The 57,671-nt window shown below is 39.7% G+C and carries 52 protein-coding genes, 3 tRNA genes and 1 pseudogene (2 of these 56 only partly in view); 20 read left to right on the forward strand and 36 right to left on the reverse strand.

Going from position 1 to position 57,671, the window contains the following annotated elements:
* From FUT79_RS15670 to FUT79_RS00760, 5 genes are all read left to right on the forward strand, one after another.
* On the forward strand, positions 1–85 hold the 3' portion of the coding sequence (locus tag FUT79_RS15670; RefSeq protein WP_262373047.1) for a hypothetical protein. 50 nt of this gene lie to the left of the window's left edge; the window shows 85 of its 135 coding nt (coding positions 51–135); its start codon lies beyond the left edge, outside the window; the stop codon is at positions 83–85.
* A 322-nt stretch (positions 86–407) separates the two neighbouring features.
* On the forward strand, positions 408–1,529 hold the full coding sequence (locus FUT79_RS00745) for a hypothetical protein (protein ID WP_024752883.1): 1,122 nt from the start codon (positions 408–410) through the stop codon (positions 1,527–1,529).
* The gene (locus FUT79_RS00750; RefSeq protein ID WP_024752884.1) at positions 1,516–2,289 is read left to right on the forward strand and encodes a Nif3-like dinuclear metal center hexameric protein; all 774 of its coding nucleotides are present in this window, start codon (positions 1,516–1,518) and stop codon (positions 2,287–2,289) included. The genes FUT79_RS00745 and FUT79_RS00750 overlap by 14 nt, the downstream gene beginning before the upstream one ends.
* Positions 2,290–2,309: 20 nt before the next feature.
* Complete coding sequence (gene lspA / locus FUT79_RS00755; protein WP_044634710.1) at positions 2,310–2,852, forward strand: signal peptidase II; 543 nt, start codon at positions 2,310–2,312, stop codon at positions 2,850–2,852.
* Entirely contained in the window at positions 2,842–3,114 is a 273-nt protein-coding gene (locus FUT79_RS00760; RefSeq protein ID WP_024752886.1) for a hypothetical protein, read from the forward strand. The genes lspA and FUT79_RS00760 overlap by 11 nt, the downstream gene beginning before the upstream one ends.
* 454 nt (positions 3,115–3,568) lie before the next feature.
* On the opposite strand, the gene FUT79_RS00765 is transcribed toward FUT79_RS00760, so the two are convergent.
* On the reverse strand, positions 3,569–5,194 hold the full coding sequence (locus FUT79_RS00765) for a hypothetical protein (RefSeq protein ID WP_024752887.1): 1,626 nt from the start codon (positions 5,192–5,194) through the stop codon (positions 3,569–3,571).
* A 29-nt stretch (positions 5,195–5,223) separates the two neighbouring features.
* Positions 5,224–5,297, reverse strand: a tRNA-Ala gene (locus FUT79_RS00770).
* A 307-nt stretch (positions 5,298–5,604) separates the two neighbouring features.
* Here FUT79_RS00770 and mazG point away from each other — a divergent pair.
* Both mazG and FUT79_RS00780 read left to right on the forward strand, forming a co-directional pair.
* Positions 5,605–6,438, forward strand: a complete 834-nt coding sequence (gene mazG, locus FUT79_RS00775) for a nucleoside triphosphate pyrophosphohydrolase (RefSeq protein WP_024752888.1) — start codon at positions 5,605–5,607, stop codon at positions 6,436–6,438.
* 113 nt (positions 6,439–6,551) lie between these two features.
* Positions 6,552–6,776, forward strand: coding sequence for a hypothetical protein (locus FUT79_RS00780; RefSeq protein ID WP_002700602.1), 225 nt, complete (start codon positions 6,552–6,554; stop codon positions 6,774–6,776).
* Between the two features lie 60 nt (positions 6,777–6,836).
* Here the strand turns inward: FUT79_RS00780 and FUT79_RS00785 are convergent, their stop codons facing one another.
* Positions 6,837–7,397 (reverse strand): hypothetical protein, encoded by a 561-nt coding sequence (locus tag FUT79_RS00785; protein ID WP_024752889.1) that lies wholly within the window; start codon positions 7,395–7,397, stop codon positions 6,837–6,839.
* A gap of 233 nt (positions 7,398–7,630) precedes the next feature.
* Here FUT79_RS00785 and FUT79_RS00790 point away from each other — a divergent pair, with 233 nt between their 5' ends.
* Positions 7,631–8,884, forward strand: a complete 1,254-nt coding sequence (locus FUT79_RS00790) for an ISNCY family transposase (protein WP_148889195.1) — start codon at positions 7,631–7,633, stop codon at positions 8,882–8,884.
* Between the two features lie 47 nt (positions 8,885–8,931).
* Here the strand turns inward: FUT79_RS00790 and FUT79_RS00795 are convergent, their stop codons facing one another.
* The 7 genes from FUT79_RS00795 to murC all read right to left on the reverse strand — a co-directional run bounded on the left by FUT79_RS00795 (position 8,932) and on the right by murC (position 16,840).
* Positions 8,932–9,801 (reverse strand): IS3 family transposase, encoded by an 870-nt coding sequence (locus FUT79_RS00795; protein WP_280525095.1) that lies wholly within the window; start codon positions 9,799–9,801, stop codon positions 8,932–8,934.
* Complete coding sequence (locus tag FUT79_RS00800) at positions 9,792–10,109, reverse strand: transposase (RefSeq protein ID WP_024752891.1); 318 nt, start codon at positions 10,107–10,109, stop codon at positions 9,792–9,794. The genes FUT79_RS00795 and FUT79_RS00800 overlap by 10 nt, the downstream gene beginning before the upstream one ends.
* A 115-nt stretch (positions 10,110–10,224) precedes the next feature.
* The gene (locus FUT79_RS00805) at positions 10,225–12,333 is read right to left on the reverse strand and encodes a methyl-accepting chemotaxis protein (protein ID WP_044634919.1); all 2,109 of its coding nucleotides are present in this window, start codon (positions 12,331–12,333) and stop codon (positions 10,225–10,227) included.
* Between the two features lie 728 nt (positions 12,334–13,061).
* Positions 13,062–13,886: an HhH-GPD family protein gene (locus tag FUT79_RS00815; protein WP_024752894.1), complete on the reverse strand. Its 825-nt coding sequence runs from the start codon at positions 13,884–13,886 to the stop codon at positions 13,062–13,064.
* A 1-nt stretch (position 13,887) separates the two neighbouring features.
* Positions 13,888–14,457: a (d)CMP kinase gene (gene cmk, locus FUT79_RS00820; RefSeq protein WP_002696371.1), complete on the reverse strand. Its 570-nt coding sequence runs from the start codon at positions 14,455–14,457 to the stop codon at positions 13,888–13,890.
* 59 nt (positions 14,458–14,516) lie between these two features.
* The gene (locus FUT79_RS00825; RefSeq protein WP_002696373.1) at positions 14,517–15,383 is read right to left on the reverse strand and encodes a YicC/YloC family endoribonuclease; all 867 of its coding nucleotides are present in this window, start codon (positions 15,381–15,383) and stop codon (positions 14,517–14,519) included.
* Between the two features lie 17 nt (positions 15,384–15,400).
* Positions 15,401–16,840, reverse strand: a complete 1,440-nt coding sequence (murC, locus tag FUT79_RS00830) for a UDP-N-acetylmuramate--L-alanine ligase (protein ID WP_002696375.1) — start codon at positions 16,838–16,840, stop codon at positions 15,401–15,403.
* Positions 16,841–17,646: 806 nt separating this feature from the next.
* On the opposite strand from murC, the gene uvrB reads away from it, so the two are divergent.
* The 3 genes and pseudogenes from uvrB to FUT79_RS00850 form a co-directional block, all read left to right on the forward strand.
* Positions 17,647–19,635, forward strand: coding sequence for an excinuclease ABC subunit UvrB (uvrB, locus tag FUT79_RS00840; RefSeq protein ID WP_024752895.1), 1,989 nt, complete (start codon positions 17,647–17,649; stop codon positions 19,633–19,635).
* 240 nt (positions 19,636–19,875) lie between these two features.
* Positions 19,876–20,157 (forward strand): transposase, encoded by a 282-nt coding sequence (locus tag FUT79_RS00845; protein WP_024752184.1) that lies wholly within the window; start codon positions 19,876–19,878, stop codon positions 20,155–20,157.
* A pseudogene (locus FUT79_RS00850) lies at positions 20,139–21,071 on the forward strand (IS3 family transposase); the annotation flags it as partial. The gene FUT79_RS00845 and the pseudogene FUT79_RS00850, both read left to right, overlap by 19 nt.
* A 149-nt stretch (positions 21,072–21,220) precedes the next feature.
* Here the strand turns inward: FUT79_RS00850 and FUT79_RS00855 are convergent.
* The 3 genes from FUT79_RS00855 to FUT79_RS00870 all read right to left on the reverse strand — a co-directional run bounded on the left by FUT79_RS00855 (position 21,221) and on the right by FUT79_RS00870 (position 23,460).
* On the reverse strand, positions 21,221–22,090 hold the full coding sequence (locus tag FUT79_RS00855; protein ID WP_280525096.1) for an IS3 family transposase: 870 nt from the start codon (positions 22,088–22,090) through the stop codon (positions 21,221–21,223).
* Positions 22,081–22,398, reverse strand: a complete 318-nt coding sequence (locus FUT79_RS00860; protein ID WP_024752891.1) for a transposase — start codon at positions 22,396–22,398, stop codon at positions 22,081–22,083. Before FUT79_RS00860 ends, FUT79_RS00855 begins: the two co-directional genes overlap by 10 nt.
* Positions 22,399–22,809: 411 nt before the next feature.
* Positions 22,810–23,460 carry a helix-turn-helix domain-containing protein gene (locus FUT79_RS00870; RefSeq protein ID WP_052335730.1) on the reverse strand — a complete coding sequence of 217 codons (651 nt, stop codon included), beginning with the start codon at positions 23,458–23,460 and terminating at the stop codon, positions 22,810–22,812.
* Between the two features lie 161 nt (positions 23,461–23,621).
* Between FUT79_RS00870 and FUT79_RS00875 the strand changes: the two genes are divergently transcribed.
* The 5 genes from FUT79_RS00875 (at position 23,622) to FUT79_RS00900 (ending at position 28,100) form a co-directional block, all read left to right on the forward strand.
* A tRNA-Gly gene (locus FUT79_RS00875) sits at positions 23,622–23,693 on the forward strand.
* Positions 23,694–24,062: 369 nt separating this feature from the next.
* Positions 24,063–24,380: a transposase gene (locus tag FUT79_RS00880; RefSeq protein WP_024752891.1), complete on the forward strand. Its 318-nt coding sequence runs from the start codon at positions 24,063–24,065 to the stop codon at positions 24,378–24,380.
* On the forward strand, positions 24,371–25,240 hold the full coding sequence (locus FUT79_RS00885; RefSeq protein WP_280525096.1) for an IS3 family transposase: 870 nt from the start codon (positions 24,371–24,373) through the stop codon (positions 25,238–25,240). Before FUT79_RS00880 ends, FUT79_RS00885 begins: the two co-directional genes overlap by 10 nt.
* Before the next feature lie 823 nt (positions 25,241–26,063).
* The gene (loaP, locus tag FUT79_RS00895; RefSeq protein ID WP_148878731.1) at positions 26,064–26,612 is read left to right on the forward strand and encodes an antiterminator LoaP; all 549 of its coding nucleotides are present in this window, start codon (positions 26,064–26,066) and stop codon (positions 26,610–26,612) included.
* 18 nt (positions 26,613–26,630) lie between these two features.
* Complete coding sequence (locus FUT79_RS00900; RefSeq protein WP_002696386.1) at positions 26,631–28,100, forward strand: polysaccharide biosynthesis protein; 1,470 nt, start codon at positions 26,631–26,633, stop codon at positions 28,098–28,100.
* A gap of 322 nt (positions 28,101–28,422) precedes the next feature.
* Here the strand turns inward: FUT79_RS00900 and FUT79_RS00905 are convergent.
* From FUT79_RS00905 to FUT79_RS00940, 8 genes are all read right to left on the reverse strand, one after another.
* Positions 28,423–28,495: transfer RNA gene (locus tag FUT79_RS00905), tRNA-Met, on the reverse strand.
* Between the two features lie 111 nt (positions 28,496–28,606).
* Positions 28,607–29,431, reverse strand: a complete 825-nt coding sequence (locus FUT79_RS00910; RefSeq protein WP_024751756.1) for a carbohydrate ABC transporter permease — start codon at positions 29,429–29,431, stop codon at positions 28,607–28,609.
* A 22-nt stretch (positions 29,432–29,453) separates the two neighbouring features.
* Positions 29,454–30,317, reverse strand: coding sequence for a carbohydrate ABC transporter permease (locus tag FUT79_RS00915; protein WP_024751757.1), 864 nt, complete (start codon positions 30,315–30,317; stop codon positions 29,454–29,456).
* A gap of 27 nt (positions 30,318–30,344) precedes the next feature.
* The gene (locus FUT79_RS00920; RefSeq protein WP_002696392.1) at positions 30,345–31,634 is read right to left on the reverse strand and encodes an ABC transporter substrate-binding protein; all 1,290 of its coding nucleotides are present in this window, start codon (positions 31,632–31,634) and stop codon (positions 30,345–30,347) included.
* A 257-nt stretch (positions 31,635–31,891) separates the two neighbouring features.
* Positions 31,892–33,460, reverse strand: a complete 1,569-nt coding sequence (locus FUT79_RS00925) for an SPOR domain-containing protein (protein ID WP_148889197.1) — start codon at positions 33,458–33,460, stop codon at positions 31,892–31,894.
* Positions 33,461–33,471: 11 nt separating this feature from the next.
* Positions 33,472–33,978, reverse strand: a complete 507-nt coding sequence (locus tag FUT79_RS00930) for a hypothetical protein (protein WP_002696396.1) — start codon at positions 33,976–33,978, stop codon at positions 33,472–33,474.
* A 154-nt stretch (positions 33,979–34,132) separates the two neighbouring features.
* On the reverse strand, positions 34,133–35,107 hold the full coding sequence (locus FUT79_RS00935) for a GGDEF domain-containing protein (RefSeq protein WP_024751760.1): 975 nt from the start codon (positions 35,105–35,107) through the stop codon (positions 34,133–34,135).
* Positions 35,104–36,078 (reverse strand): GGDEF domain-containing protein, encoded by a 975-nt coding sequence (locus FUT79_RS00940; protein WP_024751761.1) that lies wholly within the window; start codon positions 36,076–36,078, stop codon positions 35,104–35,106. The genes FUT79_RS00935 and FUT79_RS00940 overlap by 4 nt, the downstream gene beginning before the upstream one ends.
* A 266-nt stretch (positions 36,079–36,344) precedes the next feature.
* Between FUT79_RS00940 and FUT79_RS00945 the strand changes: the two genes are divergently transcribed.
* Positions 36,345–36,719, forward strand: coding sequence for a hypothetical protein (locus FUT79_RS00945; protein WP_148889198.1), 375 nt, complete (start codon positions 36,345–36,347; stop codon positions 36,717–36,719).
* Positions 36,720–37,405: 686 nt separating this feature from the next.
* On the opposite strand, the gene FUT79_RS00950 is transcribed toward FUT79_RS00945, so the two are convergent.
* The 8 genes from FUT79_RS00950 to rd form a co-directional block, all read right to left on the reverse strand.
* On the reverse strand, positions 37,406–39,979 hold the full coding sequence (locus FUT79_RS00950; protein WP_206172837.1) for a beta-galactosidase: 2,574 nt from the start codon (positions 39,977–39,979) through the stop codon (positions 37,406–37,408).
* Between the two features lie 125 nt (positions 39,980–40,104).
* Positions 40,105–41,130: a sugar kinase gene (locus FUT79_RS00955; RefSeq protein ID WP_002696848.1), complete on the reverse strand. Its 1,026-nt coding sequence runs from the start codon at positions 41,128–41,130 to the stop codon at positions 40,105–40,107.
* Positions 41,123–41,755, reverse strand: coding sequence for a bifunctional 2-keto-4-hydroxyglutarate aldolase/2-keto-3-deoxy-6-phosphogluconate aldolase (locus FUT79_RS00960; protein ID WP_002696846.1), 633 nt, complete (start codon positions 41,753–41,755; stop codon positions 41,123–41,125). The genes FUT79_RS00955 and FUT79_RS00960 overlap by 8 nt, the downstream gene beginning before the upstream one ends.
* 781 nt (positions 41,756–42,536) lie before the next feature.
* Complete coding sequence (locus FUT79_RS00965) at positions 42,537–43,793, reverse strand: hemolysin family protein (RefSeq protein WP_024751766.1); 1,257 nt, start codon at positions 43,791–43,793, stop codon at positions 42,537–42,539.
* Positions 43,790–45,091 (reverse strand): hemolysin family protein, encoded by a 1,302-nt coding sequence (locus tag FUT79_RS00970; RefSeq protein ID WP_024751767.1) that lies wholly within the window; start codon positions 45,089–45,091, stop codon positions 43,790–43,792. The genes FUT79_RS00965 and FUT79_RS00970 overlap by 4 nt, the downstream gene beginning before the upstream one ends.
* Positions 45,092–45,518: 427 nt before the next feature.
* On the reverse strand, positions 45,519–47,393 hold the full coding sequence (locus tag FUT79_RS00980; RefSeq protein ID WP_148889199.1) for a methyl-accepting chemotaxis protein: 1,875 nt from the start codon (positions 47,391–47,393) through the stop codon (positions 45,519–45,521).
* Between the two features lie 197 nt (positions 47,394–47,590).
* Entirely contained in the window at positions 47,591–47,875 is a 285-nt protein-coding gene (locus FUT79_RS00985) for a hypothetical protein (protein WP_002700700.1), read from the reverse strand.
* 40 nt (positions 47,876–47,915) lie between these two features.
* Entirely contained in the window at positions 47,916–48,077 is a 162-nt protein-coding gene (gene rd, locus FUT79_RS00990; protein WP_002700699.1) for a rubredoxin, read from the reverse strand.
* A gap of 151 nt (positions 48,078–48,228) precedes the next feature.
* Between rd and FUT79_RS00995 the strand changes: the two genes are divergently transcribed.
* Positions 48,229–49,005 carry a carbon-nitrogen family hydrolase gene (locus FUT79_RS00995; protein ID WP_148884390.1) on the forward strand — a complete coding sequence of 259 codons (777 nt, stop codon included), beginning with the start codon at positions 48,229–48,231 and terminating at the stop codon, positions 49,003–49,005.
* 39 nt (positions 49,006–49,044) lie between these two features.
* Here FUT79_RS00995 and FUT79_RS01000 read toward each other — a convergent pair whose 3' ends face one another.
* The 5 genes from FUT79_RS01000 to rsmI all read right to left on the reverse strand — a co-directional run bounded on the left by FUT79_RS01000 (position 49,045) and on the right by rsmI (position 53,262).
* Positions 49,045–49,800 carry a formate/nitrite transporter family protein gene (locus FUT79_RS01000; protein WP_044634431.1) on the reverse strand — a complete coding sequence of 252 codons (756 nt, stop codon included), beginning with the start codon at positions 49,798–49,800 and terminating at the stop codon, positions 49,045–49,047.
* A 397-nt stretch (positions 49,801–50,197) separates the two neighbouring features.
* Positions 50,198–51,004 carry a TrmH family RNA methyltransferase gene (locus FUT79_RS01005; RefSeq protein WP_024751828.1) on the reverse strand — a complete coding sequence of 269 codons (807 nt, stop codon included), beginning with the start codon at positions 51,002–51,004 and terminating at the stop codon, positions 50,198–50,200.
* A gap of 22 nt (positions 51,005–51,026) precedes the next feature.
* Entirely contained in the window at positions 51,027–52,175 is a 1,149-nt protein-coding gene (locus FUT79_RS01010; protein WP_002700693.1) for an iron-containing alcohol dehydrogenase, read from the reverse strand.
* An 83-nt stretch (positions 52,176–52,258) separates the two neighbouring features.
* Entirely contained in the window at positions 52,259–52,540 is a 282-nt protein-coding gene (locus FUT79_RS01015; RefSeq protein ID WP_024751829.1) for a flagellar biosynthesis anti-sigma factor FlgM, read from the reverse strand.
* A gap of 47 nt (positions 52,541–52,587) precedes the next feature.
* Positions 52,588–53,262 carry a 16S rRNA (cytidine(1402)-2'-O)-methyltransferase gene (rsmI, locus tag FUT79_RS01020; protein WP_002700690.1) on the reverse strand — a complete coding sequence of 225 codons (675 nt, stop codon included), beginning with the start codon at positions 53,260–53,262 and terminating at the stop codon, positions 52,588–52,590.
* Positions 53,263–53,735: 473 nt separating this feature from the next.
* Here rsmI and FUT79_RS01025 point away from each other — a divergent pair, with 473 nt between their 5' ends.
* Both FUT79_RS01025 and nth read left to right on the forward strand, forming a co-directional pair.
* The gene (locus FUT79_RS01025) at positions 53,736–54,290 is read left to right on the forward strand and encodes a DJ-1 family glyoxalase III (RefSeq protein ID WP_024751830.1); all 555 of its coding nucleotides are present in this window, start codon (positions 53,736–53,738) and stop codon (positions 54,288–54,290) included.
* A gap of 366 nt (positions 54,291–54,656) precedes the next feature.
* The gene (gene nth, locus FUT79_RS01030) at positions 54,657–55,301 is read left to right on the forward strand and encodes an endonuclease III (RefSeq protein WP_024751831.1); all 645 of its coding nucleotides are present in this window, start codon (positions 54,657–54,659) and stop codon (positions 55,299–55,301) included.
* Positions 55,302–55,413: 112 nt separating this feature from the next.
* Here nth and FUT79_RS01035 read toward each other — a convergent pair whose 3' ends face one another.
* Together FUT79_RS01035 and FUT79_RS01040 are read right to left on the reverse strand one after the other, a co-directional pair.
* Entirely contained in the window at positions 55,414–56,736 is a 1,323-nt protein-coding gene (locus FUT79_RS01035) for a sodium-dependent transporter (protein ID WP_024751832.1), read from the reverse strand.
* Positions 56,737–56,843: 107 nt separating this feature from the next.
* Positions 56,844–57,671: the 3' portion of a tryptophanase gene (locus FUT79_RS01040; protein ID WP_044634428.1), read on the reverse strand. It continues 552 nt past the right edge of the window; 828 of the gene's 1,380 nt are visible here — the last part of the coding sequence; its start codon lies beyond the right edge, outside the window; the stop codon is at positions 56,844–56,846.

The raw sequence follows: 57,671 nt of genomic DNA on the forward strand, positions 1-57,671 counted from the left end.
TACGAACAAAGATAGGCAGGGCAATCGAAAACTGAAAAACCTCAAAACAAGCAGGTTTTCAAAAGCACTAACCATAACCACATAATGATGAACATCCTACCCTTATAAGATAGACCCCTTATTCTTATAAGGGTAGTTGCCTTGCTCTGCGGGCAGACTGTCAGGGAGCGGGTTTTTGGCGTGCGGGCTTTGTGATTTGCTTGGCATCAGCGAGGTGTCAGCTTTGCTATGGTAAGTTTACTCACCGTTGTGTCGGTCTCTTTTAAAAAAGGATGGTTTTTGATCATTATTTGGAATCGACACTCCAAAAAGTGGTGTTCGCTCTTTAAGATATCAAAATTCTGCTTGCAGTTTTTCGGAGTTTTGTCTATAATGGGTAACTCTCATTAAGCCGATAAGGGAGCTTTATGCCGGATCTTTTAATCAGCGAAATTTTAATTTTACTTCTTCTCTTGCCGCCGCTTATTCGGCCTTTTTCAAAATATTGTAGGCAGATTGATGGAGTTCCTTTACTGCCTTTGCTTGCTTTTGTTCTTTGTGTTTTGATTTTTTTTGGACAGGGGGTGTCTCTTTCTTTTTTGCCGGTTGCAGGATTTGTTATTATTGTTCAGGCAAGTGAGGTTGTCCGTTTTTTTAAGTTGCTCCAAGATGTTCCAAACGGGTTTTATACTGTTCCCGAAATGCTGTTGAGAGTTTTCCTCTTGCTGCTGTTTGCTACGGTTGTTTATTTTGTTTTTTTGTTTGCGCCGGAATCTACGTATAAACCGTCTGTCTCTATCAATGAAACGGTGTTTTCTTTGCATGTAAATAATCAAAAAATACACGGAGGGGTTGTTTTAAGTTCTTCCCGTTCGGTAAAAGAAAAACCGAATGTGATTTTTTTGAGCGGCCTTGAAAACATGAAAAATCCTGCCGATACAGTTGCGCGTGTTCTTGCAGAAAAAGGTTATACGGTTTTTATTCCGGAAGTATTGGCGGACAGAAGTTTTTCTTTTTATATCAGACCGCCGCGTTTTTTTATCTATGCTTCTTTGTACCGATATTTCTTTTTAAAAAAGCCGATTGAACGAACGCAGGTTGCGGACAGTAAAAAAATAGCGGAGTGTGAAGATTTTTTGCGCTCACTTTCCGAGCTTACCCGGCAGAGCGGTAAAACATTTGTTTTTGCAGAAGGCGCGTATACACATGCGTTTCTTCAGTTTATGGAAAAAGAGCCCTCCTCTTTTGACGGTGCGTTTTTTCTTTTCCCGTCTGAGGAAGCCGCGAAAAACTTTTCAGGAAATGACTCATGGATAACAAAAATAAAAGGCGGAGATAAGGTAAATTTTTTTGACGTAAACCCTGCTGCGCCGTTTTGTTTTTTTTACAGCGATGATAAAACCGTCGGTTTCGGAGAGCTCGCGGCGGAAGATGTTCTGGCAGCGAAACTTCTGGGAACTGAAAGAGATATCGGCAGACAGCAACGGTTAGCACTTTCAGGGATTTTTGAAAAATGGCTGTATATACGAGGTAATTATGACATCAATTGAGTTGGATGCTTATTTTAACAAGCTTTTAAATATTCCCGCTTTTGATGCGGCAGATCCTTCGCAAAACGGGTTGCAAGTAGATAATAGCGGAAAGAATATTACCAAAGTTGCTTTTGCGGTAGATGCTTGTCTTGAAACTATTATGCAGGCCCGAGAGCGGGGGGCAGGCATGCTTTTTGTGCATCACGGGTTGTTTTGGGGAAGCGGTATAAAAATTACCGGTGCTCATTACCACAGGATAAAGACGCTGATGGACGGAGATTTAGCATTATACGCCGTTCATCTTCCGCTTGACGCTCACCCTGAATACGGCAATAATAGTGGGCTTGCAAAGAGACTGCAATTGCAAAATCTGCAGCCGTTCGGTGAATGGCGAGGAATGAAAATCGGTTTGCAAGGGCATATTGCTTCTGATTCCGGCAAAGGAATTGATATCGAGGAAGCTGTCAAAAGACTTTTTCCTTCGGGCGAAAAGCCTGCGCATGTTCTTCCTTTTGGAAAAAAAGAGCTTTGCACTGCGGGAATTATTTCAGGCGGGGCTGCAGATGAGATTGAACAGGCAATTGATTCCGGACTTGAGCTTTTTATTACCGGCGAAATTGAGCATGTAACATACCATACCGCATTGGAAAACCGTATTACGGTTATTGCGGGAGGGCATTATCAAACCGAAACGGTCGGAGTCGGGCTTGTTGCAAAAAAGCTTTCGGAAGACTTCGGTATTGAAACATTTTTTATAGACGTTCCGACAGGAATGTAATACTATATGCTAAGGATTTTATGATGAGCAAAATATTAAAAAATAAAGAGTTTTTTTTACCTTTATTGTTGACGGTCGTGGTTATAGTTCTGGATCAAATAACAAAAGCACTGGTTGTCGCAAAGATTCCTCCGTATGGTTTGGGTTTTCAGCTTTTCGGTGATTTCTTCCGTATCGTGCATGTATATAATACGGGTGCGGCGTTCAGTTTGGGGCATGACCTTAATCCGCTCGCAAGCTTCCTTTTTTTACGAATCCTCCCGCTATTAATTATGATTGTTGTTGTTGTAATCTATTTTAAAACAAAATCTTTTTCTTACCCACAACGCTGGTTTATTGCAGGGATCATCGGTGGAGGATTTGGAAATCTAATCGATCGTTTTTTTAACTCAAAAGGAGTGGTTGATTTTATTGATGTGAAATTTTACGGTATATTCGGAATGCAACGATGGCCTACTTTTAATATTGCCGATTCAAGCATTGTTATTTGCGGTATTTTATTAATTATTTCTTTTATTATTCAAGAACGAAAAATGAAAAAAGAGGTCACCAATGAAAACTAAAAAACGAAATACAATATTGTTTATGATCATCAGTACAGTATTTAATATTTTGCTTTCTTTAGGGTGCATTTTCTTTTTTTGGGTGCTTATTATCCTCGCTGCAAAATTAATTAATCCAAAAATACTCGCCGCTCTTCCGATTGCTTTTATTGCGGGACTGGTGCTCTCGTTTATTTTGTACAGCAGGATCCTGCGCTGGGCAATAAAACGCTTTGACCTTGAATCAAAACTGGAGTCGCTTTTTAGTAAAAAGAAAAAGTGATTTTATACACGCATCGTTCTGTGATTAAGTTGCGGGTATATTAATTGAAGTATTAACAATAATACTTGCAGCATTCCCTCCTATGATAAACCGTTATGGATGACACCGGTTCCTCATGCAGAAAGATAGTTTAAAAAAGTACAATCCTTTCCAAGTGCTTTTTAAGTTTGTAGGGTACGTTTTTGTTACGGATTCTAAAATTAGAACGGGTAGGAATGTTCGCAGATTCATGCAGAAGCGCTTGTTTTAAAGCATGATCATTTTCAGGGGCCTTAAAAAAGCTTATCGATATTATTTTTATACGAATGGCAAAATAACACCCTTGCGCCGTGTCGAACTCTTTTTTATATAATTATCTTGGGATTCGTATTCAATGAATTAAAACTATTTGGAGATATCAAAAAACTCTGCACAAGAGTTAACTGCTGATTGCTTGAAAAAAGTATGCCGACTTTTAGTAGCCATCGGACATTTGGCGATTTAAGTCTTTTTGGCAAAGCTCTTGATATACTGCGGCTCTGTTTTTCAGCTCGTCTTTTACGTGTTGCGCAAAAGGCATATAGCGCCAAAAGATATTCCGCACTTCTTTGTCAAGTTTCTGGATGCCTTCACTTTCTTTGAGCATCCACAGAAGATAATCATTAATGAAATGTTCTTTGATATCTCCTTTTAGCTTTTGTGCTTGGACCCACTGGTAGTAATTACCGGTCAAGCCTTCTTCCATCCAATAGTATGATGCTTTTTCTTTTGCAACCTGCCAGCGTAAATCAGCAGTTGCGGTAAGAAGTGCTATTTTTATATTTTTCGGATACATAGGAATCCCGATTCTACCTCGGCTGGTAATGCGATTGTATCGATCAAAAGGTTCCCAGCAAAAACCGATATCGCCGTAAGAAGGTAATAAAATAACAAATGGAGGAATTCTGTTAAGCTGCTGTCTGTATTGCCTGCAATATGCTTCAGGATCAATACTTTCAATCCAACGCATAACATTCAGTACATTTTCTCTTGTTCCGATTTCATTTGATGAGGAGCGAAAGTATTCCCGTGTTAAAATAGGAAAGTGATTACCTTGCCTGCCGCAACTCATTTTTATCATCTGCCTGATTGTAGTAAATTCACTTTCCGCCCCGGAAACGTTTGCCGTGCCGTCGCCGGCAGTTTCAACTCTTTCTTTTAAGGTGCGGACATCCGCTTCCGCGGATTGATAGCTGGCAAGAAAGTTTTGCAGTTCTTTATCCAAGCCGGAAAGTTTTCGCAGCAGTTCGCTTAGTTCGGTAAAGCTTCTTTTTTGTCCTGCATTAAAGCCTTCTTTTACCCCGGGAATTCCCGGTATTGTTTCATGCGTAAACAAACCGTCTATTTTTTGCTTAATAGCATCTTCAGCACGCAATCTCTCGTCTGATTTTGCTCGCAAAAGACTTTCCGCACTCTGTAATTTTCCTTGCGCTTTGCTATATAGTTGCTGAAACCGTAGAGCATCATCACTTTTTTTAACTTTAACTTCGTCCGTACTTGATGGAGCTATTTTTGCCGCACCGATAGCACCGAACCATTCATCAAGATAATAAATCGGCTGATTATATGTATTCTCATCAATGACTTTAGCAAAAATATCTTTTTGCTCCGGCGTGAGTAATGTAGGCAAAAGCATGCCAAATCGTAAAGCGTATTTTTTTTCTTGTGAAGCTGTTCCCGATGCGGCTTTTAAAGCAATATGCGATATTAAATTCCAATATGCGGTAATTAGTTGTTGACGATATACTGATCTATCTTTAGGATCTTTTGTTGGTAAATATTTTGTTAACAACGCATGGATTCTCTGCCCGCGATCGGATTCTTCTGCAAGAACTTGTTTATAAAATTCCGCAGTATCAAAAAGCGTATGAGGTTTTTTGTTAGAAAATTCTTTAATTTCAGGGAAACCCGCTTCGGTAAGGTCTACCTCGCTTGCATCTCTGGCAGCCAATCCGGAAGCTTCTCTTGATTGAGAAAGCATGGGAATGTCATTTAAGCCTCCGGACATAACCGGGGGCACGTCATCAAGTAACGCAAGTAAATCAGGATCTAAATCAGCCATTTATGCTTTACCCCCTTTTTCGTTTTTGATGGAGGTGAGGGGAATTGAACCCCTGACCTCTTGCATGCCATGCAAGCGCTCTAGCCAACTGAGCTACACCCCCGTTGCTAAACAACGAGTGTAAGTATATCAAAAATATTAGATTAAGGTCAAGTATGGCATTTAATCATTTTAAAAGAAATACCGTATTTGTTCCTCGTAGGGCATATGGGGAAATTACAACAAAACGTTTTATTAAGAAAAAGAATTGTCCGTAAATTTATTACAGCAGGCTCTCTTGTTCTTGCTTTACATTATCGTCTTTTTCGTATACGTTAATGGGAGATTTAAATAAAGAGTCTTGGAATTCTTTTGCAACCTCTGCTCTTTATTTCGTGTTTCTCTATTTGTAAATAGAAGGGAGTCTTGTCATGAATAATCCATCCGAAAAATTTACAGCCTTATACGAAGTTATCAAACAACTGCGCGCCCCTGATGGCTGTCCTTGGGATCGGGAGCAGACGCCGCTTTCTTTGCGGAGCACCTTACTTGAAGAAACATACGAAGCTTTGGAAGCTATTGAAGAAACAGAAATAAAAAATCAATCCTCATTGCATGCGGCAGAAGAACTTGGGGATATTCTGTTAAATGTGGTAATGATTGCGTATATGTATGAGCAAAGAGAGGATTTTTCCGTAGCGGATATGTTGCAAGTTCTTACTGAAAAATTGATCCGACGACATCCGCATGTATTCGGACAAACAGCGGGATTCGCGGGGCCGACAGATAATGCAAAGCCGGTTACTGCGGATAAGGTACTTGACCAATGGGAAGAAATTAAGAAAACATTGGAAAACAAGCGGGAAGAATCTCTTTTAGATTCAATCCCCAAAAACTTTCCTCCCCTGCTGCGAGCTTTTAAATTGCAAAAAAAAGCATCAAAAAACGGTTTTGATTGGAATGATTATTCCGGAGCGTTTTCAAAATTTGAAGAAGAATGTGCCGAATTTAAAGAAAGTATAGAAGAAAATAATCAAAATCATATTGAAGAAGAATTTGGCGATGTCTTATTTTCCTTGGTAAACATAGCCCGCTTCTTAAAAATAGATCCTGCGGTTGCCTTAAGTCGATCTAATACAAAATTTGAATCTAGGTTTCGTTTTATTGAGAAGAAAATGAATGCGGAAAATTTAAAAATGACGGCAGAAAATTGTAAAATAATGGATAAATTCTGGGAAGAAGCAAAAACAAATACAAACGAATAGACAAAAATTATGCTGTCTTTAATAAAAATAAAAAAAAATTACTCGACAAAGGCTGAAAAATAAAGTAGTATAATATATATTAAAATAAAGCATATTTAATAGGAGTAAAACAGATGAAAACATTACACTGTGATATTTGCAAAAAAGAATTAGTAAATCCCATCAAAGGAAGAACTTATTGGCATATTCGTGAATTTGATCTTTGTGAAGACTGCAAAGATGGCATAGAATTTAAACTTCGCCATATTCTCCGAGATCATTCTCCTTTTTCTCAAGCATGGTATGAAAATGAATTTATCAACTTAATCGAAAAAGGAACAGTAGCAAAGCGTCCGTAATAAAAAAAAAGGCGATGACAATCATCGCCTTTCCCTAAAAAATCTTTAAATCCTTTAATTTTATGTAAAATCCTTGCTGCGATTTATTACCGATTTCTTAATATTTTTAAATGTTTGTTCAAGCAAATCAATAAAATATCTTTTTATATTCTTTTCATCCGATGCATATATCGATTTTTTATAAGGATTATCAGTAACCGCATCCATTACCTTGATGGGCTTAAAAGTAAAATTTCCCGAATTTGAAATACTGTACTCAAATTGGCAATAAAAAGGCTGCCCGTCCATGATAAATTTTACCTGCATGGTCGCAAAACTCAACACAGAATTTTCATCAATAATATAAAGATTGTTAAGATCTCCCGATTTGATACAGAGTTTGGTTACCTCCATAAGTTGTTTGCCTGAAAGACTTGTCGGAGAATTTAATCTTAACTCATACCCTTTCAGCCATCGATTTAATGTTATAACTGAAATCTCTTTTCGCGCAACACTATTTTCATAATCTTCATCATAAAATCCGCCGGTTTCGGAAAGCGAGAGTAAAATACAGGAAGAAGTTAAAGCTGCAAAGATAAAAATTACTAAGCCTATAAACACCGATAATTTTTTTACTTTCATTTAAACCGCCCTCACTATGATCTTTAACACAAGCTAAAATTTTAACTTTCAACCTCTGCGCTCTTAAATAAAATTCTTAAAAAGTATAATAGTTCAAAAAAGAAAAATCAAGAGCCGGAAAACTCATTTGTCTTTAATCTGTGATAATTTCACCCCTATAAGTTTTCAATGAATATTTCGCCCCTATATTTTACCGAGGTGAAATTATTGACTTGTTACACTAAACTGGAGGAATGAAATTATTTATGAGCATTGATCAAATTACACGAGGACATGTTATCGCCAACTGCCTAGAGGGGAGATGTACGGTACAACAAGCTGCGCTTCGATTAAACCTTTCACGAAGACGCGTACAGCAATTAAAAAAGGCGTTCAAAGAAAAGGGTGCAGTCGCAATGCTGCATGGCAACAGTCAGCGTCCCTCTGCAAAGAAGACCTCGAAAGAAATTGAGCAGCGATTACTTGCGCTGCGAAGCGATCCCGCATTGTCAAAAAGCAATTTTTTGCATTTTCATGAAATAGTAACTGGAGAATATCAATTGCAGCTGTCATATTCGACTCTGCGCCGTATTCTGTTATCACATGGAATTTGTTCACCAAAGAAAAGACGAACACGAAAGAAGGTGCATAAAACGCGCAATAGAAGAGCTTGCTTCGGAGAGCTGTTGCAAGTGGACGCAACCCCGTTTCCTTGGTTCGGCGGGAAAGAAAAATCCGCATTACATGCTTTTATTGATGATGCACGCGGAATGATTACCGGTCTTTATTTATGCAAAAACGAGTGCCTGCTCGGATATTTAGAAGTTCTGCGGCAGACACTCGAAAATTACGGACTCCCTGCCGCTCTTTATCCGGATAAGTGTAGCGTTTTTTTTGTTAATGCAAAAAAACAGTTATCCATTGAGGAGCAATTACAAGGAACCAAGGAACAAGTAACACAATTCGGCAAAATTATCAAGTACTTAGGAATCGATATGTTCCCGGCTCATTCATCACAAGCAAAAGGACGTGTTGAGCGATTATGGCAAACATTACAAAGCCGACTCCCTGTTGAATTTGCACGACGCCACATCACAACCATAGAGCAAGCAAATCAATTCTTAAAAGAGTATATCGGTATTTTCAACAAACAGTTTGGTGTTCCTGCCTGCGATTCATATTCAATGTTTGTACCGACACCAAAAACACTCGATCTTGATAAACTGTTGTCATCCGTTATTACGCGCAAACTTTCAAGCGGATCTACCATCTCAATCAAAAACCATTTGTTTAAAATTGAGCAGAATAAATTCGGCGCAGGCACAATGGTAAATGTATTGATTTCCCAAAAGCATGGTATACGCGCTTTAATACATGATGAATTCTATCCGATTGTACCGCTCGATGATATATACCGAACCGATACGGTTGGACGAACCGGAGACCTGCCTCAAGTAGTTATTGACTTGATTTATGAATTCTTACTTAAAGATGCAAAAGCAGGATAACTCGATGTGTACTGCCCCCCATTTTTTGGACACGAAAGTTATTTTTTTTAAGCAACCTGCGTTCTAAAATCAACAGGTGACTTCCAACCTAATTTTTTTTGAATTCTTTCATTGTTAAAGAATTCAATGTACTTACCTATAAGTTCTTCCATCTGTTTATAAGTGAGTAATCCATTTTTCAATGTATCATAATAACCACTTTCACATTTAATGGTTCCAAAAAAGTTTTCTATGCAGGCATTATCCCAACAGTTTCCACGCCGGCTCATGCTTTGTATCATCCCAAGTTCAGTCAGTTTTTCTCGGTACGCATGTGATGTATACGTTGCTCCTTGATCGCTATGTAGCAGGACTCCTTCAAGACTATATTTTTCGGCTCGGTGCGTAACGGTGTCAACAGCAAGTTGTGCATCCACATGCCGTGAACACGCATAGGCAACTATCTCTCGATTATATAAATCCAATATCGGACTTAAATATAACCAGCCGCCTTTTACTCTAAAATATGATATGTCCGTAACCAGCTTGCTTAAAAATGTCGTTGCGACAAACTCTCGGTTAAGAATATTTGACGGAAGATTTTTTCGTTCTTCCTTTTTCTGCTTGTAATACTCTTTTGGATGCTTTCGCCGGCGTATTTTTGCCTGTAATCCATACTTTTTCGCTATTCTCTCCACTCGCTTGTGGTTTATTGGCCTGTCCAGCATTACACTTAGAAGCTTGCTTTTTGGTTTAGCCCCAGCTGTTTGTTGGATTTTCTTCGGCAGCTTTTTAATCGCTTCACATATAATCATATCTTTCTCGTGCTTCGTTGTATTATCTTTATTGGAATAATACACACTTCGAGCGATACCGGTAATTTCACAAATCTTTTTCACCTGGAATTTCCTTTTGTGTAAATCCTTGGTTATATGCACTTGAATTTTTTTTTATCTTGTTGCTGCTTTTCAATTTCCTGTTCAAGTCTTTTCGCATACTCCATCCAGTAGGCGCAGGCGTGCTTGTAGTGATCAAGTTCTTTATCGCCGCTTGGTTTAAAAACTGCTAATTCTTTTTCCAAATCGATTTTCATAGTACTACCTCTCCTTCCGGCTAGTAGTATACCACGAATAACGTCTCGCGTCACACCATATTTTTTTGCTAATTTTTTGTACCCCAATGCGCCGCGTAGATACTCCGCTCTCACTTGTGCTTTGAATTGCTCATCATGCTGTTTTCTTTCCATTTGTTTTTCTCCTACTGCTCGTGTCCAACTTTTGGGGGGAGGTACACGCCGCTAGAGGGATGTAAATTTTAGCCCCTCCATGGACGGCAAAATCAGAACAATGCTTTATTAAAACTCATACTTTGAATTTTTCAATTTCGCTGTTAAGTGTAACAACTCTCTCTTTGTTTTGCTGGGTAATATTATTTATTTGCTGCAAGGATGAATTTATTGATTTTGTTGCCGTTGCAACTTCTTCCATAGCCGTTCTTAAGGCTTCAGTCATTTTTGAAAGCCCCTGCATCTCGTTCGAGATTTGCTCACTGCCGGTAAGTACTTCGTCTGAATTGTTTCGGACCTGATAAGTTAATTCAGCAACATCGGCAATTGAGTTAAGAACCTGTCTGTTTTCCCGTCCTTGTTCTTGCATAGTCTGCACAGCAGAGTCTTCCTGTCCCCATATTTTTTTAGAAAGAGAAAATATATCATTAAAAATGGTTTCCGAATTTTTAATGATTTGAGAAACATCGACTATTTGTGTTTTCAAATTCTTAAGCACACTGGAGATTGATTTGCTTTGCGTTGAAGACTCTTCGGCAAGTTTTCTGATTTCTCCGGCTACAACGGCAAAGCCGCGCTCGCTATCTCCTGCATGAGCGGTTTCAATTGCCGCATTCATAGAAAGAAGATTTGTTTGATCCGCAACACTTTGGATAATTGTACTTGCCTCTAAAAGTACGGCAGAGCTTTCATTGATTGTTTTCATCAATTCAGATACTTTTACGGTTGAATCCTTTGCTGCTTCCGAAGCGGTTTGAAGGCTTACTATATTCTTCATGTTTTCTTGTAAACTTGCCGTTGTGGATTCAACATTTGCAACCATTTTTTCAACTGCTAATCTTGTCTCCGCAATGTTTTTGCTTTGCGCTTCGATATTATCATTTAAACCTTGCATGGTGCGCACAATTGCTTCACTCGCAGCGGTAGTTTCTTCAACGCTTGTCGCCTGTGCGGTTGTCTGATGTTTCACGTTCTCGACTGTTAATGTAATTTGATTTATTGACACAGAACTTTCATTCATTTGCTCAGCAAGATTTTCGATAGCGGTACGTATTCCATCGGAATTGTCGCGTATAGAAAGCATTGCATTGCGAATTTTTGCAATTGTTTTATTAAATGCAAGCGCTACATCCGCCGCTTCGTCTTTTGTTTCAGGCGTAATCGAAACGGTTAAATCTCCGTCCTGTTCGGAAATATTATGCAATAAAAGAGCCGTTTTTTTCAGCGCTCGAGATATTCTTGCTGCCGCAAAAAAAGCGACAATTGTTCCGATAATTAAAAAAATAAGCAGAATTATAATACAATAAAAAAGCATTCTTCTGATCGGGGCAAAAATTTCATTATATGAAACGGCAATACCAATTGTCCAATCTGTTGTCTTCGAATGCGAAAAATACAAAAATCTTTTAACTCCGTCATAGTCGGTAACCAAAACATTACTCAATCTATCTTTAGAAGCACTTTTAAGAATATCCGTAATTTTATTTCCATCTTCCAGTTCCTTAATATTAGTAGTAATGAGCTTGCCTGTTTGTGAGTCAATTTTTGCATGATACTTTTCATTCGGATGTGAAAGCAGATTACCGGCATCATCTATTAAAAAAACATACCCGTTCATTTCCAATTGAAAATCATCTAAAATGGCAAAGAACGCATCTAATAAAATATCATCATTGAAAACACCGTTCATGCCGTTTTTCATTTTAAATTTTTTAGCAATTCCCATTGCAACATAGGTTCCGTCATCACTAACACTTGCATACGGTTCGGTAATAAAAAAGCCGTCAGCTTTCTCCGCTCCCGTGTACCAAGGCCGATTTGTCGCAATAAAATCCGCAGGCGCTTTCCATGCGCGGGCGTTGGCAAATAACTCATTTTCAAAGGCAAGACAAAAATCATTTTCCGGATATTCTTTTCGTAGGTATACAAGATATGAGGTAAGATCTTCATACGTGTATAAATCAAATTCTACCATCAGTTTAATTATGAGATCTATTTGTGTGAGAATTTCGCTAAACCTTGAATCAATTTGTAAAGTTAAATTGTTTGCACTTAGGGCGTTACTCGCATTAATATTCTTTTCCAAATTCCTTGTTGAAATAATTAAAATATTTGCACCGATAACGGTAGCACAAAGAAAGCAAACGATAGTTGTTGTTAAAATAATTTTTTTTTGAATAGTCACAGGTCAGTCCTCCTTTTAAAAATATTTAAACCCATTATATATTTTCAAAATTATGAGGAGTTGATAAATGCTCTAAATATATAATGGTAGAGCAAGGTGTTCATATAATCATTATAGTTAAGAAAGTATTAAAGCTCTAAAATGATAATATGGGCGTACCAAATTTTTAAAATTAGTGCAATGAGTACAAATGCTGTTTTTTAAAAAGAGTCCGACACGACGGTTTGGTTTTGACGTCCTTGTCAAAACCAAACCTATGAGTTTGAAAACTCCTGTTTATATAGCTGTGGTAGTTTTCAAACTCAATTCTGCTTGGAACCACGGGCGTCCATGCCCGTTCTGATTTTGCCGTCCATGGCGGTGCTGAGTTTTTGCCGTCCGTGGCGGTGCTGAGTTTTTGCCGTCCGTGGCAAAACCAAACCTGCGAGTTTTAAAGCTTTGCAAATTACCTTGCTTTAAAACGTCACTTCTGCGTGGAACCACGGGCGTCCATGCCCGTTCTGAGTTTTGACAAGGGTGGGTAATTTACCATAGGGCGAAGTTTTGAAAATTTACTGTAACTTCGTCAACGAGTTTTAAAGCTTCAATTTTATAATTTTATGTTGATGCTTTAAAACATCGTTTGGAATTTAATAAGTGCGGGCAATTTACCATAGTAATGCTGAATCTGTGAGCTGTTATGGTTAATACTCCAATTACTAGCAGCAATTTAATTAAAAAACGTTATACTAGTTTTTTATACAATACCCTTCATCGGTTTCTGCCACAAAACCTTCGTCAATGAGAGCGGAAAGGGCGGTTTCAAAGTGAGTGAGTTCTATATCGATGGTTGCAGACAGTTCCGACTTGGCTGCGGGTTTTTCAAAGTTCTGCAAGCTGCGTAAAATTGCGCCGCGCATTTGGCGCACCGAGCCTTCAAATTTTGATTGTTTAGTATAATGCTTACTTCGACGGTTCGGGTTTTTTATTCGTTTTTTTAATTCCGCCCCATAATCCATCAGCGCATAGTACCAAAGACGGGGGTTTTCAGTGTACAAGACATCGGTAATGAGTTTGAATATTTCAGTATCGTGGACTTTTTCTTTATCAGGGAAGAAAAAAAACAAAAAAACCGAGCGGATATTTGTTTCGATCAAAGCCAAAGCGTTGTTATAAGCAAAAACTGAAATTGCGGCAGCCGTATACGACCCAATTCCGGGAAGTTTTTGCAAATCTTGAGGATTTGCAGGAACCTTTCCTTGATACTCGGAAACAATTTTTTTTGCCGCTTCATGCAAAAAACGCGCGCGTCTATTATAACCGAGCCCGCTCCACATTGTGAGTACCGACATAAAATCGGCATCGGCAAGATCTTTTACTGTAGGGAAACGCTCAAGCCAGCCAAGATATTTCGGAACAACCCGCTCTGTTTGTGTTTGTTGGAGCATAAACTCGGAAACCATGATCTCATACGGATCGGCTGTCTCTCTCCATGGAAAATTTCTTCCGTGTGCTTTATAGTAATTGATGATACGTTTTTGGAAATCTTCAATTTGCTTGGACGAAAGAGTCATTTTATGCGGTTTTTACAATTAAATTTTTACTAAGCAAACAGGAAATAATTAATTCAACTATTTCTTCGGGAGATTTTTTTTCGGTATCAATAATTAAATCTGCAAACTGATAATTGCTGTTATCGATATTGTATAACATTTTGTATCGGCGAGTATCTTCTTTATCGCGCATGGCGGTAAAAGCTTTGATTTCCGAAAGTTCTCCGCCGTCTCTTTTTTGTACGCGTTTGGCACGCTCCTCCTCCGACGCAAAAAGATATACTTTTAGGTCTGCCTCTTTTAAAAGCCAAATCGCAAGACGGGAACCCAATACGCACGAAGATTTTTGCGCAAGCTCAACCTGTTTGGTGTCCACTTTTTTATCATACGAGAAATCGGTTTTTGCCCGTTGAATTATTTCGGTAAAAGGAATGTTTAACTCTTTTGCAATATTTTTAAAAGTATAGTTAATACAGGGCAAACGGAGTTTTTCCGCAAGCAGACCGGATACGGTTGTATTTCCACAGCCCGATGCGCCTGAAATTGCAATTCGTAATATTTTGTCCTGAGGTACGCGATAATCTTCTTTCATTTATTTCTCCGAATTATGATGCAATTAAATAGAGTTTTAATACCTATTGGGGAAGTGCTTCATTCTAAATTTCTTGCCTGCTCTCGAATATTTTCCAGCGCATCTTTTACATTTACCACTGCCTGTGCAATTTCAATGAGCTGGTTTTTTGAGCCTATAGTGTTTATTTCCCGGTTTATTTCCTGACAAATAAAATCAATTTTTTTGCCTGAAGTTTTGTTCGTTTCCAACTCTTTTTTTAAAGCGGCAACATGAGCTTTCAGCCTAACAACTTCTTCGTTGATCGTGTATTTAATAAGAAGAGCCGCTACTTCCTGCAATACGCGCTGTTCATCAAACTGACTGTTTGTAAGCTCTGTAAATTTATCCTGCAGGTTTTTAGTAAATATTGCTTCCATTTGAGCGGAAAAACGGTCGATCTCTTCTATAGAATATTCAATTTTTTGCAGCATATTCAGGATATCTTTTGCAAGAGCCGCTCCTTCGGTATGCCGAAATGAATCATAGCGTTCAAGAAGCGTATCTAATATGGGAGGCAGTTTACTCTCCCAAATTTCGGCATTAAACACCCTGTCAATTTGCAAAACTCCTTCTTGCTTAATAATAAGCGAAAGACTTATTTCATCCTGCAAATTAATTGTATCGGCAATAGTTTTAACCGCATCATAATATGCCTTTGCCATTTGCGGGTTTGCACTCACATTCATATTAATGTTCGCATTTTTTATACGAAAATTAAGTTCAACCTTGCCACGCAAAATTTGCTTTGTGCAGTGAGCTCTGATTAAAGACTCAAAACGGGTCATCCAAAAAGGGAGATTTATATTTAAATCTAAAAATCGGGAATTATAACTTTTAATCTCACAAGCAATTTCAAAATTATCAATGGTTGTCTCTAAATTTGCATAACCAGTCATGCTTTTCATGATTATTCGTTGCGCCTCTACTTTGAAAATTTTTCATAAAGAGTTCTACCGAGTTTCCAGTTATCGCCTGCACCCATTGTGATAAAAAGATCTCCCGATTGTAATTCTTTCTCTAAAAACGATTCCGCATCCATAACTTCTTCATAATAGTAGGTTTTTCGACAAGATTTTTTAGTAAGTTCAAACAATTGCCTGCCGGTAACTTCTCCATGATACACTTCCCGCGCAGAAGCATAAATTTTGTGTAAAATTATTTCATCTGCAGAGGAAAAGGCTTGAGAAAATTCATTTAAGAGAGCGGCGGTTCTTGAATACGTGTGAGACATAAAATCTACAATAATACGTCGATTAGGATAAAATTCCTTTAAGCCTTTAAGCGTTGTTTTTATTGCGGTAGGATGATGCGCATAATCATCCATAAATAAAATACCTTTTGCTTCTCCGACAATTTCACTCCTGCGTTTTGCACCTTTAAAAGAAGCCAGGGCTTTGCGAATTATGGTGATATCGTTGATGGTTGTCTCTTTTCGTTCAAGCTTTACTAAACTTAATACAAGCGCAATGGCAGCGGCAGCATTAAGCACATTATGATGCCCCGGAACAGTAAGATAAAACTCTCCGGCAAAACCTTTTAAAGAAAAATAAAGCTTTTCATCGCGAACTCCGTGTATTTTAACACCGAACTCACTTGAAACGCTTTCCCCGTATGGGATATAGATTAAATCGGGTCTGCTGGAAAAGGCAAGATTTATTGCTTCTTTTGCTCCCGGATCATCCGCACAATAAAAAATCTCGCTAAATTGCGGAAGCCTATCGATGTATTGTAAAAATGCCGCAAGAATATCTTCATATTGAGGATAAAAATCCTGATGGTCGCTTTCTACACTGGTCAATACAATTTTTTTAGGATAAAAGTTAAGAAAATGTTTTTTATATTCGCAAGTTTCGGCAATGAAAAATGAATCTCCGTGAATCATTGTGCACGAATTACCGAAGTTTGCAATCATACTCCCTGCTAAAACAGAAGCATCAAGGTCTAAAGCTTTTACGAGTGTGCCAACGATGCCCGTTGTGGTTGTTTTACCGTGAACGCCAGCAATACCGCAGGAATAGCTATGCCGAGAAAAATCTCCGAGCGCTTTCGGATACGAAAGTGTAGGCAAAGAGCGCATAAACGCTTCATGCAATTCTTCATTTTCTTCAGGCGTGTATGCCGCAGAATAAATAACCAACTGGGTATCGGGAGGAATATTCTTTGCAGAAAAAGGAGCGGTAACCGCTATCTGCAAATGCTTTAGCACCTCGTCCGTATAAAATTCATCCGCCACATCACTGCCGGTAATCACTGCCCCGCGGGAAACTAAAAGCTCCGCCAAGGCAGACATCCCCGTACCCTTAATCCCAATCATATGTATTTTAAACCCGTTTACATCGGCAGGTAATCCGCTTTGTTTCATAACTCATCATAATCTAATTTATGCTTTTTAGCAAGCATGAGGTTTTTCTGCACAAACTGCACTGCTCTTAATACGAAATATAGGCAGACCTAAGAACTGCCCACAAGCCCTTACAATAACCATTAGTACAGCGTTTTTTTTAATACATTTTACAAAAAAGAGTCCGACACAACGCAACGGTGAGCAATTTACCATAGTAATGCTGAATCTGCAAGCCGTTATGGTTAACACTCTAATTACTAACAGAAACTTAATTACAAAACATTATATTAGTATGGTACGTTTACTCGCCCTTTCTCAACTCAAAACTCGTAGGCGAACCATAGGCAGAAATTCTAAAGGATCGCCCTTGTTTCAGGGTTGAAATGAATTGTTTTTATACGTTGAATTATTCTTGTTTTTAATATATGATATTGCTAACGGCTTTCGGTATTTGGACTTTTCGCCGGCGGTGTTTTTTGCGGCGTAATGGGTTGGAAGTCACCTGTTGATTTTAGAACGCAGGTTGCTTAAAAAAATAACTTTCATGTCCAAAAAATGGGGGGCAGTACATAAGGCCTAAAAAGCTCTGCGCCAGCAGCAACTGAAAACAGGCAGGTTAAGGGCTGCCGAAGCCCTTAATGCGAAGCATAAACCGGCGGGGTCTAAGGGCTCTGCCCAAGCCCTTACAATAAACATAAGTATGGTAAATTACTCACCGTTGCGCCGTGTCGGGCTCGTTTTTAATGAAAAATTGAATGTCCGCCCCTTATTCACACATATTTCGCTTGTTTATATCTTTTTGAAAACTTGGTATACTTGGTGCGATGAAACAGTTTGAGCTTATTTCGGATTATGCGCCTTCGGGGGATCAGCCGGAGGCTATTCGGCAGTTGGCGGACGGTGTGCTTGCGGGGGATCGATTTCAGACGTTGAAGGGCGTAACCGGCTCGGGGAAGACGTTTACGATGGCGAATATTATTCAAGCGGTGCAAAAGCCGACGCTGATTATCAGTCACAACAAGACGCTGGCAGCGCAGTTGTACCGCGAGTTTAAGGGCTTTTTTCCGCATAATGCGGTTGAGTATTTTGTTTCGTATTACGATTATTATCAGCCGGAAGCGTATGTGCCCGCCCGCGACCTCTATATTGAAAAGGATGCTTCGATCAATGATGAGATTGACCGTCTGCGTTTGTCCGCTACGTTCAGTTTAATGGAACGCAGGGATGTGATTGTTGTTTCAACCGTGTCCTGTATTTACGGTTTGGGTTTGCCTGAATCGTGGCGCGATTTGCGCATTACGATTGAGAAGGGGCAAACGGTCGATATGGAGAATTTAAAGCGGCAATTAGTTTCGTTGCAGTACGAGCGGAATGATGCGGTTTTGGAGCGCGGCCGGTTCAGGCTGAAAGGCGATGTGCTTGAGGTTTTTCCCGCTTATATGGAAGAAGCTTACCGAATAGAATTTGACTGGGAAGAGATTGTGCGTATCCGCCGTTTTCATCCGATAAGCGGAGAAATCAGTACAGAGTTTGAAGAGCTTTCGATTTATCCTGCAAAGCATTTTGTTTTAAAGGAGGATGCAATTCCGACTGCGCTGGTTCGTATCCGGAAGGAGCTTGACGATCGGCTTGCCGTGCTGCGGGCGCAAAATAAACTTTTGGAAGCGGAGCGGCTTAAAACCAGAACCGAGTACGATATTGAAATGCTTTCGGAGATGGGCTATTGCCCCGGAATAGAAAATTATTCCGCACCGATTGCAAACAGAAAACCGGGTGAGCCGCCTGCCACACTCTTTCATTATTTCCCGAAGGATTTTCTTCTTTTTATGGATGAAAGCCACGTAACTTTTCCACAAGTGGGCGCAATGTACGAAGGCGACCGTTCACGAAAACAAAATCTGGTAGATTTCGGCTTCCGTCTTCCTTGTGCGCTTGACAATCGCCCGCTTAAAATAAATGAGTTTGAAAGTATGCTTAATCAGGCGATCTTTGTTTCGGCAACACCGGGTCCAAAAGAAATACAATACTCAACGCGCATTGTCGAACAGCTTATCCGCCCGACCGGATTACTTGACCCGATATTGGAAGTGCATAAGTCGGAAGGGCAAATGGAAGATATCTACCGCGAAATACAAAAACGCATTGTCGTCGGAGAGCGCAGCCTTATTTTAACACTTACCAAAAAAATGGCGGAAGACCTTACCGACTATCTTTTAGGGCTCGGGCTCAAAGTAAAATATATTCACTCCGAGATAGAAACCATTGAGCGTGTTGAAATCCTCAAAGGTTTGCGCGCGGGCGAATTTGATGTGCTTATCGGGATTAACCTTTTGCGGGAAGGAATTGACCTGCCCGAAGTTTCTTTTATCGGAATCCTCGATGCGGATAAAATCGGCTTTTTGCGCTCCACAACCAGCTTAATCCAGATTGTCGGGCGCGCCGCCAGAAACGAAAACGGCAAGGTTATCATGTACGCAGACCGCATCAGCGATGCCATGCGCGAAACCATCACGGAAACGGAACGCCGCCGCAGCATTCAACAGGCATACAACGCTGCGCACGGCATTACGCCGAAAACCATTAAAAAAGCAATTGAAGACATCCTTGTTCGCGAAAACGAGCTTAAAAAAGAAGCTGCCCAAGCAGAAACCGAACCGCTGATCAACAGCTTTAATCTGCTTGTCCCCGCCGACCGGAAAAAGCTTATCAAAAAACTTGAACAGCAAATGTCCGCCTTTGCCGACGAACTCCGCTTTGAAGAAGCCGCCGCCGTCCGCGACAAAATAGAAGAAATAAAACGCCTCAGCACCTAAAACCGCCGGTTGCTTTAAATTCCTGTCCGACTGCAGTAAGAGAATATTTTATAAATGAGTTTGAAAACTCCTGTTTATAAAAAGAGCCCGACACGGCGCAACGGTGAGCAAACTTACCATAGGGCGAAGTTTTGAAAATTTACTGTAACTTCGCCAACGAGTTTAAAAGTGGAAGGATATAATAAACGTACAGTCAAAAAAGCCCCTAAGGTATATAATAGGGAATAGTAGGAGGATACTATGCGACGTTATAGTCAAGAATTTAAACAGCAGGCATTACAACTGTCTGATGAAATCGGCACAAAAGAAGCGGCGAAGAATCTCGGTATTTCATACGGGACGCTGACCGATTGGCGAAAAACGAAAAATCGCTATAAAGCAAGCGACGGAGCTGCAACGGCAAAAGCTATCGTTTTGGATGAGCGAGAGAGACAGCTCCAACGCGAAATCAAAGAGCTCAAAGAAGCCAACGAAATCTTGCAAGGCGCACTCGCTTTTTTCGTGAAGGGCTGGAAGAAGTGAAAAAAAGCACTATCTTTGCATATATTTTTTACACGTATGAAAATGCCGACGGCAAAAAAAGCCATCCGGTTTTGTCGATATGCAAAGCGTTAGGCGTCAGCGAAAGAGGCTATTACAAATGGAAACAAAATCGTAATAAACCGAAACGCTGGCAGCTTCTTCTGGCCGAAATACATAAGATTATCGAGGAAGATTATTACAATGATAATTATGGCGTTGTGCGAATGGTGAGCGCTCTTAAGCAGCGAGGCAATCCCAAGTCGTATGCGACGGTACGAAATGCCATGAAAAAGGGAAATCTCCTGCATGAAAGCCGCAGAAGTCCTGACGGACTTACCAAAGCGGATAAAAAAGCGCAACGACCTGAAAATTTAGTAAAGCGAAACTTTTATGCATCAGAACCGGATACACTCTACTTCACGGACATAACAGAAGTTCCCTGCGCTGACGGAAAATTATACATCTGTCCGATGTTCGATGCCTGTGGCGGAGAGATTGTCTCGCTTGCGATGGATAGTAATATGAAAAAAGAGTTGTGCATACGAGCACTAACCGAAGCGTTTGAAATGAGGCAGCCTGGAGCCGGAGTCATAGTTCACAGTGATGCCGGAAGCCAATTTACAAGCATAGCGTATAAACAAACGCTTGGAAAATTCAAAGCTATCCAAAGCATGAGTGATGTTGGAAAATGTTATGACAATGCGCGCATGGAAAGTTTTTTTGCAACACTAAAGAAAGAACTTTTATATAGAATCGATACAACAAAGATGATGCGGGAACAAGTGAAAACGCTTGTATGGCAATACACCATGGTCTATTACAACCGGAAAAGAATCAGTACGGTTAATGAGGATGGCTTACCGCCGACATTGTATCGGCTGAAAGTCACAAAGAAAAAGAATGTAGTGGCTTGAACATACATTTAGGGGATAAAAATACTGAACTGATATGTCAATAACCAGTGAATATTTCACCCCTAAAGGGGGTTAATTTTGCAATGAAAATTGCACCCCTTAACACATTGTACTGCCCCCCATTTTTTGGACACGAAAGTTATTTTTTTTTAAGCAACCTGCGTTCTAAAATCAACAGGTGACTTCCAACCTAATTTTTTTTGAATTCTTTCATTGTTAAAGAATTCAATGTACTTACCTATAAGTTCTTCCATCTGTTTATAAGTGAGTAATCCATTTTTCAATGTATCATAATAACCACTTTCACATTTAATGGTTCCAAAAAAGTTTTCTATGCAGGCATTATCCCAACAGTTTCCACGCCGGCTCATACTTTGTATCATCCCAAGCTCAGTCAGTTTTTCTCGGTACGCATGTGATGTATACGTTGCTCCTTGATCGCTATGTAGCAGGACTCCTTCAAGACTATATTTTTCGGCTCGGTGCGTAACGGTGTCAACAGCAAGTTGTGCATCCACATGCCGTGAACACGCATAGGCAACTATCTCTCGATTATATAAATCCAATATCGGACTTAAATATAACCAGCCGCCTTTTACTCTAAAATATGATATGTCCGTAACCAGCTTGCTTAAAAATGTCGTTGCGACAAACTCTCGGTTAAGAATATTTGACGGAAGATTTTTTCGTTCTTCCTTTTTCTGCTTGTAATACTCTTTTGGATGCTTTCGCCGGCGTATTTTTGCCTGTAATCCATACTTTTTCGCTATTCTCTCCACTCGCTTGTGGTTTATTGGCCTGTCCAGCATTACACTTAGAAGCTTGCTTTTTGGTTTCGCTCCAGCTGTTTGTTGGATTTTCTTCGGCAGCTTTTTAATCACTTCACATATAATCATATCTTTCTCGTGCTTCGTTGTATTATCTTTATTGGAATAATACACACTTCGAGCGATACCGGTAATTTCACAAATCTTTTTCACCTGGAATTTCCTTTTGTGTAAATCCTTGGTTATATGCACTTGAATTTTTTTTTATCTTGTTGCTGCTTTTCAATTTCCTGTTCAAGTCTTTTCGCATACTCCATCCAGTAAGCGCAGGCGTGCTTGTAGTGATCAAGTTCTTTATCGCCGCTTGGTTTAAAAACTGCTAATTCTTTTTCCAAATCGATTTTCATAGTACTACCTCTCCTTCCGGCTAGTAGTATACCACGAATAACGTCTCGCGTCACACCATATTTTTTTGCTAATTTTTTGTACCCCAATGCGCCGCGTAGATACTCCGCTCTCACTTGTGCTTTGAATTGCTCATCATGCTGTTTTCTTTCCATTTGTTTTTCTCCTACTGCTCGTGTCCAACTTTTGGGGGGAGGTACATTCGGCATTTATAAATTGTTTGTACCGATTTTCGGCAGTTTACTTTCAATTATTATATTGGGTGAAGAATTTACCCTTCGGCTATTAATCGGAATGGTGTTTGTAATAGTGGGCTCCTACATATTAAATATGAAAAAGAAGCTCGGCAAAACTTGAAAAGACTTTTTCAGACTGTTGTTGGAACCTGAATTGCCAGGTTAGCTGGAAGAGATGCACATAACCCATAAAAACTTCTATCGGTGTTTTGTATCCAAAGGATTTCCGAGGGATGCTGCTTCTGTAATTGGTTAGTGCAGCGTTTTCTAATTAAGTTTCGTTATAAAAATCGGAGTATCAACAATAAGGACTTGCGGATTTAAGCATTCCTATGGCAAACTTCCACAGATGTCAAAAACAGGACAAAGGTAACCGATGTTTAAAAGTATCAATACAAAATTGTAAAATTGGAGCTTTAAAACTCGCAGGCACTCGTTTTTGCATAAATAAAGACCGGTAATCATTCCGCGTGCATCATCAATAAAAGCATGTAATGCGGATTTTTCTTTCCCGCCGAACCAAGGAAACGGGGTTGCGTCCACTTGCAACAGCTCTCCGAAGCAAGCTCTTCTATTGCGCGTTTTATGCACCTTCTTTCGTGTTCGTCTTTTCTTTGGTGAATAAATTCCATGTGATAACAGAATACGGCGCAGAGTCGAATATGACAGCTGCAATTGATATTCTTCAGTTACTATTTCATGAAAATGCAAAAAATTGCTTTTTGACAATGCGGGATCGCTTCGCAGCGCAAGTAATCGCTGCTCAATTTCTTTCGAGGTCTTCTTTGCAGAGGGACGCTGACTGTTGCCATGCAGCATTGCTGCTAAACCCTTTTCTTTGAACGCCTTTTTTAATTGCTGTACGCGTCTTCGTGAAAGGTTTAATCGAAGCGCAGCTTGTTGTACCGTACATCGCCCCTCTAAGCAGTTGGCGATAACATGTCCTCGTGTAATTTGATCAATGCTCATAAATAATTTCATTCCTCCAGTGTAATGTAATAAGTCAATAATTTCACCTCGGTAAAATATAGGGGCGAAATATTCATTGAAAACTTATAGGGGTGAAATTATCACAGATTAAAGACAATATCGCTTTCTCTTCTTGACAAAATTTATACTCTTGTGTATTATACTGCTCTATTGCGGATGTCGTATAACGGCTATTACCCCAGCCTTCCAAGCTGGAGACGTGGGTTCGACTCCCATCATCCGCTTATCTAATAAAACGAACAACAACCCATCTTTTTTTTAAATTTTGAACAATCACTATTTCTATTCTCTCGTGTAGCGTTTTGTAATTAACTTCCTGTTATAAAAATCGGAGTATCAACAATAAGGGGCTGCGAATTTCAGCATCACTATGGTAAGTTTACTCACCCTTGCGCCATGTCAAGCTCCTTTTTATAACAGGAAGCTTTAAAACTCATAGGTTTAGTTTTTGCCACGGACGGGCAAAACTCAGAACCGCCACAGATGGCGGTGGTTCCACGCAGAAACGATGTTTTAAAGCAAGGCAGCTTACAAAGCTTTAAAATAGTGTACCTCCCCCCAAAAGTTGGACACGAGCAGTAGGAGAAAAACAAATGGAAAGAAAACAGCATGATGAGCAATTCAAAGCACAAGTGAGAGCGGAGTATCTACGCGGCGCATTGGGGTACAAAAAATTAGCAAAAAAATATGGTGTGACGCGAGACGTTATTCGTGGTATACTACTAGCCGGAAGGAGAGGTAGTACTATGAAAATCGATTTGGAAAAAGAATTAGCAGTTTTTAAACCAAGCGGCGATAAAGAACTTGATCACTACAAGCACGCCTGCGCTTACTGGATGGAGTATGCGAAAAGACTTGAACAGGAAATTGAAAAGCAGCAACAAGATAAAAAAAAATTCAAGTGCATATAACCAAGGATTTACACAAAAGGAAATTCCAGGTGAAAAAGATTTGTGAAATTACCGGTATCGCTCGAAGTGTGTATTATTCCAATAAAGATAATACAACGAAGCACGAGAAAGATATGATTATATGTGAAGTGATTAAAAAGCTGCCGAAGAAAATCCAACAAACAGCTGGAGCGAAACCAAAAAGCAAGCTTCTAAGTGTAATGCTGGACAGGCCAATAAACCACAAGCGAGTGGAGAGAATAGCGAAAAAGTATGGATTACAGGCAAAAATACGCCGGCGAAAGCATCCAAAAGAGTATTACAAGCAGAAAAAGGAAGAACGAAAAAATCTTCCGTCAAATATTCTTAACCGAGAGTTTGTCGCAACGACATTTTTAAGCAAGCTGGTTACGGACATATCATATTTTAGAGTAAAAGGCGGCTGGTTATATTTAAGTCCGATATTGGATTTATATAATCGAGAGATAGTTGCCTATGCGTGTTCACGGCATGTGGATGCACAACTTGCTGTTGACACCGTTACGCACCGAGCCGAAAAATATAGTCTTGAAGGAGTCCTGCTACATAGCGATCAAGGAGCAACGTATACATCACATGCGTACCGAGAAAAACTGACTGAGCTTGGGATGATACAAAGTATGAGCCGGCGTGGAAACTGTTGGGATAATGCCTGCATAGAAAACTTTTTTGGAACCATTAAATGTGAAAGTGGTTATTATGATACATTGAAAAATGGATTACTCACTTATAAACAGATGGAAGAACTTATAGGTAAGTACATTGAATTCTTTAACAATGAAAGAATTCAAAAAAAATTAGGTTGGAAGTCACCTGTTGATTTTAGAACGCAGGTTGCTTAAAAAAAAATAACTTTCGTGTCCAAAAAATGGGGGGCAGTACATTTAGCAGCCACGACAAGAGCATGAAGAAAAAAGCTCTGCATTTAAGTGTTATAGTTTGAATTTTTATCCGGATTTGCATTTTTGATAAAATGCCTTGCAGCTCTCCGTCCGGCTAACGTAATTTGCTGTTGTAACTCAAACACACTTCATCCTTTCTATGCTGATTGTTCTTCGCACATACCCTGTCGACTGCATTATTTTTCAACGCAAATAAGATCATTTTACCAGTATAACGTTTTTTAATAAGTCGATTCGTTTTTTAATACATCTTACCTAAACGTAAAAAATTTTATAAAAAGAGCCCGACACTACGGTTTAGTTTTTGACGTCCTTGTCAAAAACTAAACCACGAGTTTTAAAGCTTTGCAAACTACTCTGCTTTAAAACATCGTTTCTGCGTGGAACCACGGGCGTCCATGCCCGTTCTGATTTTGCCGTTCGTGGCAAAATTATACCTATGAGTTTGAAAACTCCGAGTACGCTGTGGTAGTTTTCAAACTCATTTCTGTTTGGAACCACCGCCGTCCGTGGCGGTTCTGATTGCAGGTTTTAATATTCTTGTTTACAGTGGCTGCAAGCTTAAAACCATATTTATTAACGGCGGTAGTTTTTAAACTCCCTTCTTTCTTTTCACTTTTACACAATTATACGGACTTTATCCTTTTGTATTGCTAATTGTCGTATACAAAATCCAAGTTAATCAGAGCGCGTTGCATTAATATAAAAATCTGAATTTATTTCTCTATTTTCTTTTATTTTAAAATATGATACCATATTTTTTATGGATTATTATGCGCTTCAGGTACAAACCGGTAAAGAAGCTTTTTTTATCTCTTCGGTAAATGCCGGAGATAAAGAAACTTCCGAGCGATGGCAGGTTTATTTTCCGCAGAGAACTTTGAATATCCGAAAAAAAGGAGTTTTTTTAAAAAAAAATATGCCAGTCTTTCCGGGGTATGTATTTTTAGCTGCAACCATATTAGATGCCAAATTATACAAAAAGCTAAAATCAACTAAAGGATTTTACAGATTTTTACCAAACAACCAAAATCCTTCGCCGCTTTTCGGCAGAGATCTTATGCTCTTACAACATTTTATATCTTTTGGAAATCTTGCCGGTATTTCTCAAGTTTGCTTTGACGAAAACGATCGCATAAAAATATTGGCAGGTCCCTTAAAAGGTTTAGAAGGAGACATTGTTAAAGTGGATAAACGCAAAGGCAGGGCGAAAATAAAACTCGATATGTATACAGACTCTTTTTTAATAGACTTCGGGTTTGAAATTTTGGAAAATATCGGCAAAGCAAAAACGAATGAAAACACTCAGTAAAAAACGGAACGTTTAGATATGATAGAGAAACAAAAAAATTCCATATATATAATCGGTGCGGGCTTGGCGGGAACTATGCTCCTGAATGAAATACAAAAAAAAGAAATTTTCGGCAGTGTTGCCGCCTTTTTAGATGATGACCCCGAAAAAATCGGTACGAAAATTCACGGAGTTCCGGTGCTTGGCCCCATCAATGAGGTTGCAAGTCTTATCCGCATAACGCGAAGAGATGAGGCGCTTATCGCAATTCCCAGTATTACCATAGAACGTTTGCGCGAAATTTACGCTCTTCTTAAAACGGCAGGCTTCACTATGATAAAACTCCTTCCCGCACTTTCGCAGATTATTGACGGAACGGCGCACCTTATCCAAACCAGAGAAATTAATCCGCAAGATTTACTTGCACGAACGCCGGTAAAAATCGGCTTAAAAAAAAGCTTGCAATATTTGCGCGGCAAACGCGTCCTTATCACCGGAGCCGGCGGCTCAATTGGCAGTGAGCTTGCCCGTCAGCTTTTATCCGGCGGGGCGGAGCGGCTTTACCTGCTTGGGCACGGCGAAAATTCGATTTATCAAATTGATAAAGAGTTGCGCAAATTGCAGGAAGGGGGCGTCGGGGAAAAAGCAACCATTGTTCCGATAATCGGAGAGCTGAAAGACAGGGATTACACCAACTATATTATCAAACAGCTTCGGTGCGATGCGGTATTTCACACGGCTGCATACAAACACGTCCCGATGATGGAGCGCAATCCGGTTGCGGTTATCGAAAACAATGTGTTCGGCACAAAAAACCTTCTTGATGCCTGTATTGCGCACGATGTAAAACGCTTTGTGCTTATTTCCACCGACAAGGCGGTTGACCCAATTTCGATATACGGCGTGTCAAAAATGCTTAACGAAAAAAACCTGCTTGCCGCCGCAGCGCAAATCAACGGTAAAAAAAATCAGGACGCCGCATACATGTTTGTCCGTTTCGGAAACGTGCTCGGTTCGCGCGGCTCAATTTTTCCGCTTTTTATGGAGCAAATACAATGCGGCGGCCCCGTTACCGTAACCGATCCGCAGATGACGCGTTTTTTTATGACCATCCCCGAAGCCTGTTCCCTTGTTCTGCAAACAGGCGGCGTGGGAATTAACGGGCAGTCTTACCTGCTGGACATGGGCGAGCCGGTAAATATTTTGGAAACGGCGAAACAGCTTATCAGATTTCACGGATATGAACCGGAAAAAGACATCCCGATCGAAATAATCGGTGTGCGCCCCGGAGAGCGGCTAACCGAACCGCTTTGGTCAAGCGATGAAGCTATTGAAAAAACCGGCTATCCGAAAATTCTCCGCCTACATGAAAAAACCGCCTTTGACATTCAGCGGCTTGAAACTATTTGGCAGCAGCTTTATCCCTATTGCTTTTATACGGGGGACGAGGCCAAATACAGAAATAAAGAAGGGTTATTGCAAACATTGAAGGATTTGGGTTTAGTTTGAGTTCAGGCATTGCGGTTTGAGTTTTCACAAAAACCGGCTTTGGGGAAAACAGAATAGTAAGCGCTGCCCGGTATAACGTTCCGTAATTAAGTTGCTGTTATACCAATCGGCACACCAACAATAATGTCGTGAGGATTCAGTATTCCTATGGTAAATTGCTCACCGTTGCGCCGTGTCGGATTCTTTTTTTAAAATTTTTATGATTTATACAAAATGTATCAAAAAATGGATAAGGGTATCGAAAAACCACTTGTACTATACAACATAATTTATAGCATAATACATCAAAACAAAAAGGACACTCAATGAGTGTCCTTTATTTTAGCGGCAATAGGGCTTGAACCTATGACCTAACGGATATGAGCCGTTTGCTCTACCAACTGAGCTATACCGCCATAGACGTTTATTGTATAAAAAGAGGGCTCTTTTGTCAATATATTTTTGAGAGTTTTAATAAAGCTGTTTAATAAATAAACGCGCACGATATATGAAGCTTTAATAAAAAATTATCCTTTTACGGCAGCGCTGAGCATTCCGCTGATAAAATGCTTTTGAAATAGCAGGAAGAAAATCAGTACCGGCACTAATGCAATAACAGCTCCAACCATGATTGAGCCGTAATTTACCACTTGTCCCGGTGCAACCATCAAAGCAAGCACAAGGGGAATTGTAAAATTAGCCCGCTCATTAAGTACAATGAGCGGCCAAAGATAACTTCCCCATTGATTTACAAAGGATAAAATACCAAGAGAAGCGAGTGCCGGACGCATAGAGGGCAAAACAATTGTAGCAAACGTTCGCAACATGCCGGCACCGTCAATTGTTGCGGCTTCAATAATATCATCAGGAAACGCAAAGAAATTTTGCCGCATTAGAAATACTCCAAAAATACCGCCTAAACCGGGAAGGATTACACCAAATGCGGTATTTAAAAGGCTCATCTTGTTTAATTGAATAAATAACGGAACAAGCGTTACTTGTTGAGGAATAAAAAGCGAACAGAGACAAATAAAAAAAAGAATATCTTTTCCCTTGAATTTGAGTTTTGCAAAAGCATAACCGGCAAGAGAATCAATGATTAAAAGCAGCGCAGTGTATAAAGCAGCAATAAAAAAACTATTCCAAAGATTGCGCATAATCGGGCTGAATTTTACTAATTCATTATAGTTATCAATAAAAGCCCTGCCCGGTATAAATGTTTTTGAAATCTTAAATATTTCGGTACTGTCATGTGTAGCCGCAATAAAAGTCCACACGAAAGGGAAAAGCGAAATTGCAGAAACAATAATGAGTAATACATATAATAACCAAAGATGTTTACCTTTTTTCATTTTTACTCCTATGATTTTACTCTTATGAATCTTTTGTCAGTTTTAATTGAATAACCGTTACAAGACCGATGATTATTGCTAAAATATATGAGCCTGCTGAAGAAACTCCAAAGTTGTATTTTACAAAAGCAAGGTTGTATAAATACTGTACAACAGTTAAACTTTCATTAACAGGACCGCCTCCGGTGAGTAAGTAGGGTTCGGTAAAAAGCTGTAACACACCGCTGATAGATAAAATTATCGAAAAAATTAATACTTGTTTTACTCCCGGTACGGTAACTGCAAAAAATCGTCGTATAGAATTTGCCCCGTCTATTGCCGCCGCCTCATAGAGCTCCGTATTGATATTCTGCAGCCCACTTAAAATAATAATTACATTATACCCTGTCCACCGCCACGTTACCGCCAACACAATAAGCAAGCGTGCAAGATATCCGGTATTAAACCATTGTAAAGACGGAAATCCAAATGTATTTAATATCGCATTAACAAATCCTGAATCTGCATTGAATAATAAACCGAAAACAATTGAATAACTGACCGTATCGATAAGGATAGGTAAAAAGATAAAAAGTCTAAACAAACCTTTTGCTTTCAAGAAAGCATTATTAATGCAAACCGCAAATATAAGTGCGAAGATTGTCTGCAAAGGAACCTGTAGAAATAAAATTGTGAATGTATTTTTCAGCGATTTATAAAAAAGATCATCTGAAAAAAGAAAACTGAAATTCTTGATCCCAACCCACTGAAAGCTACCTGAAGTATATCGCATAAAACTAATAGCAATAGAATATATTACCGGATATGCAAAAAACAATATAAAAAAGAATAAGAAAGGGAACAAAAATAAATATGGAGTTATGATACTTCTAAAAGACTTTTTCATACAACCTCCGCCGTTTTGTTGCACTGCTTATTGTAGAGAGTCTATTTCTTTTTGGGCTCTCTCTGCTGCTTTTTGCAATGCAGAAGAAGGATCGGCACTTTGTGTAAATATCTGACCAAATGCGGTTTGCAGCTCTGCTTGTAAAGCGGTATAATATGGACCGAAATTGATAACAGGCGCATTCGCTTCAGGGATAAAGGCTTGCCCTAATGAAAACCCGAAATAAGGATCATCTATATGATAAGCAGGATCTTTAAAAGAAGGCATATACGAGGTAAAAAGTCCGTAATCAAAATTAATTGCATTTCCTCGATCGCTCATCAGCGCAAACCGAAGAAAGTCTTTACATAGTTCAAGGTGTTTTGTTTTTACAGAAACTGCTAAAATTGAACCGCCAATATTTGCCGTTCTGCCAAAACCTTTAAAAGAAGGCAGGGGCGCTATTGCCCACTTGCCTTTTAAATCTTTCATTGAATTTTTCATGGTGCCGGTATACCATACAGCATAAGGCAAACTTGTAATTTTTCCTTCATTTATCGCTTTTATCCTATCATTCCATGCATCGGGAATATCAAATGCGGATCCGTTTTTTTGCAGCTCCTTTAAAACGCTAATTCCTCTTAGCATTTCCGGCGTATCAAAATTCACTTTTCCGTCCGCATCATAATATGAAACTTTTTGCTGATACGTTAAAAGCATTAACTCGTCAATTGAAGTTGAGCCATTATAACAGAAACCCCAAATATATGTACCGGTTTTTTCTTTTAAAATTTTTCCTGCTTGAATAAAATCATCCCATGTTTCTACCTTAGAAACATCAATACCGGCTTTGTCAAATATGTCTTTTCGATACATCCATGCACAGGGACCGATATCCCACGGTACTGCATAATATTTTCCGTCTTTTCCAATAACCTGGGCAAGTGCGGCTTTTTCAAAGTTTGTTTTTTCAGGCGCAATAAGATCACTTAAATCGGCAAATACAGAACCATATTTATTCATAAAAGCGGGAAAATCTCTGTTTTGAGCTTGAAAAATATCAGGAACATTCATTCCGGAAACTAATGCCGGAGTCAGCTTTGTATAGTTTGAATCAACATAATCAACAATAACTTTTCCAAGCTTTCCGCTCTCATTATATTCTTTTGCAATAGCCGTAAGTGCATCAGCCGCATCATTCCATGCAACAACGTGAATAACCGCCTCAGCAGGATTACTCGCTGTTTCTTTCTTCGAGCATGAACAGACAGCAGACACACTAAAAATAATCATCATTACAATAAAACTTATAAGTGAATAATTTTTTTTCTGTTTCATAAAATAACCCCCATAGCCTATTGTACGATATGGATTATGAAAAAACAAGGGAAATATTTATTTTATCCGCACTTACGCAGGAAGAATAAAAATCATACATTCACAGGCGTTGCGGTTTGAAATTTTTCTCTTAACCGATCTGTTTTTACTTCTCGGAGCTGAATCCTTACAAACCGCCATTGTAGAGCGATGTTTAAAACCGAAAACTCTTTTATGAGTGGTATCGATTTACTAAATTTATTCTTTTAATTTAGGCACTAAAAAATCTTCTTTAAAAAGGCGTCTTTGAAGCCTCGTTTTTGGAAGTTTTCAAGTACAGCGCCTCGTTCATCTCGTTGTATTGGACCAACAAAAACCTTGAATCTGTTTTTATTATCTTCTGTCTCTTTTTCTACCGTAATCGGATAGTCTTTGCCATATCGATGCATAATGCTCTGTACGTAAATGATATCGGTATATATCGCTATTTGCACATAATACTCGCCTTTTTTTAATTTACCGATATAAGGCTCTTCAACAACCTTCGGAGGCTTTTGAGGTTTTTCAATTTCCGGAATAACTATTTCTTTTACGGGCTCTTTTTCTTCCTCAGTTTTTTCGGGAACAGGTATTTCCAATTGAGAAATATTTGAAAGCTCTTGAATCATAGAAGAGTCTTCCGCTTCTTCCGGAGTTTCTTCAACCGGATCAATTGTTTCCGGAGTTTTCAATTCCTCTACTTCTTCCGGTTTTTCTTCAGTCTCAATTTTTTTCTCGGGAAGCGGCTGCACCGGAGAATCTACTACCGCAACAGGTTCATCAGCAAAAGGATTTTCTTCACGCGGAGCTTGCGGAGTATCAACAGAATCGACAGAAGCGGGATCAGCCGGCAATGGCATTTCCGGTGCAGAAGGAGTTTCTAATGAAATTACTTCTGCCGGTTCTTTCGGCTCTTCTTTTTCAGGAGCGGAAGGAATTTCTATTCCGGCTACAGGACTTGGTTCCTCGTGCTTTTTTTCCGGAGGATTTTGAGGAGAATCAATATTTTTTATTGCCGAAGGAGTTTCAGGCTCCGGTTTTTCAGGCGGCGTCGGAGATACAACAACTGCTACTTTTTCAGAGCGTAGCGATAATTCAGCCTGTTGATTATCTTGCGGATAGCGCGGAGCTGCAGGATGCAAGCTAACCTTGGGAACTGTCGGAACCGGCTCTAAGTAAACTTGCGGTACAGGCGGTTTTTCTTTTTCTTCAACCGGAGGTTTTACCGGTGCAGGTTCTGCCGGTTTTTCTTTTACCGGCTCAACATACACGATAGTTTCTTTTTTTATAGGTTCAGGAGTTTCTTTAATTTCCGGCTCCGGTTCTGCTGCCAGAATTTCTGCCGATTCTTCAGGAAGAGAAATTTCAGGTTCATCATAAAAAACAGATTCGGTATGAGTGTCATCTTTTTTTACAATTTCAACGGAAAGAGTATTATCTTGAGCATATTCAGGTAAAGAAAGATCGCTTTCATCTTCTCCTAATTCTCTTACATGGGTAGGTATAAAAATTCGTATTCTCGCCGTCTTTTTTGAATCTATTTTAAGTTCATTTGCTACCTTCGGAGATAAGCTTGCCAAAAGGCCGGGAATCCCCGCTGTTCCTATAACTACCGCACGAACTTTAATATCTTTTTCAAGATTAATAATTTCTACCAGCGTGTGTTTAGGGAACATATCGCTTCGTACAAACATTCCATCGGAAGGAAAATCTGCGGAGATTCCTGCAGCGGCATTTCCTTCCCACACCGCCCAAAGAGATGAAAACGAAATTAAAAAAATGCTGATAAATACTATAATTTTTTTCATTGTACCATTCCTTATTTGTCGGCTTTAAGATAACTCAATGCCGCTTTACCTATTATTGAACCGGTTTCTTCTGTCTTTCCGGAAAAGGTCTTTTGTGACAGTTTTTTTAAATTAACAGTTCCGCGAACAACTTCAGTGTTTGATTCAATGCGTACCAGGCGCCATGATATGTCTTTCCAATCCGGAGTTATATTTCCTTTTTTATCTCTTACTACTTCAGAAGAGTAATTACAATAAATAACAAGCAAATAATCCGGTAAGGTTTCAAAACTTTGTTTTATATTATCGGTATTTTCATAATCAAGTTCGCTTCCTTTAATAAGCGGTGTACCGGTAACAATAAAGCCTTGATTAAAAAAAACATCTAAAATCGCATCTCCTACAGCTTCCGTAGCAGCTTCCGCAGTTTCATGAGCGCCCCGATTTTGTACGGGAGAAAAAGCGAGCACTTCTCCCTTTGCATAAGAAAAAAGAAGAGTAAAAACGCCAAGCAAAATACAAAGCAATGGTTTTCTCATTTATAGTCCATCCTTATCCATAAATATCGGAAAATAAAAAAAAATATAAAGTTTGTTTTCAGTCGTATTGCGGTAAATTTAAAATAATTTTTTATCTATATTGTTGATATTGAATAAATACTTTTTATTTTTTTGAGAATGTTTAACCGTTTTTTCAAATTGTATCTTGAGCTATATAAACACAATTTCTTCCCGATTTTTTCGCTTCATATAAAGCAACATCGGAATCAAGTAAAAGTTTTGCGGTATCCATTCCGAGATTATAATGAACAAGGCCGATTGAGCATGACACTTTTAAAGATGGATGCTGAGGAAATACTAAAGCATTCACATTTAAGCAAATATCGCTACATTGCTTTTTTGCTCTTTCAAAAGCTCCCCGTATAATAAAACAAAATTCATCACCGCCGTATCTAATTAAAATATCATCCGAATCAAAAACTTTTTTAAAGACATCAACAATCTCAAGTAAGATATCATCACAAAATTTACTCCCGAATTCTTTATTTAAGGTTCCAAAATGATCAATATCAAGCATTGCAAAACTGATCCTCATGCCTTTACGAACCTCGGTATGGATGAGTGTTTCAAAAGTTTCATCTAAATATCGCCTGTTTAAAAGTCCCGTAAAAGAATCCGTGATAGCTCGTTTTTTTGCCTCATCACCCCATTGAATAATTTGCGAGAAAATGCTGTCAGTATGTACTAATCTCTCGGAAGTGATTGAAAGCATGTTATTCAGTACAATGCTTGCAAGTTCAGGCTCTTTTTCCATTATCTGTGAAAAATCTTTTGATTTTAATGCAAGGCAGCAAGTATTTTCCCTTGCAATGCAAGAAGCAGATCGAGGTTCTTGCTCAAGCATTGCCATTTCACCAAAAAAATCGCCGGCAAAAAGACGTGCCAACTCAATGTTCTCTTCTCCCGATTTTACTGAAATGGCAACAGAACCTTCAACGATAATAAATAGCTCATTTCCAACCTCTCCTTCATATACAAGCGGTCTGCTTGGTTCAAACTCACAATAAAACATTAATGATGCAAAAGACTCAATTTGTTTTTGTGAAAGATTTGAAAAGATTTTTGATTGTTGTAAAATTCCCAGCCATTTTTTCTTTTTTTCATTCATGAATCTGCCTCCGGAAAAAGAATTTTCCCGCCGCCTTGCAATCGTCCGTCTAACGGAAGGTTCACACAACGAGCAATAAGCGCTTCGGCTGTTTGCGCATGCTCGGGATATAAGGCAATACCAAGACTCATAGAAAGGAAAACGTCATCTTTCATCGTTACTGAAGAGATATCAAGAGTGTGTAGAAAATTTTGGATTTCTTCCGCAAGCGATAAAGCTTTTTCTCTTGATGTACTCGGTGTAATTACTGCAAATTCATTTCCTTGGTAGCGAATAAGCACAGAATCAGTATGGATAAAATGGCTTAAATTGTTTGCAATAAGCACCAGTATTGCATCTCCCGCTTTATGCCCAAAGTTATCATTAATGTATTTAAAGTTATCGGGTTTCATCATAATGAGCGATGTAATATCGTTTTTTAAGTATTTGGATAAATTTTCTTCAATGTACGCCTTATTCAATAAGCCTGTTAATTTATCGCCGTATACCTGTTTTCGCAGCTCACGCATTATAGGAGAGTTTTCTTTTATAAGAGCATTTGCCTGCCGTGTACGTTGTGCAATCAAAATTAAAAAGGATTTTAAAAGATGCGCAAAAAGTGCGGGGTTTTCCTTTGCAATATCATCTAAAGACACTCCACTTTTGGGAAATGCCAAAACTTCTGTTTTTTTACCAGCAACCGCATAGGCATTATATTTGGTTTCGGTCAGCAGCTCAGATTCGCCGAATATTTCTCCTGCAACAAATTCCGCTAATAAGGATTTTTCAGAATCGGATAAAATAAGAATATTGCCGTTCAAAATGCAATACAGTTTTGAGCCCTGCTCTCCCGGAGAAAATATCGTTTTGCCTTCTTCAACAGTAATTATTTCTGAAAGAAATATAATTTCCTGCAATTCTTTTTCGGTCCATGCAGAAAAAAGGAAAGTTTTCTGCAATAGAGGTGCAATAACTTCCATTTCGATATTCATATAAATCAGTATAGCATATTTTCTTTGGAATCGAAACCCTCAATAAAAACATTGTCTGTACCTTCCCCCTCTTAAGGGTGAAATATTCACTGGTTATTGACAGCACTCAAAAGCGGGGTTCAAGTGGCAGCCGCCCCTTTTTCATGCGTAAGCCCTGGTTATGAAAGTTTCCCTTTGATATTCCAAACAAAACGTGTTACACTGAAACCAGGTTAAAAAAATGCATATACATTCTTACGACAAACAAATATACGAGGAGGATGTAAATGAAAAAAACAAAGATTTTATTTATGTTTATAGCGATGGTTTCTTTAGCGGTACTTTCCGGTTGCGGGAACAAATTAAAAACCAACCTTACCGGTGCCGCCTATGTTAATGAAACAAAAGAAGGAACCCTTACCTTTACTTCTACGCTTCAATTTACATCAAAAACAGAGGTAAATTTATTATCCAAAGTTTCAGCCCCGGAATTTAATTCGCTGCTATCGATGTTGGATTCTCCAGAGTTGGATAAGTTTTTAGAACCTATTGCGAAGGCGATAGGAAAAAATATAGAGGAATTAAAAGAGCTGCTATCGTTTATAAAAGAACCGAAACCGATAAACGGTACCTATGAAGTGTCAAAGATACCGTTGCAATAACCATTCAGAAAGAAAAACTGCCTCCCATTTTAAAATCTCTTTTAAAAGACGATATTAAAGATGACAAAATAGTATTAAAACATACTGAAGAAAAAACTTTAGTTGTGCTTGACGAAGAAGGAGAACCTACAACAATCGTTTTCACAAAGGATCAATAACCAACACATCATTAGAGCACTACACAGCAGGCACACATTTCGAGTGCCTGCTGTTAGTTTTTCGTTTGCACAACTCTAGTATAACGTTTTGTAATTAACTTCCTATTATAAAAATCGGAGTATCAACAATAAGGGACTGCGGATTTAGCATTCCTATGGTAAATTGCCCACCGTTGCGCCGTGTCGAGCTCTTTTTTATAAGATGTATTAAAAAACTGATCGAGCTATTAAAAAAACGTTATACTAGTATACCGTTTTGTAATTAAGTTCACATTCGAGAGTGCATCGACAATAAAACTTACCGAATAAAACATCCCTATGCTAAATTGCTCACCCTTGCGAAATTCCAAACGATGTTTAAAAGCATCAAGACTATTTTGTAAAATTGAAGCTTTTAAACTCGTAGGCGAAGTTAAAGTAAATTTTCAAAACTTCGCTCTATGGTAAATTGTTCGCCCTTGCGCCGTGTCGAGCTCTTTTTTATAAGATGTATTAAAAAACTGATCGAGCTATTAAAAAAACGTTATACTAGCAATTATCGGTAACAATGCAAAGGCTCACCCCGTTCGGGTTTGCGCCGTACTCATCAAAAATGACAAGCTCGTTGGTTTCTTGTAAAAGAGAAACGGGAATCTTGTATTTTGTTTGCGGGCCGATGTTCCAAAATCGTCCGATGTCAAAGCCGTTAAAGTAAATATTGCCTTTTTGCAAAGAGCCGAGCTTCAAGTATGCGGCAAGAACAGGAGTTTTCGCAGGCGACAGCCGAACCCTTGTTTTGTAAAATGAGGGAAAAATCTTGCCGGTATCGGTGTACATCGGTAGATTTTTTGCGGAAAGAAAATCCTGCACTTCAGCAATGGGGCGAACGTTCCAGTTCCGCAGCCGATCGGATTCCGCCGCTAAAAAAAGCGAAAGTTTTTGGATTGTTCCCTTTTGCAAAACGTCCAAGTAAAGCTCATTTGTTCCGCTTGTCAGCGCAGCGCTTGCATCGGCGATGGAAAACACATGGAAAAGTCTATTCCATGCGGTGCGCTCCTCAAAAAGCACTTTGGAAGCTTTGCCATTTAAGGCACAGGACGACGCCCCTTCGCCGCAAAGAAAGGCGACATCATACCGCGGATTTTCAAACTCAAACACAAAGGGAATGTCGCCGTCAACTTTCGGCATAGCGTCAAGCGAAAAAGACGCACCGGCATTATCAATTTTCCAGCCGTCTAAAAGCGGCAGCGTCTTCGCATCGGCATACACCGCCCCGCTTAAGCCCTTCGGCTCACCGATACCCGCCGTATAATTATAGCGTCCCATGTTTTGCACTACAAAGACAAGCTTATTCTTTCCTTGACGCAACTCAATTTCAACACAAACGCAGCCAAGCTCTTTTATTGCCGAATAAAAAGAACCGTTGACAAAAAGAAGTGCGGGGTCTTCCAAACTTGTAAGAAAAAGCAAGGTTTTGCCGGACTCTTTTCTTATTATTTCGGTTTGATAGGCAAGATACCCCGAAAACCTATCCATTGCGCTGAAGCTCTGCGGATTATCAAAAGTTTTTGCCCGAGTAAAATCAAAAACCTCGGGGCGGCACTGCCAGTTTTTTGTTTGTATTTCTGTATGCCGCAAATCGTCAAAATAGCGTGTGCTGCGTGGCTTTTCCAACGAGCGGAGCCGTATTGTGTACGAAAAACGTTTGCACCGTAAAACAAGCGCATCCTCTTTTTCATAAACACACTGAACCGAAAGCCGATACCGCCCTTCGGGAGTTTTCTTCTGCTCAACAAACAACGGAGTTCCGTTTTGCGTTTCCGCTTTCGCCTCTTCGGAAAGTTCAAAAACCAAAATGCCTTGCGTATTTTTACGCATAAAGATTTCTGCGGAATCCGCATAAAATCCGCTTGTTATCTCGGTACAAAGACAAAGCCGAAGCCACTCCGTTATTTTTTTTTCGGTAATAACCGGAGTACAAAACTCCGGCTGAATGCTGAAATCGTATTCTTCATTATCAAGAGTCAAAGAAACCTGCCGCCGTTCTTTTCCCGTATGCGCATAATAATACACACGGCAGGAAGGATACTCCGCCTTTGTAACCGACAGCTCATGCTCAGCCTGCTCCTGAATCAAAAGAGAGCCCGCCGTTAAATCATTTTCAAGCCATGCAATAAACGTATGCAAAACAGCCAACAGCCGATACTTTTCCGTCTCAAATCCGAACTCATCAAGCGGCGCATCATAATCATAGGATTGAGTCATAAATATCTTATGAGCTCCGATTGTTCTGCCGCCCCAACTACCGAAATTGCTGCCGCCGAAATACATATAATAATTGAAGAATACAAAACCGCTTTTCAAAGCCTCAAAACAATGAGAGAGCACCGCCTCCGCCGGCTTATGCTTTTGCGGTTCCCCTCCCCAATGCTCAAACCAACCAATCCAAAACTCCATAATGCCGAGCGGCTGCCCGCTCTGCCGTTCCCGCAAAACCGCCGCCGCACGCTCCGCACCGCTCCAGAAATTCCGCATTTCCACCGTATTCCGTCCGGCGCCGTAACAACTCACCAGCGGAACCGTAATCCCGAACCCCCTGGTAAGCTCTTCCAAAAAGCGAATATGCGCAAGGTCTTTTTTTCCAAAGGCGTGATACTCATTCTCAATCTGTACCATGATGATACTGCCGCCCGAACCAAGCTGATACCGCCGAATAATCGGCATGATGCGCTCAAAATACCGGCGCACCGCCTGTTCATACGCTGCGTTTGAACAGCGATACTCAATCCCGTCCGTATTGTTCAGATAATACGGCAAACCGCCGAAATCCCACTCCGCACAAATATACGGGCCGGGGCGCACAATCACATACATCCCCTCGTCATGGCAAATTGCAAAAAACGCCGCCAAATCTTTATCGCCTGAAAAATCCCACTGCTTCTCCGCAGTTTCATGATAATTCCACGCAATATACGTTTCGATTGCATTGCAGCCGCCAAGCCGCGCCTTCCTGATAACCGCCGCCCATTCCGCCCTCGGCAGCCTAAAATAATGCACCGCCGCCGAAATAATAAACTTCCGTTTTCCGTCAATAATCCACGAATTACTGTCAAATTGAATCATAGTCAAAGTATACACCGAAAAAAACATCTTGTATAAGCTTCGGTTGTTATTTTTTTGCGTTGTCGATATTTACGCAGCAAATTTATTTGCAGCAGAAAATCGGCTTTTCCGCTGCATATTATACATTATCGTTGAACCCTTCCCGAAGCATCTCCCGCAACGAGGTTTTCTACTTCTTCTCTGCTCATATGATTGAAGTCGCCTATGATTGTGTGTTTTAATGCGGATGCCGCAACGGCAAATTCCAAGGTGTCCGCAGAGGATTTTCCGTCAAGTAATCCGGTGATAATTCCGGACGCAAAGGAGTCTCCGCCGCCTACTCTGTCGATAATGCGCACGTCATATCTTTTTGAGTGGTAAAATTCTTTTCCATCGTATAGGCAGGCACTCCAACCGTTGTCCGATGCTGAAATAGACTCTCGTAAAGAGCTTACCACGTATTTAAATCCGAACTCTTCCATCATTTGCTCAAATATTTTTTTGTATCCGTCAATATGTACTTTGCCGCTTGTAACATCAAGCCCTTTTGGCGTAAATCCTAAGCAAAGAGAGGCGTCTTCCTCATTACCGATGCAAACATCCACATATTGCATAAGGTCGCGCATAACGCTTTGCGCTTCTTCAGGAGTCCAAAGTTTTTTTCTGTAATTTAGATCGATGCTGACCGTTACGTTATTCGCTTTTGCGGCTTTCATTGCGGCGCGCGTAAGCTCGGTGCCGTTTTTGCTGATTGCCGGCGTAATTCCTGAAATGTGGAACCATTTTGCATCTTTGAAGATTTCATTAAAATCAAAATCTTCGACATGGGCTTCGGCAATGGAAGAATTTGCCCGATCATAAATAACTTTTGACGGACGCATGGATGCCCCTGTTTCCGAAAAATAAATGCCGACTCGCTCGCCGCCCCGTGCAATATAATCGGTATGCACACCGTATTTTCTTAACTCATTTACTGCCGCCTGTCCGATTTCATGCTTAGGCAGCTTGGTCACAAAATATGAATCAAATCCGTAATTCGCAAGACTGACCGCAACATTTGCTTCGCCGCCGCCGTAAATCGCATCAAAGGAATTTGCCTGCACAAATCTTTGATGCCCCGGAGTTGACAACCGCAGCATTATTTCTCCCATCGTAATTACTTTTTTAGCCATTGTTTCTTGCCTCCTTAATATTTTTTATAAAGGCTTTTGCTCTTTCGATAATTTCTTCGCTGCTGCCTTTTACTAGTGCAGAGCCTGCGCCTACCGCAAAGGCGCCGTTTTTAATCCATTCGCCGACATTATCAACACTTACGCCGCCAGTGGGCATTAAGTTTGCCTGCGGGAGCGGCCCGTGAATTGCGCTGAAATAACTTGGCCCAAAAGCGGAGCCGGGGAATATCTTTATCACATCCGCCCCGTATTTCAATGCTTCAACAATTTCGGTAGGAGTCATGCAGCCGGGCATATACGGCACCTGATACAAATTACAAAGCATTGCAACCTCTTTATCAAATGCGGGAGACACAACAAACCTTGCACCGTTCATAATTGCAAACCTTGCGGTTGTGGCATCCAAAACCGTTCCCGCTCCTAAAACTGCGTCCGTATCTAACTTGTCATGTAATGATTTTAATACGCCGATTGCATCCGGCACGGTAAAAGTAATTTCAAGTATCTTTACCCCTCCGTCAATGCAAGCCTTTGAAAACCGTAACGCTTCTTCTTTATCCTTGCCACGAATAACCGCAACAATCCCATTCTCTTTAATTTTTAAAAGAGTTTCCGCTTTTGACATGTTCGCCTCCTACTATTTCGCATAGTAAAACAACATCCTAGATACTAAAACATATTTGATTATATAAAAAAATATCGCACCTGTCAAGGATTGAATATGACAAGCGTGAAAAGTACATGAAAAGAATAAACGTTATACAGGTACGGGCGTTGCGGCGCAAAGTTTTCATAAAAGTGCCGAGCCAAAACACACCGGCACAATAAAACAGCGCCGCCGCGTCATTCCGGGCTCCGCTTACGCTGCGGCTCTTTTTGCGCTAATTTAGGCGCGCAAAAAGGATCCGGCTTCGCGATTTTGAAAAATCGCTTCGCCGCCCTCCAAGCCGCTAACGCGGGTTACTTTTTGACATCCGTGTCAAAAAGTAACCTACGAGTTTTAAAGCTTTGCAAATAGTTTTGCTTTAAAACATCGTTTCTGCATGGAACCACGGGCGTCCGTGCCCGTTCTGAATTTTGACATCCGTGTACAATGCTTCACAATGAGTTTTGCCCTTTTACATTTTTGTATGGACAAAACTCATTTCTGTTTGGAACCACTGCCATCCGTGGCAGTTCTGATTTACACATCCATGGCAAAAACTAACCCGCGAGTTTTAAAGCTTTGCAAATAGTTTTGCTTTAAAACATCGTTTCTGCATGGAACCACGGGCGTCCGTGCCCGTTCTGATTTTGACATTCGTGTCAAAAACTAACCAAAGGTAGAAATTCCAAGGGTTCGCCCTTGCGCCGTGCCGGACTCTTTTTAATGAAAAAAATGCGATTCGAAAAAAGCTTTCTGTAATTTAGTTTTGCGGAATGTCGGCGATGATAGAAGTGATTTGTCTGTTCATAACTTTTTTGACGGTAAAAAGAATTCCGTTGATGGTGATGCTGCTGTTCGGCGCGGGCAGCTGCTCAAAAGCTTCTAGTAAAAGTCCGCCCATTGTGTCGTAATATTCGGAGGAAAGTTGGGCATGTAAAATCTCATTGAGCTTGGCAATCGGCATTTCACCTGAAAAATGTAATCTGCTTTTGCCTATCAGGCGCAGGCCGTAATTAACCGATGCGCCGCCGTACTCATCTTGAATGGTACCGAATACCGCTGCTATGATATCATCCATTGTGATTAAGCCGGCGGTGCCGCCATGCTCATCAATGACAATTGCCATATTGTGTTTACTGTTTTTCATCGCTTTAATAACGGAAAATACATTCGATGTTTCCGGCACAAAGGTTGTTTCTCGAATAAGCGAGATAATGCTGTCGTGCTTTTTTGCTGTTTTATAAAACAATACATCCTTATAATGAATTATTCCGATTATCGAATCATTTGTTTTATCATATACCGGTAAGCGCGAAAACCTGCTTTCTCGAAATTTTTGTATGATTTCATCAATTGATACATCATGTTCAACTGCAATAATGTCCGTGCGCGTTGTCATAATATTTCGCAGTTTTAAATTTCTCAATCGCGTTGCTTTGCTGAGTAAGTAGTTTTCACCGTCTTTTACCGCTCCGTCTTCGGTAGAAATCTTTATTAACGCTTTCAGCTCTTCTTCGGAAATATTCCGAATTTTTTTATGCGTGCCGGAAAAAAGTTTAATTGTTATGCCCGATAAGCCGCTAAAAAAAAGCACCACAGGATATAAGAGTATATAGAAAAAATATAAAATCGCACTTGCGCGCTTACCAATTAAAACCGGATAATATGCACAAACCGCCTTAGGAATAATCTCCGCAAATAAAATAATTAACGAGGTGGTAATGATGGTTGCAATAAATAAGTAGTTATTTCCGAACATCTCAATTGTGAAAGCGGTAATCAAGGCAGAGGCAAGCATGTTGATAAAGTTTGTGTAAATAAGTGTTGTTGTTACTATTCTGTCTTTTATGCGTACTAAGTGTGTAAGCCGCACAGAGTTTTTTTGTTTTTGCTTGGAAAGCTTCCGTACATCCGCCCTACCGATGGCCGTAATAGCGGTTTCGGTTCCGGCAAAAAAACCTGCACAGACTATTAATATAATGGTTTCTATAATGATGATAATAGATTGTATACTCATTCTTCTCCTTCGAAAAGCTCAATCTTAATTTTTTCTATGCGATTAGCTTGTACTTCTAAAACAGTAAAAAGCCAGCCATCAATATGTACTGTAACGCCTTTTTCAGGAATACTGCCGAGTTTTTCCAAAACCAAACCGCCTGCCGTATCATGGTATTCAGAATCAAAATCAGCATTTAAAAGTTCGTTTAATTCATTCAAGCGCAAAGAACCAACTACGGTAAATGAATTGCGCGAAGGAGTTTTTACCACCTCGGATTCCATATCCGCATCGTACTCATCAAGAATGGAGCCGAATATTTCCTCGTTTAAATCTTCAACCGTAACAATACCGGCAGTTCCACCGTATTCATCAAGCACTACCGCCATGTTTCTTTTTTCATTATGAAATTTTTCCTGCAATTGTACGAGTCCCGTTGTCTCAAACACAAAAAGAGGTTTGCGCAAAAAATGTTTAATATCAAAATCTTGAGCTTCGGAAAAACCGATAAGAGCGGCATTCTCATCGGAAAACAAAAAATCTTTTAAATAAAAAATTCCGATAATATTATCGATATCGGTTTCATACACCGGAAATCGGGAAAAGCGGGACTCTTTTGATAAATCAAGGATTTCCTGCATATCCGCATGAATAGATAAGGCGGCAATTTTCTTTCGCGGCGTCATAATCGTACGAGCGGTAAAATCCGCATAATGCAGAATCTTATCAAAAAGCACTCGTTCATCAGGGGCGATAACGCCGCTTTCTTCTCCTGAAGCAAAAAAATCTTGCAAATCTTCTTCGGTAACCTGCACTGCGGTATGACTATCCTTAATATTAAACAAGCGCAAGAATAGTGTTGCTAAAAATGAAAACACAAACACAAAGGGAGAAAGGACGCTCATAAAAAACTGCACCAAAATTGCGGAATGCAATGCAATCTTGTCAGGATAGGCAAGCGCAACGGATTTTGGTAAAATCTCACCGAAAATAAGCACCAACACAGTGCCCACTGCAATCGCCAAACTTAAACCAGCAGCCCCGAAAGCGGATACGGCAAACGCTGTGAGCATAACCGAAACACCGATGTTTACAATACTATTACCCACTAAAATTGTTGACAAAAAAGACTGTTGATTCTGCAATATTTTTTCAGCGCGTAAAGCCCGCTTATCCTTGCACTCACAAAGATATCGCAGTCGCAATTTATTTAACGACAAAAAAGCTGTTTCTGATGCAGAAAAAAACATTGATAATAAAAGAAGAATAATTAAACCGGCGGCATACAAAAGCGCCGAAGGAGGCTCAGAGGAATCCATTTACTATATTACGTATCCGTTTTTTCATAAGATTAAAAAATGATATAAAATAAGATAAAGAAGGTCAAGAGGATGTTTTGTATAAATCGGTGTAGCGTTCTGTTGATATCTCAATAATATTTTTAATCCATAATCATTGCAAATCATAAAAAATTGTATAAAAAGAGCCCGACACGGCGCAACGGCGAGCAATTTACCATAGGAATGCTTAAATCCGCAGTCCCTTATTGTTGGTGCTCCGATTTTTATAACAGGAGGTTAATTACAAAACGCTATACTGCTATTAAGAATGCTTTTATGTCATCTATGAGTCTAAAAAGCTTCAAGCTTGTATCTTTTGTATTGATGCTTTAAGGCAATACTCTGAAACAAAGGGTCAAGAAGACGGTTCCCGGTTCATAGGAACCAGTGAGCTATTTCGTATCTTCTAAATTTTAAATTTATTAATCTCTATAGAAAGATTTTCAATGCTTTGCTTGTTTTTCTGTGCGATTTCGAAAACTTCCTGCACTGCATTATCTATTTGGACCGCACCGGATGCCATTTCATTCATGCTGCCGGTAATATTCCGAGTTAAGCTTTCCAGCTTCATCATTTCTTCCGCTACAGTTTTGCTTCCGTTCAACATTTCGGCAGAACCGTTATTTACTTCTGTTGTTACCGTATTAATATTGCGGATTGCAGAAAGTACTTCGGCACTTCCGTGTTTCTGTTCCCTCATTGCGCTATCAATTTCTGCTACAAGTTTCAATGCTTTTTCCGCAAGCATTACTACTTCGCTAAACACATTTTCTGCCGCCGCCCCCGAAATTGTAAGACGTTCAATACTCTGTGTAGATTCTTTAATCTTCGAGGCGATCCCTTTTCCCTGCGCATTTGATTCTTCGGCAAGTTTACGGATTTCATCGGCAACAACCGCAAAACCTTTTCCGGTGTCTCCCGCATGGGCTGCTTCAATTGCCGCATTCATGGCAAGCAAGTTCGTTTGGCTTGCAATATGCTGAATAATTTGACTTGCTTCCATGAGATACACCGACCTTTCGGCTATTTTCGCAACATCGACGTTTGCAAGTTCTGCCCCTTCTTTTCCGAGTAAGGTTTGTTTATGAAGGTTATCCATAACTATTTTATTTTCTTCAAGCATTTTTCCGATAGAAGCAATATTCGCAACCATTTCCTCGATTGAAGAGGATGACTGAATAACACTTGCAGCCTGATTTTCAATGCTTTTATTAAGTTGTTTTATTGTTCGAATAATTTCTTCGGTAGTGCTTGCTGTCTCGATAACACTTGCCGACTGCGTCAAAGCTTGCTCGTTTACATTTTCAATATTGGCACTAATTCGCTTCATTGCAGCAACCGTTTCGGTAACGTTACTTGCAAGATCTTCTCCAACGCATCTTATTATATCCGAGTTATTAGCAACTGATTGAACTAATTCTCTGATTTTTTGAATTGTTTGATTAAAATAGATTGATAATTCGGTAAATTCATCATTTCCTTTGACCGGCAGCCGAACTGTTAAGTCTCCGTCTCCTTGTGCTATATTTTTTAAATTATAAACTGTCTGTCTAACAGGTTTTACAACCATGTAGTTTATGCCCAGGATGAAAGCAGCGATAGATGCAATAGATAATATAAGAGCAATTATTATATTTGTGATTACCGATTTGAAAAGAAAATCGGTTAAATTCTTTTCTCTTTTATCAATTTCTGTTTGAATAGCATCGACATAGTTTCCGGTTCCGATAACCCATTGGTAGTTTTTATATGGAGCTGTATACGTGCGTTTAGGCTGGGGATCGCTGCTGCCAAGCTTCGGATACCAATAATCCAAAAAACCACCGCCTTCTTTTTTACCTATTTCGATAAACTCTTTGACCATTGGAATATTATGCACATCTTTCCAGCCTAAGCGATTACTGCCTTCAACCTCCGGTTTTGGAGGAAGTAAAATATTTTTGCCGTCGAAAGTATCTATCCAAAAATATCCCTCGTCTCCATAACGTATATTACGTATAACCTCTTTTATTTTTTTTTGACATTCTTCTGTTGTAAGTCCTTCTTTTTTATATAGAGTATCATACGAATCAATTAAAGAAATAATATTTTCTACCTGATTTCTTATTTTTTCATCATACGCATGATGCATAATATCTTTTTGAGCGGCGAGCATATGCCTGCCATATTGTAAAATAGAATATAAGTTAAATAAAATAAATACCGTATAAAAGAGAATCAAACCAAGAAAAGAAAATAGCGATATTTTGTATTTTATACTAAAGTTTTTTTTATTCATCATAAGTTCCCTATTTAATATTTATATATCTATATATTGATAAATTCTAAAGACAAGTCTTTGTAGAAAAAAAGAATGTTTATTAAAAAATTTTAAACTATTTTCCTCAAAATTTAAAACTGAATATTTTTAGTAGATTGCTCTTGATGTAAAAGAAATAATAGCTCAAATAATGAGGAAAACAGAACATTTGCTAAAATTTACAAAAAAAGTATTTTAGGAACATCAACTTTTGCAATGCCGAAAACACGGGCAATTGTTGTCGCGGTATATGAAGAGCCCGCAAGCTTATTATAATAATCCGCAACAGTTTGTAAATCCTCTTCGGAATCATTATAGAGCGCAAGGGCTGTTGCCGCTCTAAAACTTCCTTCTTCCAAAAGCGTTGTCAAACTCTTTCCCGCGTTTTTTACTTTTCTTGCTCTATCTACAATAGCAGCGGGGCCATCGTATCCTATCGAACTGATAAAATCATCTTTTTTCATTATGTATCCCAATTACGTAAATGCACGAATATTCGGCTGTTTATTTTACTTTTACAAAGCTGTCTTTGCCTGCTCCGCAAAGAGGACAAACCCAGTCATCAGGAATGTCTTCAAATGCAGTTCCCGGGGCAATTCCTCCATCGGGATCGCCGACTGCGGGATCATACTCATAACCGCAAAGATCGCATGTATACTTATCCATAATTTATACTCCTAATTTAATGTATTGAAGTCTAAAGTATATCTTTTTTTTATTTCATTGACAAGTATAAAAAATAAAAAAATACACGTTTAAAAAAATCTTAAATTGTTATAATATATTTTATTGAATACATACCGTAAGAGAGGAAAAGATGAAAGTATCAATTATACAATGTAGCTTAGCGCTTGGTGATGTCGAAAAGAATTTTCATACGATTGAAGAAGGCATTCGGGACGCGTCAAAAGAAAAGCCTGATGTAATTGTTTTGCCCGAAATGTGGAACACGTCCTTTATTTTTGAGAATATAGAAAACTTAGCCGATCTCGATTCAAAAAGGGCAAAGGCTTTTCTTTCAAATTTCGCCAAAGAATTTTGCGTCAACATTGTCGGCGGCTCTGTTGCAAGTAAAAGAGACGGAAAGCTTTACAACACCTGCTATGTTTATGACAGAGCCGGAAAAGAAATAGCAAGTTACAACAAAGCGCATTTATTTTCTCCTTCGAGAGAGTACGGACTTTTTGAGCGGGGTAATCAAATAAGTACTTTTGAAATTGACGGTGTAAAATGCGGAGTAGCCATTTGTTATGATGTCAGATTTCCCGAATGGATTAGAAAATACGCCCTTGCAGATGTGCAGGTTTTATTTTTGCCCGCAGCATGGCCTACCGTCCGTAGTTTGCATTGGGATATATTAAACAGAGCTCGTGCGATAGAAAACCAAATGTTTGTAGTAGCGGTAAATTCCACCGGACAAGCTCCCTCCGTGCAATTCGGCGGGCGCTCAGCTGTTATTGATCCGTGGGGTCAGTATATTGTAGTGCCCGATACTATCAACGGAATTAAAACAGGCGAAATCGATTTATCCGTTATTCAAAATATCCGGGCACACATCAATGTATTCAAAGATAGACGAGAAGAGCTTTATTAAAAAGAGTGTGTAAAGTTTGATGTTTGCTATGTATTTTTCTCATTCTTTTCCAATGATAAAATAGCTGAAAGAAACTAAGAGCCCGCCGGCAATATTTCCCAATGTGGCAAAGATAAGGTTTGTTGCAGCCATTGAGAAAGTTACTTCTTTTGACAGCATAAGTCCTAAGCTAAAAACAGTCATGTTTGCAACAGAGTGTTCAAACCCTAACGAAATAAACGGTAAGATACACCAAAAAATCATAATAAGTTTTGCTGATTCGCTTTTTAGTTTATAGCAACATAAGACAGCAAGGCAAACCAATACGTTGCAAAGTATGCCTTTGAAGAAAATCACCTGCGGTGCATAGCTTCCTTTTTTTACGGCAAGATGGGCAAGAGCCTCTCCTATCGGTAAATCCTTTATTCCTGTTGCAAAAAACAGCAGACTGAGCAACAGAGCGCCGATAAAATTCCCAAACCATGAATACGTGCAAACGCTGACAGCATCCAATGCAGTTATTTCTTTGTTAAGAGCCCCTTGTGAATGAACCAAAATATTTCCGGTAAAAAGATCTCCGCCCGCCATCATCACCAGCGAAAGAGCAAGTGTAAATACAAATCCGTTTACCAAGCTGTCAACGCCCGTTCCGTATCTTCCAAAAATTGCGATGCTCAGTCCCATTATCAGTATTCCGATGCCGATATAAAATCCTGCCATGGCACTCGACACGGTATACTTACGCTTGGAATTTTTATACATGGAAAATTTGATGCCGCTTGAATGAGTCAAATTTTCAAGAACTTCTTTATACATATAATTTTATTCTCCTCATACATGTAGATTCCCATTTTTGAATCCGCAAAATAGCAAAACGTATGTCATGCGGCAATAATCTACACTATTGAGAAATATTTATCAATTAGATAGAGAGATAGAAAGTAAATTATTTTAAATTGCCAAATAAGCGAAGATATTTTTTAGCTTTTGTAAATAAAAATTATCGATTTAACTTAACAGTGTCCTACGCATGAACAAGTGCACTCTTCTTTGGATTTTAATACGAATCCTAAAAAATTTTATAAAAAAAGAGCTCGACACGGCGCAAGGGTGGGCAATTTACCATAGGGATGCTGAATCCGACTTGGAAGCAATGCAGATATGTTTGTATTGTGCAAACGGTTTTTAGTAATGCTTTAGGCGCAATAAAAAATCACAAATTTTCATTGGTATGCTTTGCCGCCTCAATCCATGCGTGCATAAGAATACCGAAAGCAACGCCGACATTTATCGAAGCTTTAGAACCGTACATTGGAATGGAAACCGTCCCCGCTGTTGCTCTTCGTAAAGCTTGCGGCGAAAGTCCAAGCTCTTCGGAGCCGATCATAACAATACCTTTTTCGGGAAACCGAAATGAATGCATCGGGGTGCCGCCTGTCTCCAAGGCAAAAACTGGTAAATCGCTTGGCAGTTTTTCTAACGCACGATGTTCCCACGGAACAAGCTCAATAGTACCCATTGCGGAGCGTATTGCGCGGGGCTGTTGAGGAGAAACACAGTCTTCGGAAAGAAAGATTTTTTCCGCTCCAAATGCCTCCGCTGTTCTAAAAATTGAGCCGAGATTAAACGGAGCGCGAATATTTTCAACATATACCGCCGTCCCGCTAAAAAAGGGACGGACGGCGCAATCTCGTTGTGAATTATTTTTTAATTGAGGAAAAATTAAATCCCACTCCGAAGGCAGGGAGCCTGTTATGGAATATAATTCGTGCCGCAACGAATTGATAAGAAATAACACTCTTTCTTTTGAAAGAACAGTTTCTTTCTGCAAGTCTTTCAAAAGTGCAGGGCTTATGCTGATTTTTTCTTTTGCTATTTTAAATAAGCCCTGCAAGTAAAATTCATCAAAAGGCAGCTCTTGTTTGTTTTGCAACGCCTGTTCTGCAAGCTCCAGAATTTTCAGTATTTTTCTGTCCCGCTGTTTTGCAGGCAAATCGGAAAGCTTATAAATTTCTATCATTGTAAATATTTTAGCAGATATTTTAATATGCTTGCTTTAATATTTCAAAAATATCATTACTTGTCATTGAATAAGGAATATAATTTATAAAACTTAGCTTCATTGAATCTTCCGCTACAGGCACCAGTTGTTCAATAGTTAAATTAAGATCCTTTAACCGTGTTGGCAGGTTCGCTTGTGCAAGCAAACGTCTCACTTCATCAATTGTTGCAAGCGCTATTGCAAGCGGCTCCATGCCCTTAGTATCCATCTTTAACATTCTAGCTAAAATAAGAATTTTATTAAGGCTTGAGCTGATACTATAATTTAAGACATGTGGTAAAAGAATGGTTGATATAAGAGAACTCGAGATTTTATATCTTCCTGAGCAGGTAAGTGCCATAGCAGTACCGAGACCGGGAGCTGAAGATGCAAGCCCGATTGAGGTAAGGCAGGCGGCTTGCGCAATAAGCTCTTCCCGCGGGACTCCTACAAGTTTATCACGCTGAGGATCCAAAGAGATTAAAAAAAGCTCAATTGCTTTTCCAAGTACGGTTTCTGAAAAAAAATTTGTTTTTGTTGATGAATAACCTTCAAAAGCCATACCTATGCCTTGCAAAATCATTGCAATCGCCGCATTAGGAGCAACTTCCGAGTAACACCCCGGATCAAAAATACAAAGACTGCAAAGTTTTTCCGGCACTTTTAATAAACTCAATTTTCCGTTCCGTGAGTCCAGTACCGGACTCAATCCTGAAAAACTAAACGGATCTCTGCATGTTGTCGGAATTGCGATAAAAGGTAAAGAGTCCGCTTTGCAAGGTTTCCCTTCAACATAATCATAGATATCATCGGATTCGTTATAAAGAGCGGCAACAGCTCGTCCCACCCCGGCGGGAGCAATCCCTCCGGCATAGATAACTCCTCCGATATGCGCTGCCCGTGCAAGTTCCAAAGCGCGGTTGATAACCGCTGTTTCGGCTGCGGAACCGATACCGTCAAACACAAGAGTTGAAATACCTTTTTTTTCCAAGGATGAAGTAATTGTTTTTAATAAATCCGTTCCTTTTAGCATCGGATCAATTATCAACATAAAAGAAGATCCGAATTTTTCTACTTCACCTCCTATTCTTAGCAAGGAATAATTTCCCAATATAATATTAGGAAGCGGTTTAAATATAAAATCTGCCATACTTTATCCTCTTAATTCAGTATACATATTGGTAAAAAAAAGGCGGGACATTTTCCCGCCTTTTTCTATGTTTTATTTCAAATTCAAAACCCGTAAGCTTCTATAATTTTATCCGCTGCTGAGTCCAGCACTTTATTAATATACTCAGGATCCGCAAGTTTTTTTTCAACTTCGGCAATTTTATCTTCTCTAATTTCGGGGGCAGCTCGAACACTTTGCATAGCCAGATAAATCTCGGATTTTATTTGAGCCTCTTTTGAAACAGAGATAGAATCGGATTCCATCGGCTTTTCCGCTTGGCGTGTTTTTTGAGTATTTTGTAAATTTTTTAGCGGATCAATGCCGCCCAACTTATCAATCATCATAAGTCCCTACCTTCTTAGCTACATTATCGGCTAATTTATTAAAAAAATTAAGACCTTCCGGACACAAAGACAGCAATTTCGCCTTTTATTGCAGTCCGTGCAGCCATTTCGTTTAATACTTCTTCAGCAGAGCCGGAAATAAGCTCTTCGTGCAACTTTGTAAGCTCTCTTCCGACAGTAATTCTTCGTTCTTTATCAATCTCGGCAATATCTTGTAAAAGCTTTACAATTCTATAGGGTGATTCATATAAAACAAAGCCTGCATTTGCCGAAAAAAGTTCTGTAAGCCTTGTTTTTCTCCTTCCCGCCTTTGGTGATAAAAACCCTTCAAAAATAAGCGTTTTATCTCTGCTTCCGGACACACTGACAAGCGCGGTAAATGCGGACACTCCCGGAATAGGAATTATTGTATGTTCCGCTTTTCGTGCAAATTGTACTAAAACCGCTCCGGGATCGCTTATTCCCGGTGTTCCTGCATCGCTTGCATATGCGATATTTTTTCCTTCATCAAGCAATGCAACTATCTTTTTTGCAGCTTCTTCCTCGTTCCGAGCTCTACAGGAAACTAAAGGTTTGCGTATTCCAAAGTGAGTTAAAAGCTTTAATGTATGCCGTGTATCTTCACAGGCGATAACATCAACCGCTTTGAATGTCTCCAAGGCACGCATTGTTATATCTCCCAAATTTCCGATAGGAGTCCCAACAAGGTATAAATTTGCCACAGCTTACTATACCATACTTTATTGAATGAATCAAGCCGATTTTTTGTATCAAAACTGACATAAGGCTGCCCCCGCACACAAACCATAGTCAAGCTGAAACCTTATGCATGCACAAACTCGGTTTAAATAAAAAATATGTAACAATAAAAGAGTCCGGGTTAGTTTTTGACATCCGTGTCAAAAACTAACCTATCTGCTTGGAACCACCGCCGTCCGTGGCGGTTCTGAAATTTACATTCCCTTAATGCAAAGTATAAGCGAATAAATTTTACAAGACCTTGAGCTTCGTGGTGCGCAACACGGGCGAAGTGTTAGTAATATACTTTTACTTCGCCTAAAAGTGGGATTCAAGGAACGCCCGCCTATTGTTTATGCGTAAAGCCTGTGTGTAAAATTTCCTGCTCTGTACTTATTGCGGAATAATGTGTATACTTATAGCATATTATCATACATTAATAATGGGAGGTAAAAGTATGAAAAAAGCATATGTATTTATCGCGAATGGATTTGAAGAAGTTGAGGCAATTACGCCGATTGATTATTTAAGAAGAGCAAATATAGAAACAGTTGTTGTAGGCGTAGGAACGCGACAGGTAAAATCTCCTCGAAATGTTACTATTATTTGTGATACTGAATTAAATGAAGTGCTTGAAAAGACGGATGAAACTTTACTTGTAGTATTGCCCGGAGGACTCGATAATAGCAAAAGTTTAGGAGAGTCCGAAGCGGTGGAAAATTTTGTTAAAGCGGTACATAAAAACGGCGGAATTATTGCTGCTATTTGTGCTGCGCCCGTTCTTACTCTTGGAAAATGGGGAATGCTTGACGGTAAAAAATTTACCTGTTATCCCGGAATGGGTGAAGACCTTGCAACAAAGCCTTTACAAGGCGAGCGCGTTGTGCGAGACGGAAACATCATCACAGGTTGCGGCGCAGGTGCTGCGGAGGAATTCTCATTTGCATTAATAGAAGCAGTGAGCGGTAAAACAGCCTTACAAGAGTTAAAAAAATCAATTGTAGCAAGGTAAGCCTTTCTTATATTTTGTAAAAACAGAAGGCGTGTACCGACTTAAAGAATTATAAAATAGTGCAGGTTATATGATCTAAACATAAAAACTTTTATAAGCGGTACATGCCCGGCAAACAAAAATCAGTAAAACTACTTATATATCCTTATATTCAGTAGGTTAAGAACTTTTTCACCATACGGAATATTTTAAAGGTTATTGTCAAAAGTATTTCTGCACGTTTTAGAATTTCAGTTAGCCCGACTTTAACTTTTCATTCAATGCAAACTGCTCAAGGTAATGGTAATCAACAGGTTCTATCCATACCGTGAGAGTAAAATAATTGCCTGCTTGATTGTTTTGTCGTATTCCATTAAACCTTTAACTGTGAGACTCTTGGATAAAAAGGCAATTTACGAAGTTTTTAAGCGCTGGCAATCAAATAATCCCGAACCTAAGGGCGAATTATATTGGAAGAATACTTTTACGCTTTTGGTTGCGGTGGTGCTCTCCGCTCAGGCGACCGATGTCGGCGTAAACAAGGCAACAAAGGTTTTATTTGAGGTTGCGTCAAGCCCCGAAGAAATACTTAAGCTGGGGGAAGAAAATTTAAAAGAGTACATAAAAACAATCAATTTATATCCGACAAAAGCAAAACGAATTATCGGATTAAGCGAACAAATTCTGCGAGAGTTTGGCGGAAAGGTGCCGTGCAGCAGGGAGGCGCTTGAAAGCCTGCCCGGCGTCGGAAGAAAAACTGCAAATGTGGTTTTGAATATCGGGTTCGGCATGCCGGCAATCGCCGTTGATACGCATATACTTCGCACGGCACCGCGCATTGGTCTATCGGATGGGAAAACTCCCCGCGAGGTTGAAGAGGATTTACTGCGGATAACTCCCGAAGAGTTTTTGCCGAATGCTCATCATTGGATTTTGCTGCACGGGCGCTATATTTGCCAAGCCCGCAAACCGAAATGCGCCGAATGTTTTTTGGAAGATATTTGCTGTAAAAACGGAGTTGAGGCCATATAGAAGACCTTTTTTTCTGAAATAAAAACAAAGCCCTTGAACCCGACCTTTCTGTATTTTTGCAAGACGGCGTTTCAAGGGCTTCAGTTTTTTTGTGAGGACTTATCCTAAAAAATTATCCAATTCCTCCGTAAAAAATACCGAGTATGTAGACAATCAATGTTGCCCCGCAGAATACATACTTGCCCATAATGTAAAAACTGCTATGGGCTGGTTCGAGCTGCGGCTTTGCAATCTCTTTCAGCACAAGGTCTTTTCCGGCAACCCAGAAGAACATGATTGCGGAAAGCAAAGCTCCGAGCGGAATAACATAAATACTTACCACATCCATCCATTTGCCGAGATTATCTCCGCTTTCAAGGAAAACACCAACAAGAAGTGCCAAGCCGAGTATGATCGAAACAGAGGCAAGTCGGCTGAGTTTGAATTTGTTCTGCAAAGCTTCTACCGGTGTTTCAAACAAGTTGATAAGCGAGCTAACGCCCGCAAACAAAACAGCAACGAAAAAGATTGCGGCAAAAATTGCACCGAAAGGCATTTCCTTAAAAACCATCGGCATGGTAATAAACATAAGAGGCGGTCCTGCTGTCGGTTCAATCCCGTATGCAAATACTGAAGGTATAATAACCAATGCTGCAAGTATTGCTGCAATAGTATCGAATATTGCAACGTATTTTGCGCTTTTGGTGGTGCTTTCTTTATCGCTTAAATAGCTGCCGTACACAACAGTTCCGCTTCCCGCCAATGACAGCGAAAAGAATGCTTGCCCCAGCGCATACACCCATGTTTTCGGATCAGCGAGTTTTGTCCAGTCCGGCTGCGTTAAAAAAGCGTAGCCCGATCCCGCTCCGGGAAGGGTTGCCGCTCTGATTGCCAAGATAATAAACATGACAAAAAAAGCGGGCATCATAAATTTATTGACAAACTCTATACCCGAAGAAATTCCGGCAATCATGATAATAAATGTTATAGCTAATCCCATAACATGCCAGCCGAGACTTCCGAATTTACCGGCAATAGCTCCGAAATATGCACCCGAGTTTTCGGCCCCTATCATTGAACCGGTAAAAGATCCTATTGTAAATTTCAAGATCCAACCAACCACAATAGCATAGCCGATTGCGATTCCGAGCGATCCGATAACCGGTATCCAGCCAATAAACTCACCGCTGTTGTTCCCGTGCATTGCGGTTGCTTTTTTAAAGGCTCCGAGCGGCCCCGTCTGCATTGCGCGCCCGAAAGACATTTCTTCAACGATTCCCACATAGCCGATCAGTACCACAAAGATGATATAAGGAATGAGAAAGGCCGCCCCGCCAAGCTGTCCCGCTCTGAAAGGGAAGAGCCATATATTCCCCATTCCAACGGCAGAACCGATACAGGCAATAATAAATCCAAAGTCGGAGCCGAAAAGCTCTCTGTCCTCTTGTTTTTTCATACTCCCTCCGTAAATGTTCATGTGTTTTGCAGGGGAGACCGTGCAAAACACAGCCGGTATTAATATCAAGTAGACCGCATTTTACTGTTCTGCTTGAATCTTTTTAGTTATTTCATTGGCTCCAAATGCGCCTGAAAATGCCGCAATACGGGCGGTTCCCACGTGATTTTATATCCCGGTACCTTATCCGCATGTTTTTTAATAGTGATTAAAGCTTCCGCAATTATATCAAGATGAGACTGAGTATACACTCTGCGCGGAATAGCAAGGCGGGTAAACTCAAAATCCGCTTGCAGCTGTTTGCCGGTATCGGGGTCATTGCCCAGCATATACGAACCGATATCGCAGGCGCGAATACCCGCCTCAAGATACAGCTCTAAAGCGAGCGCTTGTCCCGGGAATTGATGATACGGAATATGCGGCAGCAAAGCTTTTGCGTCAATAAAAACTCCGTGCCCGCCGACAGGCGACTGGTAAGCGATCTTCGCATCGTCTAAAAGCCCCGCAAGATATTCCATCTGCCCGATCCGATACTTTAGATAGTCTTCCTCCAAGCCTTCATACAAACCGATTGCAAGCGCTTCAAGGTCGCGTCCCGAAAGTCCTCCGTAGGTAATAAAGCCTTCATAAGAAATACAATTTCCTTTTATTTTCTGATACAGCTCGGCATCTCTTTTGATTCCGATAAGTCCGCCCATATTCACAATGGCATCTTTTTTTGCACTCATGGTGAACATGTCCGCATAGCTGAACATCTCTTTTATAATCGCTTTTATTGACGATTTTTTAAACTCTTCTTCGCGCTGCTTAATAAAATACGCATTTTCAGCATATCGCGCCGCATCAATATCAAGGGGAATGCCGTACTTTTTTGCAATAGCGGCAACTTGACGCATGTTTTCTATAGAAACTGGCTGCCCGCCGGCGGAGTTATT

The organism is Treponema phagedenis (assembly GCF_008153345.1).
GTDB lineage: Bacteria > Spirochaetota > Spirochaetia > Treponematales > Treponemataceae > Treponema > Treponema phagedenis.

Coding starts and splice junctions, on each gene's coding strand:
- FUT79_RS00765 (WP_024752887.1), bottom strand. CDS start 5,194: ATGGCTGATTTAGATCCTGATTTACTTGCGTTACTTGATGACGTGCCC.
- FUT79_RS00815 (WP_024752894.1), bottom strand. CDS start 13,886: ATGACTCTTTCGTCCAAGCAAATTGAAGATTTCCAAAAACGTATCATC.
- FUT79_RS00900 (WP_002696386.1), top strand. CDS start 26,631: ATGATAGAGAAACAAAAAAATTCCATATATATAATCGGTGCGGGCTTG.
- cmk (WP_002696371.1), bottom strand. CDS start 14,457: ATGAAAGAAGATTATCGCGTACCTCAGGACAAAATATTACGAATTGCA.
- FUT79_RS00970 (WP_024751767.1), bottom strand. CDS start 45,091: ATGGATTCCTCTGAGCCTCCTTCGGCGCTTTTGTATGCCGCCGGTTTA.
- FUT79_RS00980 (WP_148889199.1), bottom strand. CDS start 47,393: ATGATGAATAAAAAAAACTTTAGTATAAAATACAAAATATCGCTATTT.
- FUT79_RS00825 (WP_002696373.1), bottom strand. CDS start 15,383: ATGAAAAGCATGACTGGTTATGCAAATTTAGAGACAACCATTGATAAT.
- mazG (WP_024752888.1), top strand. CDS start 5,605: ATGAATAATCCATCCGAAAAATTTACAGCCTTATACGAAGTTATCAAA.
- FUT79_RS00910 (WP_024751756.1), bottom strand. CDS start 29,431: ATGAAAAAAGGTAAACATCTTTGGTTATTATATGTATTACTCATTATT.
- FUT79_RS00920 (WP_002696392.1), bottom strand. CDS start 31,634: ATGAAACAGAAAAAAAATTATTCACTTATAAGTTTTATTGTAATGATG.
- FUT79_RS00985 (WP_002700700.1), bottom strand. CDS start 47,875: ATGAAAAAAGATGATTTTATCAGTTCGATAGGATACGATGGCCCCGCT.
- lspA (WP_044634710.1), top strand. CDS start 2,310: ATGATGAGCAAAATATTAAAAAATAAAGAGTTTTTTTTACCTTTATTG.
- FUT79_RS00845 (WP_024752184.1), top strand. CDS start 19,876: ATGCGACGTTATAGTCAAGAATTTAAACAGCAGGCATTACAACTGTCT.
- FUT79_RS00965 (WP_024751766.1), bottom strand. CDS start 43,793: ATGAGTATACAATCTATTATCATCATTATAGAAACCATTATATTAATA.
- FUT79_RS00750 (WP_024752884.1), top strand. CDS start 1,516: ATGACATCAATTGAGTTGGATGCTTATTTTAACAAGCTTTTAAATATT.
- FUT79_RS00880 (WP_024752891.1), top strand. CDS start 24,063: ATGGAAAGAAAACAGCATGATGAGCAATTCAAAGCACAAGTGAGAGCG.
- FUT79_RS00925 (WP_148889197.1), bottom strand. CDS start 33,460: ATGAAAAAAATTATAGTATTTATCAGCATTTTTTTAATTTCGTTTTCA.
- FUT79_RS00745 (WP_024752883.1), top strand. CDS start 408: ATGCCGGATCTTTTAATCAGCGAAATTTTAATTTTACTTCTTCTCTTG.
- FUT79_RS01025 (WP_024751830.1), top strand. CDS start 53,736: ATGAAAAAAGCATATGTATTTATCGCGAATGGATTTGAAGAAGTTGAG.
- FUT79_RS01035 (WP_024751832.1), bottom strand. CDS start 56,736: ATGAAAAAACAAGAGGACAGAGAGCTTTTCGGCTCCGACTTTGGATTT.
- FUT79_RS00935 (WP_024751760.1), bottom strand. CDS start 35,107: ATGAATGAAAAAAAGAAAAAATGGCTGGGAATTTTACAACAATCAAAA.
- FUT79_RS00995 (WP_148884390.1), top strand. CDS start 48,229: ATGAAAGTATCAATTATACAATGTAGCTTAGCGCTTGGTGATGTCGAA.
- FUT79_RS00950 (WP_206172837.1), bottom strand. CDS start 39,979: ATGATTCAATTTGACAGTAATTCGTGGATTATTGACGGAAAACGGAAG.
- FUT79_RS00785 (WP_024752889.1), bottom strand. CDS start 7,397: ATGAAAGTAAAAAAATTATCGGTGTTTATAGGCTTAGTAATTTTTATC.
- FUT79_RS01015 (WP_024751829.1), bottom strand. CDS start 52,540: ATGATGATTGATAAGTTGGGCGGCATTGATCCGCTAAAAAATTTACAA.
- loaP (WP_148878731.1), top strand. CDS start 26,064: ATGGATTATTATGCGCTTCAGGTACAAACCGGTAAAGAAGCTTTTTTT.
- murC (WP_002696375.1), bottom strand. CDS start 16,840: ATGAAACAAAGCGGATTACCTGCCGATGTAAACGGGTTTAAAATACAT.
- FUT79_RS00780 (WP_002700602.1), top strand. CDS start 6,552: ATGAAAACATTACACTGTGATATTTGCAAAAAAGAATTAGTAAATCCC.
- FUT79_RS00870 (WP_052335730.1), bottom strand. CDS start 23,460: ATGAAATTATTTATGAGCATTGATCAAATTACACGAGGACATGTTATC.
- FUT79_RS00860 (WP_024752891.1), bottom strand. CDS start 22,398: ATGGAAAGAAAACAGCATGATGAGCAATTCAAAGCACAAGTGAGAGCG.
- FUT79_RS01005 (WP_024751828.1), bottom strand. CDS start 51,004: ATGATAGAAATTTATAAGCTTTCCGATTTGCCTGCAAAACAGCGGGAC.
- FUT79_RS00930 (WP_002696396.1), bottom strand. CDS start 33,978: ATGAGAAAACCATTGCTTTGTATTTTGCTTGGCGTTTTTACTCTTCTT.
- FUT79_RS00790 (WP_148889195.1), top strand. CDS start 7,631: ATGAAATTATTTATGAGCATTGATCAAATTACACGAGGACATGTTATC.
- uvrB (WP_024752895.1), top strand. CDS start 17,647: ATGAAACAGTTTGAGCTTATTTCGGATTATGCGCCTTCGGGGGATCAG.
- FUT79_RS01010 (WP_002700693.1), bottom strand. CDS start 52,175: ATGGCAGATTTTATATTTAAACCGCTTCCTAATATTATATTGGGAAAT.
- FUT79_RS00960 (WP_002696846.1), bottom strand. CDS start 41,755: ATGTCAAAAGCGGAAACTCTTTTAAAAATTAAAGAGAATGGGATTGTT.
- rd (WP_002700699.1), bottom strand. CDS start 48,077: ATGGATAAGTATACATGCGATCTTTGCGGTTATGAGTATGATCCCGCA.
- FUT79_RS01000 (WP_044634431.1), bottom strand. CDS start 49,800: ATGTATAAAGAAGTTCTTGAAAATTTGACTCATTCAAGCGGCATCAAA.
- FUT79_RS00945 (WP_148889198.1), top strand. CDS start 36,345: ATGAAAAAAACAAAGATTTTATTTATGTTTATAGCGATGGTTTCTTTA.
- FUT79_RS00915 (WP_024751757.1), bottom strand. CDS start 30,317: ATGAAAAAGTCTTTTAGAAGTATCATAACTCCATATTTATTTTTGTTC.
- FUT79_RS00940 (WP_024751761.1), bottom strand. CDS start 36,078: ATGAATATCGAAATGGAAGTTATTGCACCTCTATTGCAGAAAACTTTC.
- FUT79_RS00800 (WP_024752891.1), bottom strand. CDS start 10,109: ATGGAAAGAAAACAGCATGATGAGCAATTCAAAGCACAAGTGAGAGCG.
- FUT79_RS00955 (WP_002696848.1), bottom strand. CDS start 41,130: ATGGCTAAAAAAGTAATTACGATGGGAGAAATAATGCTGCGGTTGTCA.
- FUT79_RS00760 (WP_024752886.1), top strand. CDS start 2,842: ATGAAAACTAAAAAACGAAATACAATATTGTTTATGATCATCAGTACA.